We start from the raw sequence: 48,922 nt of genomic DNA, 5'->3' as shown, positions 1-48,922 counted from the left end.
GGGCTCATAACCCGAAGGTCGTAGGTTCAAATCCTGCTCCCGCAACCACTTTAAAAACCCAGCTTTTGCTGGGTTTTTTCTTTTCAGCAAACAAAACGCTTTGACTTCTTGTTTTACACGATAATATTGAATTAATTGCTACGAATTGATAACCGCACTTCATATGTGAGTGTGCTAAGTTATAGGTGTCGCACCATTAGAAATTAGATTAATAGGTAGTATGGCCGCGTTATGATATCTCGTTTTTTTACTTTTGAAGAACACGCCACTTTAATTCAGGGGGCATATCATTTTCCTCTTGTTGTTTTATCCTTATCGGTAGCCGTGTTTGCGTCATTTATGGCGTTTAACGTTGCGGGGCAAGCTTCTGTTACTCACGACGCGCTTAGACGAAGTACGTTATTAGGAACAGGAAGCATCGCGCTTGGTGGTGGCATCTGGTCAATGCACTTTTTGGGTATGACAGCGTTTGAACTTTGCTTGCCGGTAGATTACGACCCTTTAATTACCACACTTTCTGCCATTCCAGGTATCGCTGCGGCTTGGGTCGCGCTTAACCTTTTAGTTAAAACACGTATAAGTATCGCGGAAATAGTATTAGGCGGTGTATTGGTGGGGGCTGGCATAGGTACCATGCATTACAGTGGTATGGCCGCAATGGAGATGGCGCCACTTCTTCGCTATGACATTGGTATGTTTGCACTGTCTATTGTGGTCGCTGTAGGGTTGGCAATGCTATCGCTGTGGATCAAGTTCGGTATAACGGCTGCAATCAGAAGCAGAAAGATGCTCGGGAAGCATGTATTACTTGCAAGTCTTGTTATGGGGTTAGCGATCTCTGGAATGCATTATACAGGTATGGCAGCTGCTAGGTTCGTTCTGCCACCTGGACTGGAGACGTCAAATCAGTCATCAGGTATCGCTGTTTTTCTTGCTATTGCTATTGCCATTGTCACCTTGGCACTGATTATTCTTGTTTTAGGTATTAGCTTACTATTCAAGTACCGCGATCTAATGATACGCGCCATTGAAAGTGAGCGAATTCAAAGCGCTATCACCGAAACCGCGGTCGACGCCATTCTGACGGTAGATGACAAAGGCATTATCAAAACCGCTAACCCCTCTGTTGAGCGTATCTATGGCTATACCCAGCAAGAAATAATCGGTATGCACGCATCTGAGATAATAACTCCTGAAAGACGCCATTTATTCGGTGATGACTTCTTCAGTCAGCGAGTAGTGCCAACTGTGCAAATTATTGGTACAGGAAGAGAAGTAGAAGTACTTCGCAAAGATGGTGAGCGTATACCAGTGCGCCTAGGTGTCGGCTATACAAAAATTGATGGGAAACCCGTTTTTGTCTCTTTCGCTTCTGATTTACGCAAACGCAAGGAAATGGAAGATGCATTGCGCGAGAGTGAAGCTAAGTTTAGAAGCCTTATCTCTAACATTCCCGGTATGGCTTATCGCTGTTTAAGTATGCCAGGGTGGCCCATGGTGTTTATTAGTGATGCTGTAACAGAAGTAACCGGTTACCCGCCTGAAGATTTCATACTGCCCAACCCAAAGCGCTCTTTCACCGATCTTTACCATCCTGATGACGTAGAGCGCCTTTCATCTATTAGCCCTGATGAAGGCGCCTTTTCATGTGAATATAGAATCGTCGCAAAATCTGGCGAGGTGAAGTGGGTTATCGAGCATGGAGTGCAGGTTAAGGACGATGATGGCATGGTGCTCTATGTAGACGGCTTCATATCTGACATTACACATCGGAAAGTGATGGAAAATGAATTAAAAGCGGCAAAGGAAAATGCAGAGCAAGCTGCCGCTGCGCGTACCGCATTTCTTGCTAATATGAGTCATGAAATCCGTACGCCTATGAATGCAATAATAGGCTTTAGCGACCTCATGTTAGGAGAAGCCTTACGCGAAGAGCAAAAATCTCACTTAACCACGATAAACCGTTCCGCACGTTCATTGCTGCATCTTCTTAACGACATACTTGATAGCGCGAAGTTAGATAAAGGTAAGCTTGATTTAGATTATCGCGATTTCCTTATTCGCGAAGAGTTGGATTTGGTAATTTCAACATTTTGGTTAGAAGCCAAACGCAAAAAAGTTGGACTTGTACTTAATGTCGATGATTCGGTAGCTAACGGATATAGAGGTGTACCGGAGCGAATGCGACAGGTACTTAACAATCTGATAGGCAACGCCGTTAAATTCACTCACGAGGGTGAAGTGACTATCAATGTCAAAAGTGATGAAAAGTTTGTGTATTTTGATGTGACAGATACCGGCATTGGTATGACGCAAGAGCAAGTAGAAAGGGTATTCGACCCGTTCTCTCAAGCAGATGCATCGATGAGTCGAAAGTACGGCGGCACGGGGCTGGGAACAACTATTTCCAAGCAGTTAGTTGAACTGATGGGCGGTAATATTTGTGCAACTAGCGAAAAAGGTAAAGGAACGACCTTTACTTTCAGACTCCCGCTAGAAGTTGTAGAAATTGATGATTATGTATCTAGTGAGCTCTCTTCGAAAGCAGCACGCATTGAAACCTCGTTAACCGTACTTGTTGTTGATGATGTGCAGCAAAACCTTGAGTTGCTTTCGTTGCTGCTAAAACGCGCTGGCCACAGTGTAGAAACGGCAACAGATGGACAGGTTGCATTAGATAAAATGCGCGCTAAGTCGTTTGACGTGGTACTGATGGATTTACAGATGCCTAAGTTAGATGGCCTAGAAGCAGCCAAACAGCGTCGAGAGTTTGAAAAAGAAAATAGCTTACCACCTACGCCCATTATTGCGCTGACCGCTAGTGTCTTAGTGCAGGACAAACATGCCGCGCAGCAGGCGGGAATGGAAGGGTTCGCCAACAAGCCCGTCGATTTCTCTCAATTAATGGACGAGATTACTCGCGTGCTTAACATAGATACGCTTCAGGTCGACTCGGTACCAGACACATTAGAAGTAAATGCCCCAGCATCTACACTTAAAGTTGATAAAAACGTGTTGGATTTGAAGAAGGCCGTCGATTTATGGGGAAGTGAAGAGGCCGTCCTACAAGAGGTGGATAAATTCTCTTCTACCTGCAGAGATAAAGTCGACGACTTAATGGGGGCGGCAATTCGTGAAGACTATGAAGCGGTTGCTACACTTTCACACGGTTTAAAAGGTACATCGGGTAATCTTTGCTTAATCACCTTCTATCATACGACCAGGGAAATTGAAGCTCAGGCTCTAAAATCAGAGGTGAATATTGAAGACGTTAACCGTCTTCGTGATGCCTTAGATAAAATCGAGTTGATGCTTGGCGAATCGCCACTGTATGCCGAAAATGCCATTAATGAAAGTATCAATAATGCATTGCTCCTGAGTCATTTGGAGGCTATGCTCGATAGTGTAGAGCAAAACATGGTAGATGAAGATGAATTGTCATTTTTACGCGAGGTTGGGTGTTCTAGTCACAAAGAACAGATAACTCAAATTCTCTTAGATATCGATGATTTCGAGTTCGAGTTGGCGCATGAGCGCATCTCTACATTGATACAAGAATTAAAGTAGCCAAGAGACGCGGCATGTTAAACATTGAAATCACAAAACCTACTTTATTACTCGTTGACGATGAGCCAGTAAACCTAAGGGTTTTAAAGCAAGTTCTCGCTAATGATTATCAGCTTATTTTTGCGAGAAATGGCGAAGAAGCGTTAAAGCTCACTGAAACTAGACAGCCAAATTTGATATTACTTGACGTTATGATGCCAGGGCTGACGGGTTTTGAAGTATGCCGCCGGCTTAAACAGCTTTCAAGTACAAGGCATATCCCCGTTATCTTTGTCACGGCGCTAAATGACGAGCACGAAGAGACAGAAGGTTTTGAAGCTGGCGCGGTGGACTATATTACAAAGCCTATATCACCAGCCATTGTAAAAGCGAGGGTTAAAACTCATCTAAGCTTAGTACAGGCAGACGAGTTGCTGGACAGCCGATTACAAGTTGTTCAGCGTTTGGGTAAGGCAGCAGAATACAAGGATAATGAAACGGGTATGCATGTCATGCGAATGAGCCATTATTCGAAAGAACTTGCGCTTGCCTATGGACTTACAGATAAACAGGCTGAAATTCTGCTTCATGCTGCCCCGATGCACGACATCGGCAAAATTGGTATTGCTGATAGTATAATGTTGAAACCAGGGAAGCTGACAGACGAAGAGTTTGCCACCATGAAACATCACCCTGAGATTGGTGCGGAAATTATCGGTGATTGCGGCGATTCTTTGTTATTGAATGTTGCAAAGTCTGTTTCGCTAACCCACCACGAAAAATGGGACGGGTCAGGCTATCCTAAAGGGCTTGCGGGTGAAGATATTCCCATTGAGGGACGTATTTGTGCCATTGCTGATGTTTTCGATGCCTTAACCAGCAAACGTCCTTATAAAGACGCCTGGAGTATTGAAAAGACGGTCGATTTTCTTCAAAGCCAAAAGGGAGAGCATTTCGAACCCAAGCTTGTCGATTTGATGATAGAAATTATGCCTAAAATTCTTGAAATTAAAGCGACATTTAGAGACCAAGACTAAGTCTGCAGGACTAAACCGCAATTAAAATACTTTCATGCAGACCGAATTTTGCACAGAAAAAATCGACACCCTCCCGTGTCTGCGCCTATTGGCTGTTGCTTAATGCGACGGCTATACGTATAATGTGCTCATTAGGTGATGAGAGCGGGCTCCCTCAGTACAGGAAAGTAACGCACTTATCATTAGCAAGCTATCACCTAACGGTGGTTTTACCCATAGGTTTGCAACTGCCCTTGTTGGCAGGTATGGGTTCAGAATTTTAATAAAAGCCCCGCTAGTCCGGGGCTTTTTGTTGTATTAAAACCTGGAGTCAGCCTCGCTGAGCCGGGTGATGACAGGTGGGCTTTAGGCCCTTTTTTCGTTTTTGGAGGTTTGCATTGGCAAAACTTGAAGAGAAACTAACCGAAATGCTAGAGCCAGGTGTTGAAGCACTTGGTTTTGAGTTGGTTGGGATCGAGTTTGTACGAGCGGGGAAACATTCTATTCTTCGCGTTTTTATTGATCATGAAAACGGTATTACCGTTGATGATTGTGCAGATGTAAGTCATCAGGTTAGCGCAATTTTGGACGTTGAAGATCCAATTAGCACTGAATACAACTTGGAAGTGTCATCACCGGGTATGGACAGACCGCTTTTCAAAGAGAAGCACTATATCGAGTCTGTGGGTGAAGTGGTTCAAATTCGTTTGTCTATGCCAATGGATGACAGACGTAATTTTAAAGGCAAAGTACTCGCGTGCGAAAATGGCATCGTAAGTATTGAAGTGGATGGCCAGCAGTTCCAGTTAGCTGTGGCGAATATCGAAAAAGGTAACGTTGTTCCCACGTTCGATTAACGGAACAGCTCTGCTTTCATCGACGAAAGCAAAAGAGAGGCGAAAATGAATAAAGAAATTTTGTTAGTGGCGGAAGCCGTTTCAAATGAAAAACAAGTGCCTAGAGAGAAAATTTTTGAAGCGCTAGAGTTTGCGATCGCTAGTGCAACAAAAAAGAAAAACGAAGGCGAAATTGAAGTTCGTGTAAGCATCGACAGAACGTCTGGTGACTTTGATACATTCCGTCGCTGGTTGGTTATCCCTGATGATCAAGAACAGGAAAACCCATTTGCTGAAATTACGATTTCTGCGGCGCAGATCGACGAACCAGAGATACAGCTTGGCGATTATGTGGAAGAACAGATTGAATCTATTAAATTCGACCGCATAACTACGCAGACCGCAAAGCAAGTGATTGTACAAAAAGTACGTGAAGCTGAGCGTCAGCAGATGATTGCTGAGTACGAAGACAAAGTAGGTGAGCTGGTTACAGGTACGGTTAAGAAAGTAAACCGCGACAACATCATCATCGACTTAGGTAACAACGCTGAAGGTGTTATCTACCGCGATGACATGCTTCCTCGTGAAACTTTCCGTCCGGGCGACCGTGTACGTGGCCTTCTTTACGTTATTCGTCCAGAAGCACGTGGCGCACAGCTATTTATTAGCCGTACGCACCCAGACATGCTAGTTGAGCTTTTCCGTCTGGAAGTACCAGAAATTGCGGAAGAGACACTAGAAATTAAATCTGCAGCGCGTGACCCAGGTTCTCGTGCAAAGATTGCGGTTAAAACTAACGACAAGCGCTTAGACCCAGTAGGTGCGTGTGTTGGTATGCGTGGTTCACGTGTCCAAGCCGTATCAGGTGAGCTTGGCGGTGAGCGTGTTGATATCGTGCTATGGGACGAGAATCCAGCGCAATTCGTTATTAACGCAATGGCTCCTGCTGAAGTTGCGTCAATTGTTGTTGACGAAGATAGCAACAGCATGGACGTAGCGGTTGAAGCAGATAACCTAGCTCAGGCAATTGGCCGCAGCGGTCAAAACGTTCGCCTAGCTAGCCAGCTTACAGGCTGGGAACTTAACGTGATGACGGTTGACGATCTCAACAAGAAACACGAAGAAGAAAACGCGAAGGTACTTGATCTGTTTACTGCTGGTTTGGACATTGACGAAGAGTTTGCGTCTGTCCTAGTAGATGAAGGCTTTACAACGCTAGAAGAAGTGGCATACGTGCCAGCAAGTGAACTTCTAGCGGTTGAAGGGTTAGATGAAGAAATGGTTGAAGAGCTGCGCAACAGAGCGCGTGCTTTCCTAACCACGCGTGCACTGGCGAACGAAGAATCGCTTGAAGGTGCAGAGCCTACAGAAGCCTTATTAAATCTTGAAGGTATGAGTAAACACGTGGCTTATGTGTTGGCCAGCCGCGGTGTTACTGACCTGGAAGAATTAGCAGAACAAGGTACCGATGATATCAGTGATATCGATGAACTAGACGAAGAGAAAGCCGGTGCGTTAATCATGGCGGCTCGTAATATCGTATGGTTCAGTGAAGAAGAGTAAGGTCAACAGGGGGAAAATTACGTAATGGCAGATGTATCTATTGAAAAGCTCGCCAGCGACATTGGTACGACCGTTGACCGATTGGTTGGCCAGTTTAAAGACGCGGGTATCTCTAAGAGTGCCGGCGATCAGGTAAACGAAGACGAGAAACAGAAACTATTGGATCATTTAAGTAAGCAACACGGCAGCGCAGCTGAACCAACGCGTATGACACTCAAGCGTAAGACAACTAGCACATTAAGTGTTGGTAAGTCTAAAGAAGTGAAAGTGGAAGTACGCAAGAAGCGCACATACGTTAAGCGCAGCGACGTTGAAGAGCAGCAGCGTCAAGCGGAAGAAGAGGCGAAGCGTCTTGAAGAAGAAGCTCGTCTGAAGCGCGAAGCGGAAGAAAAAGCAGCGGCTGAAGCGAAAAAAGCCGCTGAAGAGAAAGCGCGTAAAGCTGAAGAAGCGAAGAAAGCTGCTGAAGAAGAGCGCGCACGTCGTGCTGAACAAGCGAAGAAAGAAGCTGAAGCACGTAAGAAAGACGAACCAGAACTAACTGAAGCTGAGAAAGCGGAAGCAGAAGCGGCTCGTCAGGAAGAAGAGCGTCTTCGTAAAGCGCAAGAAGAAGAAGCACAGAAGAAGCTTGAAGAAGACGCGAAGAAAGCGGCTGATGAAGCACGTAAACTTGCTGAAGAAAACGAGCGTCGTTGGAAAGAAGAAGAAGAGCGACGCAAGAAAGCAGAAGCTGAAGAAGTTCATTTGCACTCTAACCGCTATGCTCAAGAAGCGGAAGACGAAGAAGACATGCAGGTTGAGCGTTCATCGCGCCGTCGTCGCAAGTCGAAGAAAAATGCGGGTGAGCATCTTAAGCAAGGCTTTAACAAGCCTGCTGCACCTGTAGAGCGCGTTGTTAAGCTTGGCGCAACCATTACCGTTGGCGAACTAGCAAGCAAGCTTGCCATTAAGTCTAACGAAGTTATCAAAACGATGATGAAAATGGGCGAAATGGCCACCATAAACCAAGTACTAGACCAAGATACAGCGGTACTAGTAATTGAAGAAATGGGTCATAAGTACGAGCTTGTTAACGACAACGCACTTGAAGATGAGTTGTTGGCAGATGGCACTGGCGGTGAAAAAACCACACGTGCACCTGTTGTAACCATCATGGGCCACGTTGACCACGGTAAAACGTCATTGCTTGACTACATTCGTCGCGCGAAAGTAGCAGACGGTGAAGCCGGTGGTATTACACAGCATATCGGTGCATACAAGGTAGAAACAGAGAACGGCGAAATTACGTTCCTAGATACACCTGGACACGCCGCGTTTACTGCAATGCGTGCTCGTGGTGCCACGGCGACGGACATTGTTATCCTTGTTGTTGCTGCAGATGACGGCGTAATGCCTCAAACGAAAGAAGCGGTACAGCACGCTCGTGCGGCAGGTGTACCTCTTATCGTTGCAGTAAACAAAATGGATAAAGAAACAGCCGACCCTGATCGCGTTAAAACCGAGCTATCTCAACTAGAAGTTATCTCAGAAGAGTGGGGCGGTGAGCACCAGTTCTGTAACGTTTCTGCGAAAACAGGTATGGGCGTAGACGAACTGCTTGAAGCTATCGTTCTACAAGCTGAAGTTCTTGACCTTAAAGCAGTAGCTGAAGGCCCAGGTCGCGGTATTGTTATTGAATCTCGCCTTGATAAAGGTCGTGGTCCAGTAGCATCTGTATTGGTTCAAGAAGGCCAATTGCGCGCTGGTGACATTCTACTATGTGGCGAAGAGTACGGCCGTGTTCGTGCTATGCGCGACGAAAACGGTAATGAGATGAAGATTGCTGGTCCTTCTACGCCTGTGGAAGTACTTGGTCTGTCTGGTGTTCCGGTAGCGGGTGAAGACGCAGCCGTTGTTAAAGACGAGCGTAAAGCGCGAGAAGTAGCAGCGAAACGTCATCAGAAGAAACGTGAACTTAAACTTGCTCGTCAGCAGAAAGCGAAACTTGAAAACATGTTTGCGAACATGGAATCAGGTGACGTTAGCGAACTTAACATCGTACTTAAAGCTGACGTACAGGGCTCTGTAGAAGCAATTTCTGAATCACTTGTTAAGCTTTCTACTTCTGAAGTAAAAGTGAACATTGTCGGTAGTGGTGTAGGTGGTATCACTGAGACTGACGCAACCCTTGCGGCTGCATCAGGCGCTATCGTACTAGGCTTTAACGTTCGTGCCGATGCAACAGCGCGTCGCGTACTAGAGGCTGAAGAAATTGATTTACGTTACTACAGCGTTATCTATAACCTAATTGACGAAGTGAAAGCGGCCATGAGTGGTATGCTTGCACCAGAATTCAAGCAGGAAATCATTGGTCTTGCAGAAGTACGTGACGTATTTAAGTCACCGAAACTGGGCGCAATTGCGGGCTGTATGGTTACTGAAGGTAACGTTAAGCGTAGTAATCCAATCCGTGTACTTCGCGACAACGTAGTAATTTACGAAGGTGAACTAGAATCACTGCGTCGCTTTAAAGATGACGTACAAGAAGTACGTAACGGTATGGAATGTGGTATCGGCGTTAAGAACTACAACGACGTGAAAGTAGGCGACCAAATCGAGGTCTTCGAAATCGTTGAGGTTAAGCGCGAAATTTAATTGCCTTAGTTAATTCGGCATGTGAAAAACGGGGGCCGAGTGCTCCCGTTTTTGTCTGTATACAGTAAACAGACTTCTCGCATGCCCTGCGTTAAATAAGGAAAGGAGAGTATTATGGCCCGTGAATTTTCACGTACCGACAGAGTCGCTCAGCAAGTCCATAAAGAAGTGGCGAGCATTCTGCAAAATGAATACAAGCACCGCGTTGGCGACATGCCTTTGATCACGGTTTCTGACGTAGATGTGTCGCGCGACTTAGCGCATGCAAAAATCTTTGTGACTATCTACAACAGCACCGAAGAAGAAGGTAAAGCGCAAATTAAACAACTGGCAGAATACAAAAAGTTTATTCGCAGTATTCTAGCTAAACGTATTCGCATGCGCTCAGTGCCTGATCTTCACTTCTTTGAAGATAAGTCGATTGTTGAAGGTATGCGTATCTCTAATCTTGTGTCTCAGACCATCGCAAAAGATGAGTCAAAGCGCGATAAAGACGATCCACAAGAGCAGGAGTAAATGGCAAGACGTCGTAAAGGCCGTGAGATTAACGGCATAGTATTGCTTGATAAACCGCTTGGTGGGTCATCCAACCAACTGTTACAAAAAGTGCGCTGGCTGTACAAAGCGGCAAAAGCTGGTCATACAGGCGCACTTGATCCGCTTGCCAGTGGTATGCTGCCGCTGTGCTTGGGTGAAGCCACCAAGTTTTCGCAGTTTCTTCTGGATGCTGAGAAGACCTACGAGGTAACTGCTCAACTAGGCGTACGCACCACCACGTCTGACGCCGATGGCGAAGTGGTTGAAGAAAAGCCTGTTGATGTAAGCGAAGAACAAGTACGTGATGCGTGCTTGGCGTTTCTAGGTAAGAGTAAACAAATCCCGTCCATGTTTTCAGCGCTTAAACATCAAGGTAAGCCGCTTTATCATTATGCTCGTCAAGGCATAGAAATTGAGCGTGAGCCCCGCGATATTGAAGTGTATGAACTGGATGTACTGCGTATTGAACTGCCGTTTGTAGAAATGCGCATTAAATGCAGCAAAGGCACCTATATTCGCTCTATCGTGGATGATTTGGGTCAAAACCTTGTCTGTGGCGCCTATGTGACTCGCTTACACCGCACGGAAGTCGCAGACTATCCTACGGATAAAATGGTATCGCTGGATAAGTTGATTGAAATTCAGGAATCACTGGAAGAAGGTGAATTTAAAGCACTCGATGACTTATTGATTCCTATGGATACGGCTGTAAGTCGCTTACCATTTGTGACTATTAACGATGCGGAAAGAAACCGCTTTGATAACGGTCAATCTGTAAAAGGGGTATGTAGCGAATCACTTATTGAAGGCGTGTCTTACCGCGTTTACCACGGTGAAGATACTAGTGGTATTTTCTTAGGCGTAGGGGAAGGGGTGCTTGACCCGAAAGACCAAGGTATCCCTAAACAAGAAGTGTTTGTTAACCCAAAACGTCGAGTTGTTTATCCATTGTAGCTGCGCCGGTAAATAAAGACGGTTTATGGCTTGCTAAGTCTGTAAACGTCATTATAATACGGCGCTCATTCCGCTTTGCTGAATTAGTGATCGGCGAAGCATTAATATTAGGAGAATGATATGTCACTAACTAAAGCAGAAACCGCAAAAATCATTGCTGAGTACGGCGTTAAAGAAGGCGACACTGGTTCACCAGAAGTTCAAGTTGCTTTGCTTACTCACAACATCAACAAGCTTCAAGGTCACTTTGCTGATCACAAGAAAGATCACCACTCACGTCGTGGTCTTCTACGTATGGTTAGCCAACGTCGTAAGCTTCTAGACTACCTTAAAGGCAAGAACGCTGAGCGTTACCTTGACCTTATCAAGCGTCTAGGTCTACGTCGATAAGACTAGGTTTCAAGAAAAGCGCCCAATGGGCGCTTTTTTTTAACTAGTCGATGAAGTTTTGTTGTTGAACATTCTTTCGTCAGCAACTCTGATGAGGTCATCGAAAGTTTTGGCTTAAGTAGGGTAAATAGCAAAACCTATACTGGCATCCACAAACATTTCACCTTTCGAGGTTATTACCGCCCGGATGATCTCATTATGTGTGCGTTGAATAATGCTCGCTATGTCATACTTTTCGTCTATGTCTGAAACAATAATGACAAACTCGTCGCCGCCCACCCTAGCTGCCATGTCAGATAACCTGCATATGGATGATAAACGTTTAGCTATCTCTACCAATACCTCATCACCAACGTTGTGCCCGTACGTGTCGTTGATAGGTTTAAATTTATTTAAATCTAAATAGAGGCATAGGCAACGTTTGTTTGACCTTTCAACGCGCGCAAATTCTTTTTTCACAAAGGTTGCTAGTGCATAGCGATTAGACAAACCGGTAAGTGAGTCGTGGGTAGCTAACTCGGTAATGCGACGCTCCGCTTCTATTTGCTCGGTGATATCCATATTTATTCCGAACATTTTATTGTTTTCTAATCGTCCATCAGCGCGAATATAACGGAATTTGTTCTTTCCTACTTGGACTCTGAATTGGGTATGGAAGTCTGACTTGGTACTAATGGTGTGGTCTATATGCGCTTTAAGTGACTCAAAATCGTCAACGTGGACAGTGCTCGCCCATACACTGTAGTGCTCGTCAAATTCCTCTTTGGGGATACTGTAAATGCGGTGCATCCAGTCATCCCATATGAGTTCATTAGTCGTTAAGTCCCACTCCCAAACACCAATATGTGCCGCATCAGCGGCCATTGACATTCGCTTGTGAAGTGCCTGAAGTTCTTGTTCAGTTTTCCTTAATTCCGTAATATCCTCAGAAAGTGATAATAAGTATTGTGCTCTATTGTTGCCGTCTTGAATGATTACTTTTTTAATTTGGAAATAATGTGCCTTTCCGTTAATCACAAACCTTTCTTCTTCACAGCTCCGAGTTTGTCCACTTTCAATAAGCTTCGTATCTGATGCCACTATACGTTTTGCTTCGTCTAGTTCAAATACATCGAAATCGGTTAAGCCTACAAGGTCAGATTTTGTCATTTTAAGATGTTGTGCAACCATGTTGTTTACGTGGGTAAAGGCAAGGGTATTGGCATCCTTTACAATCAGCATATCTGGTAAGGTATCAAAAACAGTTTGTGTGAACACCTCTTGATTTTTTACATCTGAAAGGTCTTTAACCGTACATACAAAAGCCTCGTGATTACCTGGCAATTTATTTACTAAAAATGAAAGAGGGAAAGTAGAACCATTTTTTCTGACTCCATCAATGCGATGCGGAATATTTCCCAAATCTCTTCCTTCAACACTTTTAATTACTTCGTTAAGTAATACATGATTGCCCGAATTATTTTGACTGACGAGATCGCTTACACGGCGAAACTTCAATTCATGCTCTTGATATCCAAACATAGTTAACGCCGCTGGATTAATGAATTCCAGACGACCGTCAGAGTCAAAAGTGAAGACGCCTTCTTGAACTGTGTTTAGTACGGCAGTAAACCTATCCGCTGACAGCGTTCTTGCTCTCATTTCAATTAACAAAATCAAAATAAGTGCGAAAAACACAACCATGAAGGCGACAAGGTAGCCAAGGCTTTTTGCATCTTGGTTGTCAATGAAAACGGTAGAAGGGAGGGGGTACACGTGCATAGACAACATACCCGTATAGTGCATACCTGCTATGGCACTGCCCATAATAATGGCGGGAATGAGCTGCTGTACGACATTAACTTCTCTATTTGCGATGGTAGCGTGTACTTTAAGAGATACCCCTGCCAAAACCACGGCCACAACGATGGACACAGAAAAAAGCCAGAGATCGTAAGCCATAACGGCATCCATCTGCATTGCCATCATCCCAATATAATGCATACTGCCGATCCCGCCCCCCATATATAAGCTTCTCAGCCATAGCTTTTTATTTTTTCTTTGATGATGTGAAATAACTATGTAGCTTGCAAATATTGCGGGGAGTACTGATAAGAGTGTAATGCTGGGGTCATACGATATAGCAATAGGAAGTTCATAGGCCAACATGCCAACGAAGTGCATCGACCAGATTCCGAAGCCAAGAAAACAAGCCGATGCAACTGTCCAAATAAACCGCTCGTTTTTAAAGTCTGCACGAAATATACGTGAAGCAAAAATAAAGCTGAGTAATGCTGCTGTAATAGCTATTAATATAGAAAGTGCGACAAAAAACATGTCGTAGTTTGCAGCAACCTCTGTGCCTAAATAAGCGCCACCATTAATGGAAAAATGTGTATGGCTAATACTCAATGCAAGTTCTCTTCAAAGGTGTGTATTACCTTCAGTCTAGTAGAACTTGTACGATAATACTTTTGAATATATCAAGAGCTTAAATAAAAAGTTACCTAGACTGTTTTAACTGAGTGTTTTACCGCATTTTGCAGCGTAGCCAGTTCTCTCTCGGTAAGATTTCGCCACTGACCGGCCTTTAAATTACTGAGTTCCAAATGCATAATACGCGTTCGCTTGAGCTTGGTGACCTCGTAACCCAAAAACTCACACATTCTGCGTATTTGACGATTAAGCCCTTGGGTGAGAATGATAGTAAACTTGTTTTTGCCGGTAGGTTTAACGATGCAAGGTTTTGTTACCGTTCCTAAAATAGGAACGCCCCGCGCCATTCGTTTTACAAAGCGCTCGCTTATTGGCTGGTTTACCGTTACTTCATACTCTTTGTCGTGCGCGTTTTCAGCGCGAAGGATCTTGTTGACGATATCGCCATCACTGGTAAGAATAATTAGCCCTTCAGAAGGCTTATCTAATCGGCCTACGGGGAATATGCGTTCTTTGTGACCTATAGCGTCAATAATATTGCCTTTAACATGACGTTCGGTGGTGCAAGTAATACCTATTGGCTTATTATAAACAATATATACGCGGTCTGATTTGTCTGACGCTACCGCACCTACAACCTTACCATCTACTTTTACTGTATCGCTAGGGCCTATCTTAGTACCTAGTTCCGGCGGCTGATTATTAACGGTAACGCGATTTTGCTCAATGAGTTTATCGGCTTCACGGCGAGAGCACAGGCCAGTATCGCTGATATATTTATTTAAACGTTTGGGCGCTTGTTCACTCATTGCGCATTAAGTCCTATTGATTTTAAAAAGAGGGCAATTCTACCACGACAACAAGAAAGGGGCGATTCGCCCCTTTCTTTATTACACGCTGTACATCGCTTGCTGTACTAAGTTAGTTACTCTTGGAACACGTACGTTAAGCGTTATTAATTAACTGAGGGAGAAGGGGCAGACCCGCTGCCACCCGTTGAGCCGCTTCTTGAGACAACTTTGGTGGCTATATCTCGGATTTCATTTTCCAAACTGGTGATGCGTCCAGACAAGGTCGTATTGCGTTGTTCTAACACCGATAGCTTATCGGTTAGGTTACGAACGCTTTGCTGTGTGCTTTGTTTGTCGTTTACCGCTTGTTCTAACTGAACGTTAACAGCCAGTAACTCATCAGCTAAAGACGCTAATTGATTTTTAACTGAACCAATAGCCGCAGTTTGCGTCTTTACATCGTCAGAAACGGCATTGATGTTTTTATTAAGTGCTGTTTGAACATTTCCTACACGGTCGCCAAGGTCAGCGATTTCTTGTTGGTTTCGACGCCATGCTGAAGCCCATAGCTTATCCATTTGCTCCCAAAGTTCGTTTGTCTTGTTAGTCAACTCGGTCACTTTAACCTGCAAAGCAACAGTAGACTCGCCAATTTCTTCGCCTGTGGCAGAAAGTTTGTTCTCTAATTGCATGATTCGCTTTTCGGCCTGTTCAGCCACGGCTTTTTGTTGCTCAAGCAGGGTGTACAAGTAGTAGCAACCACCGCATGCCGCTAAAGCAATTAGGGCAACTAATACAACCCAGATACCGTTGCTACTTCCACTATTTGATGGCTGACGGTTAGCCGACGAGGAAGGTGAGGGCGTAGTCGTCTTTGTGGGAGTAGCCTGTCTTTTCGTCTGATAGTCTCGACGGTCTTCTTCATCCAATCTTATGGTTGGAAACTCATCGCTTTTAGAATTATTTGCCATAGTAAATTTATAATCTCTTTATGTAGCGCTCTCTTCATGGTGTCGACATCTTCTATATTGTTCAAGAGAGCACATTTTTCTTTGCGCACGATTTCATGTTATCGCTAAATTAAGGGAAATTCTACGGCTTATGTTGAATGTCAATAAACATAAGCCAAAGAAGTTGAAATTCGAGTGATTTAGCCGCTTAATTAGCAAAAAACATCGTGTTAATTTTTATCGCCAATCCACTCCACACGGTATAAATCGCGACGTCGGTCAAGGTAGTTTCTCACTGAACCTTCATTTTGCAATTTAGTCAGTTTGTCTAGGTCTAAATCAACAATCAGCGTCATTTCAGTATTGGGTGTAGTCTCTGACACGATAGCATCGTGAGGGAATGCAAAATCACTAGGGGAAAATACGGCAGTCTGTCCATATTGAATATCCACGTTATCAACTTTTGGCAGGTTTCCTACACTTCCTGCAATTGCTACGTAACATTCGTTTTCAATAGCTCTTGCTTGTGCACAGCGACGGACACGCAGGTAGCCATTTTTTGTATCCGTCCAAAAGGGGACAAACAAGATCTGCATCTCTTGGTCGGAAAGAATGCGCGCTAACTCTGGGAACTCTACGTCATAACAGATTAACACGCCGATTTTTCCAAAGTCGGTATCAAATGTCTTGAGGCTGTTTCCACCCTTCATGATCCAGTCCTCTTTTTCATGAGGTGTTGGATGAAGTTTGTACTGGCTCTCTATGGTCCCGTCCCTTTTGCAAATATAGCTAACGTTATACAGCTGTTCATCTTCTACTACAGGCATCGAACCCGCGATAATTGTTATATTGTATGACACCGCTAAATGCGATACGGCAGTTAAAATTTCATCAGTGTAAGTAGACAAATGCCAAATAGCGTCTATGGACGAATCAGACGGACTTAGGCCCATAAGCGGAGCATTAAAAAATTCAGGGAACAAGGCCACATCGCACGAATAGTCAGACAGTGCGTCGACGAAGTACTCAACCTGCTGTAACAGCTCCTCGACATTATTAAAATACCGCATTTGCCACTGAATACATCCTATGCGCGCACTTGATTTTCTGCTAGCGATCAATGACGGCGTGCCAGGCTCGTAGTAAATGTTGTGCCATTGAAGCAGGGTGGCATACCCCTTAGATGCTTCATCTTCAGGGAGGTAGGCGGTCATTACTTGCTTAACTTCAAAACCGTTTGATAGTTGAAACGTCAAAATGGGGTCGTAAATATCCTTGAGTTTAACTTGCTCAATGTATTCATAAGGCGACAGTTCATCTGCATAGTTTCTATAATTGGGTATACGGCCTCCAGCCATAATTGATTTTAGATTTAAGTTTCTACATAGTTCTTTGCGCGCTTCATAAAGACGCCGGCCTAAGCGAAGGCCGCGGTATTCTGGGCAAACAATAACCTCTACGCCATAAAGCACATCACCATTCGGATCGTGCGTTGTCAGATAGGCATCACCGGTTATTTCATCGTAACTATGTTTATCACCGAACTGGTCGTAATCAACAATAACTGAAATGGCAAAAGCAACGACTTTCCCTTTATCTTCAATACATATTTGCCCTTCAGGAAACGTGGTAACTTGCGCTTTGTAGTTAGAATAAGGCCATGCGCCTCCAACATTAGCGTATACCTTATCCATTAATGCTTTTACGTCGTTGTAGTCGTCTAACCTCAAGTTTCTTAAGTCTAGATGATGCTCTGTTTCTTCTATCTGTGTTTGATCTTGACTCATGGGTTACTCTTTTTGCTAAAAATTCTGATACGTATTTTGTATATTTCTACTTAAACGCCTCGCAAGTGGTTTTTCAACTGTTAAATGCAGCCGCGTGTTTCAAAGAATGAGACAAAGGTGACGAGGACATGTGAAAAGCGCTTTTACTCGGCATTCTTAAAATATACACCTCGGTTTACTTATTGATTTAGTTTACCTTTTACGGGATTTGCTGTTGCACCAATGAATATGATGCAAGCAAGAAGCGTGCGACTTTTCATCGTCAAGACTAACGACAAAAAAATTTTCTTCTATCGATAAAAAAATAGCGCAGAAATAAGGTGGTGATGCAATTGTCATAGGGCTCAACCCCGAGTATAAGTTCGCAAACTTTTTAACGAATACAAGCACCCTAAATGCTCGGTCAGTCAACCGCTCTAAGGTAAAGATACTCTGATGAATAGAGAACAACTTGCGTCCTATCAGCCTCTACATGTTTTCGATGAAGTCATATTTGAAAATGTCGTCGATGACTTAGTCACTAAAGGCTTTTCTATTCAAGAGAATGGTTTACCTGATTTTATTACTCAGGCACTTTTGTCTTGCCAGAAAGCAATTTCCGAAGCTGAATACAAAAGAGCAGGTATTGGTCGCGCAGAAAATTATCAACAAGCTGAAAAAGTGCGCGGGGACGAAATTTGCTGGATCACAGGGTCTTCTCAAGAGGGGGCCTTGTGGCTTTCGTGGTGTGAAGCCATGCAGCTATACATAAATCGTTCGCTTTTTATGGGGCTTTTTTCTTTTGAAAGTCATTTTGCCTGTTATGAACCCGGTAAATTTTACAAACGCCATGTAGATGCGTTTAAGGGGCAGGGCAATCGTGTACTATCACTCGTTGCTTACTTAAATGATAAATGGCAAGAAGACGACGGTGGAGAATTGGTGCTTTATGCTGATGAAAGCGACGAAACAGGCACAAAAATTTTACCAACTAAGGGCACATTCGTGGTGTTTCTTAGTGAAGCCTTCCCCCATGAAGTATTGCCTGCGGTAAGAACGCGTCATTCTGTTGCAGGGTGGTTCAGGGTAAATGGTAGTGTTAACGATAACATCGACCCACCACGCTAGTATCTAAAAAACAATACTTATGTATAATACGATTTTGCTATATATCTGTTGTGATGAAGCATGGCCTGAAATTAAAGTGTGGCATAAGCGCGGGCAAGTTACTCGCTGACTGTGCAGTTAGGAGCCATGTTTCACAGATGCATAGTGTTATCCATGATAAGCTGCGCTTACGCTATTGTGTTGCTTAGGGAAAAGATGTAAGAAGTGATTGGCTAATGCTGGAAAAAATACCCGCCCCCACCCCAAGAGAAGAGCTACACGTGCTGGTTATTGATAACCAAGGGCTAGTGCATGATGTTGTTGCATCAGCATTACATGAAGTTGGGATTAAAAACGTAAGTAGTGCATTTAATGCATTTCATGCCAAAAGGCTTTGTTCGGCAAAACAATATGATTTTGTTTTACTAGCGTTTAACGTAAGTCACGATAAAGATGGTTTTCACCTTTTTGAAGAATTAAAACACCTCAATCACATCAATGACACCACGACGGTAATTTTTCTCAGTGCAGAGACCTCCCCAGAACTTGTTAACTGTATTGTAGAGCTGCAGCCCGATGACTTTTGGGTTAAGCCACTACAACGCAACAAGATTGAATCTCGTCTGGAATACCTTATTCAAGTTAGGCTAAAGCTTCATAAAATGTTGCATTGTATGCATGCTGGTGACTATTCCACCGCAATGTATTATGCGCAGCGACAGTTGAAAGACCCCTCGCTTTCTGAATACCACACCCGAATAAAGCGGCTTATTGGCGATTGTTTGCTGCAGCTTCGCGATTATGAAACGGCAGAGGACTACTTTAGAACACTGTTACAAAGTATGGACCACGCATGGGTTCACATTGGTCTTACCCGTTCGCTATTGCGTCAAGATGAACTCGAAGAAGCACAGTTACTGGTTGACGATCTGCTTCAGCGACCCGACACGCGATTCCTAACTTTTGATTTGCTCGCACAATATTTTATTGAAAAAGAGCAGTTTGATATTGCTTACGAGCAAATGAAAGAAGCAAGTCGACTTGCTCCCCGAAACATTGAACGCAACAAGCGTTTATGGGATCTCGCCAGACTTAATCACGACAAAGCCGGTCAGCTTTCTGCCGTGCAAAATATGGCTAAGTTTGCCAAAAATTCAATTCACGATTCGCCCCAACTGACACTTAATGTTATTCGCTCAACTATTGATTTGGCCACAAGCTTAGGTAATGCAGAAGGTGACAAATACTTAAAGCGCGCAGAGTATGAACTGGAAGAACTTAGGCAGCAAAAAGGTATGCAAAATCAGCTCGCCGAGCAGATTGATGTGGTTAAATCGCGAGTGTTATGCCTAAAAGACCAGAAGCGTGAAGCTGAAAAATTAATGGAGGGGCGTACTGCATCTACCGATGGGCTATCGATGGAAGACAGTTTAGACAAAATGAAAGCGTTTCACGAACTGGGCATGCGCGAGCACTGTGTCAGCATTTTGGATAAATTGAGAAAACAGATTGAGGGCGATACGTTTACTTCACAAGTAGTAAATGAGTACCTTAACCAAGAATCGATAGAGCGTACCGAAATTCAGTTTACCACGAAAGAACTAAAACAAATGGCGGCAGTGAACTACAAAGAAAACCGCCTCATCCCTGCGTATAACAACTTGCAGCAAGCGTTAACGCTGTCTCCCAAAGACAAGCAAGTTGCGTTAAGCTTGCTTAAAGTCATTACTCAAATGCATCTTGATGGTGGGCTAAGTGAAGAGCAAATGAAGTCAGCGCAGCGAGCGGCCAAGCTGCTCTGTACAGAAGAGCTATCGGCGACTCAGGCAGATAAACGCGACCAGTATATCGCTCGCATTGGCATTGAAGTCGACGACACTAATGCTGCTGATTCAGTTGGTATGGTTGTGGCAAAAGTCTAACTTTTTGCATTTCACTGTGTGCTGACTTTTTCAACAGAGCACCGCCTGACATTTATTTTTAATCGTCCTACAGTCATAGTTCAATAATAGTTGTGAGACAAAAAACTAAAAAAGCTGCTCTGATACCAGAGCAGCTTTAACGTTTAAAAGAAGTTAACCTTTTCTTTTTCTATTTATTAGCAGCAGTAGTGCGACGACGAAAGCCAATCGCTGCAGCTAGCAGAGCAAGAATTCCTCCCATTGCTCCACCTGAGCTATCATTGCTTTCTTCTTCCTCTTCAACTACATCAGCTTGTAGGTCGAAGGTCGCGATAAATGGGTCGTGGTCTGAGCTTCTAAATGGGCCAACGTCAGTAAAGGCGTAACCGTCTTCATCCGCGTAGTAGCGAAGCGCTTGATCGTACTGCAGCTGATAAGCTTCAACTGAGTTTATGTTCCAGTGTGTGCCGTCAATGGCATCTGCAAGCATGGCTTCACTTGCTAATACATGGTCTAAACTACCTACTTGTTCAGTACCGTAGAACCAATATGAGAAGCCTTCCACATCAAATTCTTCTGCCAAATTGCGATAGCCAAAGCTTGACTCGACCTCTACTGAAACGCCTTCATCCATACCTGTATTAACCGCAGTCGTAATAGTGTACCCACGAGACTCAGGTGTGTAATCGGTGAGTACAGCTACTGGATCTTCAGCGCTATACGCGTTTAAGTCGCCTAAGATAACCTTGCGCTCTGGTAAGCTCTCATCACTTAATGCGTTGCCAAGCGTTATAGCTGCTGATACACGAAGTGCGTTACAGCTGCCTTGAACCGTCGTGATTTCAGACGGCACCTCTACTGCGTCTTCGGAGCATTGACCGCCTTTTGATTTAAAATGGTTCACGGCCACAAGGAAGGATTTGCTGCTTTCAGTGTGAACGAACGATTGAAGAAGGCTTGGGCGCATGCGTGCCAGGCTATCTTCATCAATTTGTTGCTCTGGCATAGCAACTATCATAGCGTCGTTTTCTGGCGTTACGACTGAAGCTTTGTATAACAAGCCAACAGTAATCGCATCTGTACCAATTTCACTGCCATCAGTGGTTGCGATGAATGAGTATTGCTCGGTTTCACCAAGTTCAGCGTTGATAGCATCAACTAAAGATTGGATAGCACTATCTTCACCAAAACCATCGTTTTCTATTTCCATCAAACCGACAACGTCTGCGTTTAGGTTAACGATAGCTTCAACGATACGACCTTGTTGCAATTCAAACGCCACTGCATCATCTGCGCCGCGGTTTCCGTCATAATCGAAAGTCACGTCGCCATTTGCATCTACCTCACCATTAAAGTAGTTAAGCACGTTGAACGTAGCAATAGACAGGTTGCCTTCTGTAACCACTGGGTTTCCTTCGCGAGAAGAAGTTACTTCGATAACGTCGCTTGGATTAATTCTGTAAGTGCCAAAACTGTAGTTTAGTGGTCCAGCAGCTGAAACCGAATCACCAATGCGAATAGCATTAGCGTAGCTGAAAGTAGGGTAGTAATTAAGTGCATCTGGGTACTGCGAGCTGCTGTTATCTTCGATGGTAAGAAGACTTGTTTCGCTCGCTTGTTCTGCTGCTGTGTAAGCTTCTGACAGAGGCGCTGCTACGTCGCTTGGTTGGCGTTTAATTGTGTCACTAACAACGATTTCACCAAAACGCCACAGGTTGTTTGTACTCGTCACTGTTGCATCAGTCACGCTAACAATCATGCCTTCAACGGTTTCAAGGTCAAGTTCGTACGGCATAGAAAGTTCTACCGCTGCTACGGCGTCCGCTGTACCACAATCAAGTGCAGCCACATCACTATCCATAGCAAGTGTGGTCATACCGTAGTTTTCTTCTACTTCACCGTAAAGACGAACCAGGTTACCTGTTTCAACGTCGACGAAACCTTCTACAAATAAGCCTTCAGACGTAGCGTCGTCAGCGTCATAATCAGACGCTTCTTCTTGGACAAAGAAGCCGCCAGCGCGTGTGCCGGTTACAATAGCTTCAATTATAACGCTGTTGCCAACTTCAGCAGAGCTGCTTTCACTGCCCTGAATAGCGCTAATTAGTGTTGCCTCTGCGCCGCAAATACCTAGCTCAACAGCAGGCTCTTCTGGAACTTCTACAACGTCATCGCTACCTTCAGTGGTAAATGTACCAGCAGGAAAAGGCGTTGCAGCGTCAGTGTTAGTGGTCGAGCCATCCAACGCGTCAACACCACTGTAAGACCAGTTAGCTACTTCGAAACTGCCACCGTTTGCGGTTTGGCCTGACGTACGGTACGCCCACCCATCAAGGTATTCCCATGCAGTGCCGTTACCGTCGGTATTGATGTCACCAAATGTATCAATAACGCTGCCATCTTTAAAAAGCTCAACTGCGTCGTCACCATTAATACCCATTGCCGATGTGTCGTAGTCTGGCGCTGAACCGAAAAACGCAGTAAAACCTTCAACCTCTGAGGCGACGTAGATGTAGCTGCCAGCGCTTGCAGAAACACCAGCTGGAAAAGTAAACTCCTCGCCATCTGTGCCGCCACCATTGTTCGCACTGCCTATGCCATAGGCAGATAAATCAGCAATATCATTGACAACGAATAGTTCAACGGCTTTTGGAACACCACCGCTTAACGGTCCATCGATAACACCGCTAATGACTAAATCGTTAGCTTGGATGGCGGTTGAAGAAAGTGCAGAAATGATTCCTGCAGATAGTAAAGTTAATGATGTTTTCACGTCATTTTCCCTTTGTAGTTTTCATTATTTTTAATTCACATAATTACTGTTTCTGCTTTTGTCGGAATAGAAAAGACAGGGTGATATGTGAACCGCAATTTTCTTATTGCTTTGTCTACACTAAGGGCATTTTTAATGGATAGGAATGACTTAACCTTATTCAAGCTGTTTTTTAAATATTTGTTAAATATCAGTTGTTTATCATCTGCAGGTAAGTTTATTCAAAGCTTTAACTCTTAACCAAAAGCGAATGAAGGTGTTAAGTAATACTATTGACACGTCTATGACAACAGTTCGCCTAGTAAAAAATACGCTTTTTTGTTGGTCTCATTATCTCAGCAAACGAGCCAACAGCGCATGCTCACCAACTATTTGTTCTATATAATGATTTGTTTTTTTCACAAGCAGGTTTCTACATATCGTTTAACAAATGCGTATACGCATTAATAACCTGTTGGTTGCTTACAATGGGGTTAGTGATGGCGCGTGCCCATCGCTCAGCATTATTTCATCCGAGATGCGCTGTAGCAGGGATTCGTCATAGTTTTCTCATTTAGCAGGTTTAAGTCAGTGAAACCGTATTTCAAAAAGCAATTAATCTATTTTGACTCAATTTTCATCGTTCAATTCAATAACCTGATTAAGCGATTCATTTTTACCAATTAGTTTTTTGTAATTGTGCGCGCTATTCTTATCACCAGTTTCAAGAGACATGAATTTCGCGACAAGTGATTATATTCACAAAACTGCAAAACCATGTCGACACAATAAACGTAAAGTTTGTATTCGCATGTATTTGACGTGCGAAAATAATTTAAACCAAATGGAGAATTAAACATGGCATTGATTAATACTGCTATCAAACCTTTCAAAGCAACTGCATTTAAAGACGGCGAGTTTGTAGACGTAAGCAGCGAAGACATCAAAGGTAAATGGGCAGTTTTCGTATTTTACCCAGCTGACTTCACATTTGTTTGTCCAACTGAGCTTGGCGATATCGCTGACAAATACGAAGAACTTCAGTCACGTGGCGTAGAAGTATTTTCAGTATCTACTGACACTCACTTCACTCACAAAGCATGGCACGATTCTTCTGACACGATCAACAAGATCAAATTTGCAATGATTGGCGACCCGACAGGCGAAATCACTCGTAACTTCGATTGTATGCGTGAAACTATGGGTCTTGCTGACCGTGCAACATTCGTTGTTGACCCAGAAGGTATTATCCAAGCGATGGAAATCACGTCTGAAGGTATCGGCCGTGACGCAGATGACCTAGTACGTAAAGTTAAAGCCGCTCAGTACGTTGCAAACAATCCAGGTGAAGTTTGCCCAGCGAAGTGGAAAGAAGGCGAAGCAACACTAGCACCTTCACTTGACCTAGTAGGCAAAATCTAAGCAGCACGCTTAGCGCTTAATATTCGAAAGCTCAGCGCTTAGTGCATTGCACAGTATTAAGCAAATAATTTGTAGGGAGTGGGTCTCCACTCCCTGATATTAATTTCCCATTTCCGCTTATATTGTTGACCCTTCAAAAGGTTGGCGGGGATCGGCGTGTCGAAAATAAGGCAGAATAACCGTGTTAACTAAAGAAATTTTACAAGCATTGAAATCATACGCAGAGTCAATGCAGAAAAACGTAACCTTTGTCGTACAGACCGGTGAGCATAGCAAGCGCGAAGAGCTTGTGACGTTTCTGTCCGACATTGCTTCAGTAAGCGAAAAATTAAACGTAGAAGAGCGTGACACTAATGGTGAGTTGCGCAGCGCAATCAGCTTTTTATTGGAAGCTGACGGCGAAGATACGGGAATTCGTTTCTCTGGTATCCCTGGCGGTCACGAGTTTAACTCGCTTGTACTTGCCATGCTGCACGCAGCGGGTACTGAACTTAAGCTAGACGATAGCGTTAAGTCGATGGTGAAAGCGGTGAATGAACCACTTAATTTTGAAGTCTTCATTAGCTTGAGCTGTCATAACTGCCCAGAAGTCGTACAGGCACTTAATCAATTTGCTTTGATTAACCCTAATATCAAGACCGAAATGATCGACGGTGGGCTATATCAAAATCTAATTCAAGAGCGCGACATTCAAGGTGTGCCTAGCGTATACCTGAATGGCGAGCTGTTCGCGAATGGTAAAGTTGATGCTTCTGTGCTTATCAACAAGTTAATTGAACGCGACCCTAGCCTTAAAGAAGCGAATAAAGGCGATGCACTACCGCTTCAAGACGTAACTGTTATCGGTGGTGGTCCAGCAGGTGTAGCTTCGGCGATTTACAGTGCGCGGAAGGGGCTTAAAGTAGCGATTGTTGCTGAAACCTTTGGCGGCCAAGTTAAGGATACCATGGGTATCGAGAACCTTATCTCAGTACCTAAAACAACGGGCCCTGAGCTTGTTGGAAACTTGATGGAGCACGTACGCGATTACGATATTACGCTTAAAGAGCACGTGCGCGTTGATAGCATTGAGAAAGGCAATATTAAAACCATTACGCTGTCTTCTGGCGAACAGATCCGCACTCGCACCGTTATTGTGGCGACAGGTGCGCGCTGGAGAGAGCTTGGCGTGCCAGGCGAAAAAGAGAATATCGGAAATGGTGTAGCGTATTGCCCACACTGCGACGGCCCTTTCTTTAAAGGTAAAGACGTAGCGGTAATCGGCGGTGGTAACTCAGGTATTGAAGCGGCACTTGACCTTGCAGGCATCGTAAAATCAGTGACGGTATTTGAATTTATGCCAGAACTCAAAGCGGATAAGGTACTTATTGATCAAGCCGAAAAGCGCGATAACATTACCATTATCAAGAATGCGGCAACCCGCCAAATTACTGCTGAAAATGGCAAAGTAAACGCAATTGAATACCAAGACCGCTCAACTAACGAAGTGCATACTCGCGAACTTGCAGGTGTATTTGTTCAAATTGGACTGGTACCTAATAGTCAGTTTATGAAAGGCACGGTAGATATGACGCAGTATGGTGAAATTATTGTTGATACTAAGTGCCATACTTCTGAACCGGGTATTTTTGCAGCCGGTGACGTAACAACAGTCCCGTACAAGCAAATTGTTATTTCAATGGGTGAGGGCGCGAAAGCATCGCTTGCTGCATTTGAATATTTATTAAGTCACGAAGTAGTTGAATCAGACGAAGAAAGTGAAGCCGCTTAATAAATAGCCTGTCTATAATTGTAAGAGTAAAGCCGGACTAACTATGTTAGTCCGGCTTTTTTGTTGCCCTAAATAAAAGCACTAGCGAGGCCTGTGTACTTTTAAATAAGTCTCAAGCACTGCGATGTATTGTCTACGTTTTTTATTATGCAAATGTTAATGATACTGGTTATCATTAGTGTAAAAGTTTGCTAAATTAGACGAAAGCATAATGCGGCTCATTGATCACTTCTTTCAGCGATAGGCGATTAGTGAGCTCAAACAACTAACAGACAACACTCAACATGAATAAGAAATTACTCAGCTTGGCGGTAGCGGCTATCTTAGTGTCTCACGCACATGCTCAGGAAGATAAAAGTGGCGCTGGCTTAGCTATAGATAAGCGAGAAGCAACAGCGGAAAAAGCAGAAGCGAATGCAGTAGAAAAGATTGAAGTAGTGGGCATGCGTTCTCCGTTTGGCGCAACAAAAACAAATACACCCATTGTCGAACTCGCCCGTACAATTTCCATTGAAACCGCATTAGATTTAAAGCAAAAAGGTGTGTTAAATCTTTCTCAGTCTGCCACCTATATGGCGGGTGTGACGGGGGAGTCATACGGATACGCCACCCGAGTCGATTCAATCTCTTCCAGAGGATTAAGTATTCCGCGCTATCGCGACTCAATTCAAGAGTTGTTTGGCAGCTATAATTCTACGCGGGCTGAAATTTACACAATGGAACAGGTTGAGCTGCTTAAGGGGCCTGCCTCTGTACTTTACGGTCAGGGTTCTCCCGGCGGCATAATGAACTATGTGTCGAAAACACCTACGTTGGGTAAAGGAAGTGAAGTCGTCTTGTCTTACGGAAGCTTTGACCGCGCGCAAGTTGGATTAGACGTAAACGGCAGTCTATCTGAGAATGATAAATGGGTAGGGCGTTTTGTTGGTATTTATCGCAATGCTGACTCTCAGGTTGATTACGTTAGCGACGACACCCAAGTATTCATGCCGTCACTGTCCTTTATGCCTTCTGACAATACAACGCTAACACTGATTGGATTATTTCAAGATACCGATAGCGATACAGCTGCGCAATTTATTCCTGTAGAAGGCACGTTACTGCCTTTGGCTGACGGCACTTACTTACCCGACCAGGATGTTTACGCAGGCGAACCAGGGTTTAATAAATTCGATACTAAGTCGAACCAAGTTACCTTACTTGGCGAGCACTTGATTAACGATACAACGTCACTTTCATTTACTGCCTTATGGCGAGATGGCGAAGCAGACTACCATCAAGCATGGGCTACGTTTACTGGCGGTACGAGATATCTAAATGCTTATGTTGGCGCTCCGGTTGCACCTACCGACACATTTGTTCCAAGAACGTTTTATCAGGCAGACAATACCTTCAGCCAACACGCCTTTGATGTTCGCGTAAACAAGGGCTTTGTAACAGGTTCTTTCGAACACGAGTTACTAGCGGGTGTCCAATATCAAAATGTAAAAACTGACGCCAACTCTGCATACTACGCAGGTGGCGGGGTATTACAGGGTGACTTTAGGTACATTCTGGACTTGGCAAATTCCGAGTACACCGGCGCACCAGAACAAGCCATTTTCGATGCAATTTATAACGACGCGCCTGAGCAGACGGTTACGGACACGGGGTTATATCTATCAGACCAAATTTCCTTTGAAAACTGGCGGGTAACGCTAGGTCTGCGTCACGACCGTGTTGACAATGATACTGGCGTAACGGAGCAGGATGACACGCAAACATCTTATTCAGCTGGAATTTTGTATCGCTTTGACAACGGTATCTCCCCCTACCTTAGTTACGCTGAGTCATTCGAGACTGTAGTGGGATTAGATAACAATAACAACCAGCTCAAGCCAGAAGAAGGACGTCAATACGAGGCAGGGATTAAGTATGAACTATCTTCAATTCCTGGTTTTATCATGCTGGCGTATTACGATATTGAAGTTTCAAACCTTCCTAATCCTAATGGATTACCAGACGAAGCGGCGCAACAGCAAGGCGTAACGACCATTGAAGGGATTGAGCTAGAAGGGCGCGTAGACTTTGGCCAGATAACAGCCCAGTTTGCGGCGTCGGTCATGGATGCTGAAGATCCTAACGGTTTCTCGTTGTCAGCACAGCCAGATAGCAATGCATCCCTATGGATAAATTATTCTCCACTCGAGCTTGAAGCGCTGACCGTAGGAGCAGGTATTCGCTACGTAGGAGAGTCGGTTTCTGAAAACGGGGTTATTAGATACGACACACCTAGCTACACCCTTGGTGACCTGATGGTGTCGTATGTGCTTTCAGATAATTTGGATTTGCAGCTGAATGTAAGAAATGTGACCGATAAAAAGTATCTCACATCGTGCTTATTCAGAGGTGACTGTTTCCCTGGTGTGCGCAGAACAGTGAACGCGTCGCTAACCTATTCGTTTTGAGGATTTATCATGCTTTCAGTTGCAGCGGGTGGTTTAACACTCGCAGCCTTAGGGGTTATTTATAAAAGTTGGCGCGCTCAAGCGTCAACGTATCTTTATTTAGGTCTTGTCGTATGGCTTATCTCAGCAGTGTGCTGCTCTTATGCACAAGGCTGGGAATTTGGTGTGCTGTATGCGCTGTGTATCCCTTCTATATTAGTGTGGCCTTTTATTGCGTTTAACCAAACGCATTTGCCTCAGCCAAAAAATGTACCTCAGCCGAGGAGCTTTGACTTCTCGCGACGTACAGTTCTAGGGAACATCGCAAACTACATCGTGGTGCTGGGTGTTTTATTGGTTGTGAGCGTTTTATTAACGCTAGGAATATGTGCGCTACTCCCATTCTCAATAGCAGGGAAGTTGGCTACAGGTATCGTGCTGTTGCCAATTTTGTGGGGTCTTATTGTTTATCACTACCTTGCCACCGCCCACAAAATTAAAGTTGTTGTCGCTTACGCAGTTTTGGCTGCGCTTTGCCTACCAATACTTATTTTCTTCCCCATGTAGGTGAATATCGATGGATAAAATAACAAAACAAAATGCATTAAACGCACATACTTGGGTGGGCGTTTTTCTAAGTGTACTTCTCTTTTTGGTGTGTTTATCTGGGACCGTTGCGGTTTTTCACTTAGAGTTTGAAAGGTGGGAACAGCCACATATTGAAGAGATGGAGAATGTTTCCCCACAGTCAATTGAAAAAGCGATGGATAGTTTCCTAGCTAAATATACCGAAGAGTCTCACCACCTTTACGTGGTATTCCCGACATCCGACATACCGAGGTTAGTTGTTGAAAACGACCACGTTGCGTATTTTGCTGATAGCGAAGGTAATCTGCTGGAAGAAGAAAGCGTGGCCTTCACCCAAATGTTGGTGGACTTGCATTTATATTTAAACCTGCCGCATAGCTGGGGAATGATTTTAGTCAGTGCCTTAGGTGCCATTATTTGCACCTTGGTTATTACAGGTATCATCGCTCATAAAAGGATCTCAAAAGATGCATTTAAAATAAGAAGAGGCGGCAATGGTCAGCAAGCACAGATTGATTTGCACAACCGCTTTGGTCTATGGGCAGCGCCGTTTCATTTAGTCATCGGCATTACGGGAACTTACTTTGGTTTGGCCGGAGTTATTTTAGCGTTAGTTGCCACCGTAAATTATGGCGGAGACAGAGACGCTGTAATCGACCAAATCTTTACGCCAGACCCTGTCATCGCCCCACAAGAAGGTAAGCCTGCTATTGGAAAGGCGTTTGCCCAAATGGAAACGCTAGCGCCAGAAAAGTCGCCAATCTTTTTAACGGTACACGAGGTTGGTGAGCCAGAGCAGTTTATTGAGATATATGCGAAAGCCCCGAACAGAATGATCTACGCTGAAGGCTATCGTTTCGATACAGCGGGAAATTTTATCGGTGATGCTAGTTACGAAGATGGAGAGTGGGGCAAGCAATTGTTTTGGGCCATGTATCGTTTGCACTTCGGCGATTTTGCCGGCATGACCAGTAAATGGTTGTTTTTTATCCTTGGTGTCATGTTAACTATGCTTTGCGTTTCTGGAATGGAAATTTGGCTGTCTAAAAAAGCACACCCACCTTTGGCAAGTCGGCTTTGGTATAGCATGGTCTGGGGAAGTGTCAGTGCGTTGGCTCTAACCGCCGTGGCTGATATGTTCTTTGCAGGTCCACTCATAGCAGTATTTTGGGGGGTGATGGTGCTTAATACTGCGTTGACAGTAGCAATAAAACGCTTAACTAAGCCAATCTGGTTACTAATTTCGGGGCTTAGCGTACTTGTTTTAATCAGTGCTTACGTGGCTGTTCACGGCAATGCTGCATATACTATTTCTTCGCTGCAACTCAATATTCCTATGGCGGGCTATGTCATTTGGAGCTTATACCGTGCACGCACGTTAATAAACCGCGTTAGGGCTAATCGAGCAGATGCGAAGAATGATGGGAAAGATAGTAATGCGCAGGTGGCCAAGTTAATAGTATAGAAGAGACGCGTGTTTAGAAGTACAAAATGTTGAGCGCTTTGGTAGCGCCTAACCATAGCAGCGGTTAGGCGTTAATTGCGCTTTTTCCTTTTCCACGTTCCGCCGTAGAGATAACCCGCGCTATTCGCTGCCTGTTCCTGGCATGTTTTACAAACAATCAACCAGCGCTCACTATCGCTGGTTTGCACTCTATACTGTATGTCATCTGCTTTACCGCAGATATCGCAAGGTTTTGGCGGTCTAACTCTACGTTTTTTGCCCATTCATTCTTCCGCGATGCACTACGTAATATCTCAGAATTAGTTATGTGAAGCGTCGGTAACTTGTTTAAATGAACCTCGCAATGGAAACTGCCGTTGATGAGCCTGCGTTTACCAAGTGTCCCCACAATTTCATAGGCAGCGATGTTTTTTTGGCCATTAAGGATCCTGCCTCGTCTCTGTGGTGCTGCTCGTCCATCTGGCATCGCTTCAACCTGTCGATGACATTTGAAGGCGGGTTAGGTTGCATCACAAGTTGACAGCACTGATTTTCATAATGGGTATCGACAAATTGTTCAACGCAGTAAATAGTATAAAAAAACCAATTTTCACCTAATAAGCGAGGAATAAATCCTGTCATAAATCCAGCCCCAATCCAAAGAGGAAGAATAAAGCTCCCCCTAAAACGTGGCAATTCATTTTCGAAAATATCGAGGTGATGTTTTTCAGTTTTCAAGTGCTGGTGGATAAAGCGCGTAGTTTCGCTTGTTGAACGCACTATCTTAAACAAGCTCAGAATAAATTCAGCACATAGAGCGCCTCGATATATCCATACCGCACCAGTTTCCCCAGCATGACTTGCTCTTAGTTCTTTGTCTAGCTGCTTGGCATACGAAGCTTCGAGTGTTTTTGAATAAAATGACATGATGTACCTCTACTGCATTTTATTATGAAACGCGCGAACGTTATTTATAGATGTCACTTTACGAATTTGTAATGCATAAAAGCGATGCCTCGAAAAAGGTTTGTAAAGGGGCGTGAGTAATAAGTAACTATTCAAAAACGAAAGGGGAGTGTTAACCGTTTGCTTGGTATGGTGAAAAAACTAAACGCCTGTAAATGGGATGCGATTTAAAAAGGCAGAATGCTAATGAAAATAATGTGGTCCATAGCTATATTTGTTGTCCTTTACCTACTATTGTTGCCAGTGCCGATAGAGCCAGTCGCCTGGCAAGCACCTGTCGATAAGGGGTTTGAAGGCAAATTTGCAAAAAACACACGACTATCAGAATTAACGCTCGTTGACATGGGCAACGACTATGGGCCTGAAGATTTTGCTTTGACGCAAAATGGCACCTTAGCAATATCGAGTCATTCCGGCGCTATTCTATTAAAGAAGAAAGGCGAAAGCGCTTTTTACCCTTGGGCTAATACAGACGGTCGCCCCTTAGGCATTGAGTACGACAATAAAGGCAACCTTATTGTCGCTGACGCCCACCTAGGGCTTCTTAAGATAAATTCATCGGGCAAGGTCTCTGTGCTGGTTGATAAGGTAAACAATACACCGGTCGTGTATGCCGATGATGTAGATATTGCTCAAAACGGCAACATCTATTTTACCGACGCGACCACTAAATTTTCGGCAAAAGACTTTGGTGGTACCCTTAATGCTAGCTTGCTTGAAATATTCGAACACCAGGGTAATGGCAGGTTAATTGAGTACAATCCCTCCACTGGCAATAGTGTAATACTCATGGATAAGTTGGTATTCGCGAACGGTGTGGCAGTCAGTCACGATGAACAATCGATACTGGTTAACGAAACCGGAAAATACCGTGTGCTGCGTTATTGGCTTTTGGGGCCAAACAAAGGGCAAGTCGATGTGCTTATTGATAACTTGCCAGGCTTCCCAGATAACATCAGCCGTGCAGATAATAGCAACTACTACATTGGCCTTGCGTCGCCGCGCTCAGCCCCTGTCGATATGCTGTCTGATAAACCATTTATTCGAAAAATAATACAGCGCCTTCCCGGTTTTATGCGTCCTCAAGGGCAGTCTTATGGGCACCTTTTAGAATTAAGCGAAAAAGGTGAGATAGTACAAAGTTGGCAAGATCCAACCGGCGCTTTCCCCTTTGTAACAGGCGCGATTAAAACAGATGAGGGGCTTTATATCAGCAGTCTTACGGCCAAGAATGTTGGGCTTTTGCCGGTGCAGAAGCATTGATTGTTATGGCGACGTAGCTGGTTGACTCCAAAGCTACAAGAAAAAGCGCGTACCTTGAAAAGTAAAAATGCTCTATTGCGAAGTAACTTAGCTGACTAACAAAAGGGTTGGTTAATGCCCTTAGAATAAAAGCACATACATTTTATAACTAGAAATATTTTAAACTTTTGTTTTGAAGTTAGGTTTATAAGGATTTGTCATTATCGGCTATGCTAATGTTTAAATTTCGAGCTGTAGGCTTTGGTTAGCCATTCGCGATAAGGACATGTTAGAACTATGAAAACGTATGTGTATTCTTTAGTTGCATTAGCGGTGACGATTTCTCAGTTAGCAGGGTGTGGGGGCAGTGGTGGTTCATCTAATTCCTCTGCGGTAGTGACTACGCCTCCAGCGACAGTAACGCCTGACCCTACATGGGAGGCTGGAGTTTATAAGCCGCAATCGCAGTTCATAGCCAAATGTGAAACACCAAGGAGTGGTATCGATCCTTTCACAGGCAGAGCTTATCCAGACACCCAAGGTACCGCCATGGATGAAAAACTCTGGCTGCGCTCTTGGACCAACGATACTTACCTCTGGTACGACGAAGTCGATGATAACGATCCTGAGAATTTTTCAGTATCGGCGTACTTCGACCAACTAAGAACAAATGAATTAACGCCAAGCGGCACGCCAAAAGACAATTTCCATTTTTCACAAGACACCGCTGAATACAACGAGTTATCTCAGTCTGGTATATCATCGGGCTTTGGTTTTAGCTGGGAATTCGGCTCAACAACAGTGCCAAGAGAGTTAACCGTACGGTACACCGAGCCCGGTTCACCTGCAGCGTTGGCAAACGTGCCGCGCGGCGCCAAGGTAGTGAGTATAAACGGCGTTGATTTTGTTGATGATAATACCCAGCAAGGCGTGGATGCTATTAACGACGAATTATTTCCTGATGATGCCGGTACGACCACAAGCTTTGGTTTTGAACTGGTTGACGGCACCATGCCAACAGTAGATATAACGTCAGATGATATCAGTGTAACGCCGGTGCAAAATGTTAAGGTATTGGATACAGAAAACGGGAAGCTAGGCTATTTTCAATTCAATAGTTTTATTGTTACTGCGCAAGAAGAGCTAATTGGTGCTTTTGATACTTTTGTCGAAGAGAATGTGACAGAGTTAGTCATGGACTTACGTTATAACGGCGGTGGCCGATTGGCGTTAGCTTCACAGCTTTCTTACATGGTAGCGGGTCCAAGTCAAACCAATAACGCCACGTTATTGATTATAAACAAGGCGTGCTTACTGATACCTTATTGCCAAGCCTTTCACTAACCCGTCTATACGTTATCTCAACGGATGCCACTTGCTCCGCCAGTGAGGCTGTTATGAATGCCCTTCGAGGTATAGACGTTGAGGTAGTGCAAATTGGCTCTACTACTTGTGGTAAGCCGTATGGATTCTACCCAACAGACAATTGCGGCGAGACCTACTTCACCATTCAGTTTCAAGGGGTTAACAACAAAGGGTTTGGTGATTATGCCGACGGCTTTATGCCAACCGCTACTCCTAGTTTTGATTTTGAACTACCAGGATGTGAAGTTGAAGACGACTTTACCGCAAGCTTGGGCGACCCAAATGAGGGGATGCTGTCAGCCGCATTAGAATATGCTGCTACAGGCTCATGTCCCGAAGTCGTTACGTCAAACGGTGTGGCGGATGTCAAAGCACTGCGCAGTAACCAAAGTGCGTTAGGGGGCGAAAAGCTCACTCCTATCGACAAGCCTGAAAAACGCAAAGAGAACTTTATTTTACACAACAAGATAAATCAGCCTGTTATTAAGGAGCGCAAGTAATGTCGCTTTTTAATAAAAAAGGAAAACTGCTAACAGGAAGATTGCTAGTAGCGCCTCTCGCCATACTTTTGGCCTCGGCGAGCGGGTGCGCGACAACGCAGGAGGCTGAGTTACACGAGGCAATTACCAAATCCATCAGTGTGAGTCAGAATCAAACTATTGAAAGTAAGATCAGCAACTGGTTTGGTGGTCTTAACATAACGATAGCCGATGATGCATTCAGTCAAACCGCGAGCATAACGATTGAGCGTAAAGCAAAGGTTGATGGCAGGGGACTACCTATTGACGGAAGGCACGACAACCCTCTTTATAGCTTTACACTACTCAGTGATGGTGAACAGTGCGTGTTGCGTAACGACCAAAGTGGAGAACTTGCCGAGCTTGAAAATGTGACCTGTTATACTGTGGACTAGGCATAAGTCAGGGGAAATCGACAAAAGCGTAATGTCATCGTCGACAATAGGCCTTAAAAAACGCCCAGAGTTTACACGCTCTGGGCGTTTTTTTTCTATCATTTGTGCTGCTATCGTTTGTGCATGCTTGGCTGCTTTTGCGTGCGGCCACGACTGTTGCCGCCGCTATTATTTCCTTTTGAAGCGCTGCCTCTGTTCTTATTCCCGCCTGCTTCGTTACGCTTTTCTACTGTGTTTCCACGACCTTGCTTGTTAGCGTTGGAATTACGTCGGCTCTTATTTGCGCCGCTACCGCCTTTGCTGTTCTTGCCCTGAAAGGTAGGAGGAAGGCCAGTATGTTTGGTTAGTGCGCGTTCACCGCGACGGCCTTTTTGCGCTTTTTGGCGTTTTTCATTTGCCGTTTCTGGCGGAACAAGGTGCTGAGGACCACGGCCTATCAAATCTTCGCGCCCCATACGTTTAAGCGCTTCACGAATTTGTGCAAAGTTTTTCGGGTCGTGATAACGCAGCATCGCCTTGTGTAATCGACGGTGGATCTCACCTTTTGCAGAAGGCACTTCTTCACTGTCTTTAGTGACTTTGCGAAGGGAATTTACCTCGGTATGGTACATGGTGGTAGCCGTTGCCATTGGCGACGGATAGAAGTTTTGTACCTGATCAAGCTTAAATTTGTTTTCTTTAAGCCAAATCGCAAGGCTTAGCATGTCTTCGTCGGTGGTACCCGGGTGCGATGCAATAAAGTAAGGAATTAGATACTGCTTTTTACCTGCTTCTTGTGAGTACTTATCAAATAGCTCTTTGAAGCGGTAGTAGCTGCCCATGCCAGGTTTCATCATTTTTGAAAGCGGGCCATCTTCGGTGTGCTCTGGAGCGATCTTTAAGTAGCCGCCTACGTGGTGAAGGGCCAGTTCTTTCACGTACTCTGGATCTTCTACCGCTAGGTCGTAACGCACGCCTGAAGCAATCAATATCTTTTTAATTCCAGGCAACTCACGTGCACGGCGGTATAAGTCGATAGTTGGCTTATGGTCCGTATCCATGTGCGCACAAATGCTAGGGTATACACAAGAGGGGCGACGACATGTAGCTTCCGCTTTCGGGCTCTTACAACGTAGGCGATACATGTTCGCCGTCGGGCCGCCTAAGTCTGAAATAACACCAGTGAAGCCCGGTACAGTATCGCGTATTTGCTCAATTTCTCGAATAATAGAGTCTTCAGAACGGCTTTGAATAATACGGCCTTCGTGCTCGGTAATAGAGCAGAAGGTACAGCCGCCGTAGCACCCGCGCATAATATTAATACTGAAGCGGATCATTTCGTAAGCAGGGATTTTGGCATCGCCATAGACAGGGTGAGGCACACGCTGATACGGTAAGTCAAATACCGCGTCCATCTCTTCTGTTTCTAGCGGCATGGCCGGTGGATTAATCCAAATGTGTCTGTCGCCGTGGCGCTGCATCAGCGCGCGAGCACAGCCAGGATTGGTTTCTTGGTGCAAAATACGCGACGTATGTGCGTACAACACCTTGTTGTCTTTCACCGTTTCGTACGCAGGTAGCTTAACGTACACGTTTTCCCAAGGCTTACGCTTTTCTTTCTCTTTTTGCGCAGGCTGAATAACGACAGGCGCAGCTTCTGGCGCCTCGCTGCTTTTGGTGTCTTTATCCTGCGAATCGCACTCAGGCTTCATCTGATAAGGGCTTGGAATGGCGTCTATCTTGCCCGGCCTGTCAAGAGAGGTCGAGTCAACACCTTGCCACTCAGGTAAGGCTTCTTTTACGATAATTGCCGTACCGCGAATGTCTCGCAAATCAGCAATATCTTCACCTGCCGCTAAGCGATGAGTGACTTCAACAAGAGGACGTTCGGCGTTACCGAAAAAGAGCATATCCGCTTTAGAGTCGAACAGTACAGAGCGGCGTACTTTCTCACTCCAATAGTCGTAGTGCGCAATGCGACGAAGGCTGGCTTCGATGCCACCCACAATCACAGGTACACCTTTAAACGCTTCACGGCAGCGCTGTGAATAAACGGTTACCGCGCGGTCAGGACGCTTGCCACCTATATTGCCTGGCGTGTAAGCGTCGTCGTGACGAAGCTTTTTGTCAGACGTGTAGCGGTTTATCATAGAGTCCATATTGCCGGCTGTTACGCCGAAATACAGGTTAGGTTTACCCAACTTCATGAAGTCGTCTTTGCTGGTCCAGTCTGGCTGAGAAATAATACCCACGCGAAAACCATGTGCTTCAAGTACTCGGCCAATCACCGCCATACCAAAACTAGGGTGATCTACATATGCATCGCCCGTTACCAAAATAACGTCACAGCTGTCCCAGCCAAGGGCGTCCATTTCTTCCTTCGACATGGGGAGAAAAGGTGCAGTACCCAGGCAGTGTGGCCAATATTTAGGGTAAGAAAACAGACCGCGATCGGCCTTAATGGTGGCTTGCATAGTAATCACATCTAGATAAATCAGAGAGTTGCTGAGCTTAAATTACGCAAAAGCTCAGAATTAGTGCGCAATTATAGCAGTGTTGGCCAAGCTAAGGTATAGCACTGTCATTAAATAAAAGCGCTTTGTATACTGGTGTTAGTTCAAAAGATAATAGCGCACGTGCAGCGTATCTTTATTTATATGCGCTTTAGTAAGTGTGCAAACTTTAAGAGAATGAATAAAACCATGGCGTATTGGCTATTTAAAACAGAACCTGATGCATTTTCTATCGATGACTTGGCAAGCCGACCTGATCAAACTGAACCGTGGGACGGGGTAAGAAATTACCAAGCACGTAACTTTTTACGAGACGGCGTTAAATTGGGTGATAAAGTATTTATCTATCATTCAAGCTGCAAGCTGGTCGGCATCGCGGGCGTTGCCGAAGTGGTAAGAGACGGCTACCCGGACACCACGCAGTTTAACCCTGAATCAAAATACTACGACCCTAAATCAAGCCAGGATAACCCCCGATGGTATCGCGTTGACGTGAAATTTGTAGAGAAATTTTCAAGCGTTCTGCCGCTTTCAGTGATTAAAACGATGGACGGTATTACTGAACTACCTTTAGTGAAAAAAGGCGGAAGGCTTTCGATCATGCCTGTAGAAGAGGCTGAATGGCAGCAACTTTATGCTGCTGCCACACAATAAGTTAAATGCTAAGAAAGCGTAGCAGTCATGCCTTGTTAGCTCGCTCAAGATAAATACAAGTGCTATCTATGCGGTCTAACTTTTTTGTATACAGTGTATCTAGCGGTTGTAACTCGCGTATTTACCCAACGAAGGGCCGCTACTTGCCAAATGCGAACTTGGTGTCAGCATCGCGCAACAGAAAAAGTGCAAAGCACGCACCCCACATAGGCCATGCGGCAAAAAACAGCAGGTGATTAAAGGCATCTAGGTACTGCGGGAAGGAAGAAAGGGTAGACCCACTGTGAAGAATAAAAATAAGACCGTAGGTGTATTTTTTAGCAAGCCCCGCTAGGAAAGCTAAAACTTACGGTAAGTATCGGTATGGCGTCTATGGAGCTGAATCCATCACGCCATGATGCTGCTTCGCGAAGCAAAGAGAGTGCTTTATCGCTGGTTCAGCAGGCAGACAGAGCCCTTTATCAAGCTAAAGCGTCTGGGAGAAACTGCGCTAAACTTTAATCCATATAAACGTCAAACTCTTAGAGTTTACCTCACACTTTTGTTTAGAGCAGTCCGGCTCCAAGACACTTACTATGTAAATAACGTTGGCGAAATTGAATGTATCTTATTTGGATTTGTTTTCTCCAACTGTCAGTACCATCTTGCCAATATGCTTTTTCTTCTCAAAGTCTTGTTGTGCCTGACAAATTTCAGCGCGTACTTCAATAAGTACATCGTTGTCGCTGAGTGTAGGCAAAGGTATGTTTTCGTTAAATGTAAGCGCGTCGAGATCGCCATGTTTAGTTAACTGCACGCCGTACATTTCATTTGGGTAATGATTTCATATTTGTCCCCCAGAGTTTTTGCTTTCCGCTACGCAATTTAGTCACATGTGAATTTGTGATTAATAACAATCACATTTTGCTGTGTGATTGTTTTTGAATTTGAGATGGTAGCGTGTCATAGTGGACCCCTAAACGGAAAAAAGTGTCTATTGAAAGTAGAAAAGACAATGCGGCGCATAGTGAAATGACAAAAAAGAGTGCTTTAACAAGCAATGCAAAAAAGCGCGCTGGTGTGATTACCGGTGACGTCTCCAACTCTCAGTCTTATTCTGATGCTGAATTCAGAGAGATAATTGCTACGCTGAGAGAGCGTTTAACATACTACGCCGAGTACTACGGTGGAGACTTTGATATTTATCGAGGAGACGCATTCCAGCTAGTTGTCGCACAACCACAGCATAGCATTGCAGCCGCAGTTGGATTGCGGCTAGCACTAAAGGCGCACGCTTTAAGTGTAGATGTGCGAATGAGTGTTGCTGTGGGAGAAGCGCAATTTCGCCCTTCAGAAGTAAAAACTGGCACTGGAGACGCGTTTGTGTTGTCAGGACGAGGGTTAGATAACATAAAGCCGCACCATCTTACTTTTTGTAGCGGTGAACAAACACTCGACGACAAAACGCAGCTCTTAACACGTTTTGCCGACGCGCATATCAGTGGACTGACACAAACCCAGTCGCAAACCTTACTCGCGTATCTTGAAGCCACGGATAAGAGCCATGAAAGTGTAGCGGCCATACTAGATAAAAATCGCAGTAACGTAAGTCGAATTCTCAATGCCAGTAACTATAAACTGATAGCAGAATATCTCGACTATATGGAGAGAGCGCTCATTTTATGGGTTCAAGGTGGAACCTCATTAAAAACGGAACAATTGACCAAGGAAGACTAATGTGATGACGGGTTATACAAAAAACATAATGCTTGCAACAGGAGAGTCACATGCTTGCTGAACCTCAACTGCTGGTGGCACTTGTGTTAGCGCATCTATTAGCAGACTTTTATTTTCAACCGTTTACCTGGGTACAGCAAAGAAACGAACGACACGCACTGGCTTTGCCCTTATACCTACACGCAATCATACACGGTATACTCGCGGCAGCTGCAATGTTCTTGTTTTCATCAACGATAAGTATCGCAAGTATAGGTATTGGGGCAATTGTAGTCGCCGTTTCTCACTTCAAAATTGACGTGATTAAATCGTACTGTAAGCAAAACACTACGTCTTTTGTTGTCGATCAAATAGCGCACATTGTCGTGATCTTAGGCGTATTTTTGTATGCCACCAATCAATGGCGCGAGGCAGTAGGACTACTTCAGCAGGTGGGTACATCGCATCTACTAGTGGTCTTAGCCTATTTGGCGGTACTTAAGCCCAGTTCAGTTATTATTAAACAGCTGCTGTCGCCTTGGAGCGATGAAGTATTAGCTAATAAAATGCCGTCTTCTCACCCCAACGATCCGCCCACAATAAGTACAGAGGCACAGCAAACTTTATCACTGGCAGGTCAACGAATTGGCTATTTAGAGCGCGTACTCATGCTTACCTTTGTATTGTTAAATCAGTTTTCTGCCATAGGTTTTCTTATTGCGGCTAAATCTATATTTCGCTTCGGCGACCTCACTAAACACCAAGACAGAAAGCTAACTGAATATGTACTTTTGGGCACCTTCACCAGTGTGGCGATGACGTTTGCCATTGGTTTGGCATGCGCAGCGGCATTAGGGCAATTACCCATAAAGTCTTAGCAAGGGCTTTATTGAGTAGGTAGTGTCCAAAATAGTTTATTCTACGTGCTGTATTGTTTAATGAATTGGCTTGGGGTAATGCCTTCGTGATTTTTGAAAACACGACTGAAGTGAGATTGGTCATTGAATCCCAGTAATAACGCGATGTCGCTCATGGAATGAGTATTCGCGAGTAAGTATTTTTTACTTTGCTCAACACGGTATTGGGTAATAAATTGGTACGGTGTTTCCCCAACACTCTTTTTAAACTCTCTTAAAAAGTGGAACTTGCTGCAAAAAACGAGTTCGGCCAGCGCATCTACGCTAATGGTACTGCCGATATTTTCTTTAATATATTGCTCAATCTTATCTATCTGTGACTTGCCTATTTTGACACTCTTTGCTGAGGCATCTTGAAGGTCGCGGTAATTTGAATAATTTTGGATATAATGAGCAGAAAGTGCAGACAATAAGCTACTTACATAGGCTTTCCCATTACGACCCTTTGCTTGTGTCTCTAATAACAGAAGCTCAATTAGCCCCTTTATGGTCTCGTCTTCCACGTTATAGTTGTTCAGAAACTGCAGCTGTTCTTGTTCTACCTTAAACGGACATGCGTCTAAAAATACACGCTCTTCAACCGCTAAAATAACAAGGCTCGGATATGTCGTGTGTAAACGGCGTTTTAGATGGGTTTATCCAAATGTTTCCCGGACTGGTTTTTAAAGAAACCATACTTCCATTCGCTTCTATGTTCCAATTCAGGTCGCTTTCAAGGGCGAGTGCGAAATAGAAATAAGGGGTATACACATTTTGAGGGTAAAAGTGAGGCGACTTTCCTTTCTCTAAAATGATGCCTTTCCAATCGAGACCGTCGTTTGAAAACGCAATATCTAGTACGTCTTTGCACGATGAAGGTTAATGTGTCGCATGATCAAAAAAGGCTAAACGTGACTTCAAGCTTTATGTTTCCTTTAGCAATAACCTACAAATAATTAGCATTAATGTGCAATAACTAAGGCGCACCATTTCATATTCTGTCGTCATTGATTCTTCACTTAAAGCGCACAGCAAAAATGTTTAAAACTACAATAACAGTAATTGCACAGTCACTTTTGATATCGCCTCTGGTCATACTACAACCGGGCGTATCACACGCTCAACAAACATCGCAAACAGCCGCGTTAAACCAAGCCCGAGCAGGCATTGAACATCTAAGCGCTAACCAGGTGCAGTTAAGTAGTGAGATCAAAAATAGTCATCGTCAATACAACCAGCAAGGATTTCAATTAGAAAATATCACGTTAAACACAGAAGTGGGCAACTTGGCTGCAAATTTATACCTTCCAAAAGGTATTGCTAATCCACCAGTGGTCGTTGTTACAGGTGCATGGACATCTGTAAAAGAGCGCTGGCATGTGCATTTAGAGGCAGCGAAAGTAATGGTGGAAGCAGGAGCTAGATTAGATTTGAAAGGTTATGATGGCAATACGCCAGAACAGCTTGCAAGGCAAAACGGTTACGAGGTTCTTGCTAAGTATCTGTTGCAGTTCCGAACACTTAATCGAAAGCAATAAACTGCCACTCCGATACTGTTTAAAGGAAACTTTCCAGTTGTTTGAAAATCACGAGTGATTTGTTGACAAAACGTAAAGATGTGCAGAATTTTAGTATTTTTATGAAAAAATTGAACTTAAGTCTATTTTTATATTGATTTTACAGTGAAGCCACCCTAACATTCGCGCCCTTATCAAAAGTGATAATTATTATCATTTAGATTTGGGCGGAAAATGAACCACACTTCACACAAAAAAAGTAAAGTTGCTAATGCAATTCTTCTCTCTCTTTTATCGGTGACAACCACAGTCACCGCTATGTCGGCACTCGCGCAAGACAACGATGCCGAGACACCTGTAGACTCTCAAGCACAAAGTGCTGAAGAAAACTTAGACGTCATAACCGTTTACGGTCGCCACAATCGACTTATTCTAGAGTCGGGTACGGCCACTAAATCAAATATGAGCCTAATGGAAACGCCAGCGGCTATTGTGGTTGTTGACGGTACATTATTGAGAGAGCAGGGTGTTGATACGCTGCAAGAGAGTATTCGCAACATCAGTGGTCTAAGCCAAGACGGAAACAATTACGGTGTAGGTGATAATTTAGCTATTCGCGGCCTTGGTGTTAACTACACCTTTGACGGTATCTATGCTGGCGCCGATTTGGGCAACAGTTATAACCCAACGCGTTCAATGACTAATATTGAGAGTATTGAAGTGCTCAAAGGCCCCGCAACTGGTCTATACGGCATGGGTGAAGCTGGCGGTATTATTAACCTTATTGAGAAAAAGCCGCAGTTTCAAGAAGCCTATGAAGTTAAAGCCTCTGTAGGCAGTTGGGACAGTTATTCAATAATGGCTGACGCAACAGGCGCAATTAACAAGGACCTTGCTTATCGCGTAGTAGCAAACCGCGAGCAGTCTGATGGTTATCGTGGACTTAGCGATGAGCGAAGCGAGCTTTACACGTCACTTAAATATGTTGCATCAAGTGATAACCAGTTCCTACTGTCTGCTGCTTATATTGACGACGCTGTACAAATTGATTCCGTAGGCCATCCCGTTCGACTTATCGACCTCACCATGTTTGATACTGACGCAGGTAGCTTAACTGGCGCAGACTTAGTTAACGATACTGCAGAATCAGGTGGTTTACAGCTTACCGACGCTCAGCGCGACGAATTAGCTGCATCGCTAGTTTCTACCGATGGCGTTCAGCCTTTTGACTTAGGTGATACTAGCCTTATCTCACCCATTTCACGTCCTAATGAAGGTGAAGAGTTCCGCGTGAAGCTTCGCCAAGACTTGGCCATTAACGACGATTGGTCTTTAACTCAGCAACTACAATACCGTACCTACGAAACGTCGTACATTCGTCAAACTAGCGCTTACAACTATGTCTATGTTGACCGTAACGGCACCACTAACTTAGAGCCTCGCGCTCCACTCGTTATTGATGATGTACTTTATCCATATGCAGCGCGCCGACAGGAATACCGCAAAATTGAAGCAGAAGAAAGTGTGTGGCAGTATTTCATCGACCTTACTAATACTTGGTCGCTAGGCGATATTCGTGGTGAGCATCTATTTAGTGCTAATTACGAAAATATGGACGTTGAATACACGCAATGGTCTATTTGGGATGCAGACGACACACGAAGCGATGCGGTGCCTTACATCTTAGATATTCGTAACCCGAATTGGCCCGCAGGCACATTTGAGGACTATAACCCAGCGCTTCGTAGCAAATATGACAAAGAGGTATCTAGCTGGGGCGTGAGCTTCCAAGAAGTGCTTTATCTAAATGATAACTTTACTGCACGTATTGGTGGTGCATACGGTGGCGTAAAGCAAACCTATCAGAACCAATTTAGCGACGGTAACCCAGAGTACGATGCAAACGATGATGGTTTCACCTACAACCTAGGCTTAACCTACATGTATAGCGATAGCCTAAGTACTTTCATTAACCACTCTAAGGGTCGCACTGCATATAGCACACTAGGCTCTCTATCAGAAGAAAACAACCGACCTGATTCTGAATCAGAATCGTGGGATTTAGGCGTACGTTTTACTGCGCTAAATGAACAGGTCATTGGCTCAGTCGTTGTGTTTGATACAGCGCGTACAAACCTTCAGTACACCAATCCACTGTATGAAGATAATATTGAAGATCCATCTTACAACATTGATGTACCTGAGTTCTATTACGACGAACAAGACCGCACTACGGGTGTTGAAGTGGATATTAACTTCGATATTAATGAGCAGTGGTCGCTTAATGCAAACGGTACATATCAGGAGCCGCGTACTGAACCTGGCGCATATGCATCGAACACTGATGAAGAACAGACGAAGGGAATTGCTGAAAAGTTCGCAAGTACTTGGCTAACCTATAGCCATAGCTTTGAAGCGCTACCTGCGCCGGTTAAGTTCAGCGTTGGTGTAACCTATGAAGACGAGCGTACCATCTCAGCATCGGTATTTGGCGTAGACTACGCATTCGTAGACTCATACACAGTATGGGATGCAGCAGTGAGTTATGTATCGGATGACTGGGACGTACAGCTTAACCTACGCAATCTGGACAACAAGGACTACTACAGTAGTGCTATGTACCTAGGTGGTTTACCTGGAGAAGAACGTAACGCGAAGCTTTCTGTTGCGTATCGCTTCTAAAAAAGAGTCAGCACATTGAATAACAACGTAGACGTTGCGCTGCGTAGTATAGCCGCCATTCTGGGCGGCTATACCGTTTCTGCGCTAATAAGCTTTTACTTCGCTTTTATCTTTTTCCACACGTTAAACCAGCAAGAGGGCGTAGCAATACTAAGTGGCAGTATGGCAAGCTACTTCGTATTTTTTGCTGTATTTATCGCAAGCTTTGCAATTAATAATACGAAGAAGTGGTGCGTGTTTTTAATTGCTTTTATTTGCATACTCGCCGTGGCACTTCCGTTAGTCTCACCTTTAAGCGCCCCTTTATGAAAGCTACATTTAGAAAGAGTATGATTTGGTTGCACACCTATTTAGGTGTGATACTCGGCTGGTTGCTTTTCGCCATATTTTTCACTGGTACGTTAAGCTATTTTACACCGGAAATAACGCGCTATCTGATGCCTGAACGAGGAAGCATTTCTCAAAGTCAGCAATCGATGATTGCCCACTCTTTTAGTTATTTAAACAAACATGCAGGTGAAGCTGAAGAGTGGCGGATAGCCTTGCCTTTAGAGCGTTCTGCACTTTGGAGTGTGCAATGGCGTGAGGGTAAGCAAAGACAAACTGTGACGTTCAATAATCAACTCGCTGCTAGAGAAAATGAAACAGAAACGAAAGGCGGCTTGTTTTTTAGAAATTTTCACTACACGTTGCAACTTCGAGGCTATGGCGAGCGATACATTGCGGGCATTGCTGCAATGGCAATGTTGCTTGCTATTTTTACCGGTATTTATACACACCGCCGATTTTTTAAAGACTTCTTCACGCTTCGCCCTCAAAAGATAAAAAAGTGGACCACCGACTTCCATGCTTTAGCCGGTATTCTCACTATTCCATTTTGTATTATGATCTGCCTAAGTGGTATTTTTATTTACGCGATCATGTATTTGCCCTATACCGCTAATGCTAACTTCGAACGGGGAGAGCGAGGGGTAAATCGCCAGATTATTCCTTCACTGCCGAGCCTGCAGCTAGATGAAAAAGTTATTGGTAGCGATAACTTGTTAAGCGAGCCGCCCTCCACGTCGACTCCTGTGCCGAACTACGCGCATATACTAGAAAAAATTGCTAACCAGTGGCGCGAGCCAAACTCAATAGCAAGAATTACCGTCGAAGGCGTAGGGTATAAAAATAGCCGAATGATTGTAGAGCGCAGTAAAGCCACAACAGTATCAAACCGTGCAGACCGATTAGTTTTTGAAACTTATACAGGTAAATCTCTTGAAGGTTACGATGATGAAACGGTTCCAGCACAAATACGCCGCATATTATACGGGCTTCATCAGGCTAATTTTGCCCCTTTTGGCATGCGATGGTTGCTATTTGGGTTAGGTATTTTAGGCTGCGCGCTTATTGCCACTGGCAATATCATATGGGTCACACAGCGGAAAAAAAGCGCTAAGCAAAACCCGTTCACGTTGGCGCTTGTGGAAAAAGGCAATGTGGCGGCTGTTGCTGGCTTAATATTGGCGAGCGTTTCGTTTTTTATTGCTAATAAGGTGATAGGACAGGATGTAGCAGGCCGCGCCCAATTAGAAGTAAACACATTTTTTACTGTGTGGGCATTAAGTGCTGTACACGCATTTTTGCGCACAAAAGCTGCTGTTGCTTGGAAAGAGCAGTTCGCGCTAGCAAGTGGGCTTTGTTTTGTTACCGTTGCTATAGAACTCGTGTTATTTAGAGACCGAATAGTGCGCAGTGTCGAATATTTAGATAGCGTATATTTAAGCTTCATTCCTGCTTTTTTCGCTTCAGGTATTATCTTGTATTGGGCAGCGAAGAAAATAGGTTTACGTATTACCAATGCGGAAATAGTCGCAAAGAATACTAAACCTAGCACTTACGAGAAATAGGAGCAGGAATGATAACACTGGTTTTTATACTACAACTGTTAGGCTTCTTATGTTTGATGTTAGCAATGAACAAACACGTAAAGCAGGCAGGTAATAGTAGATTATTAACGCAGGTGCTAAGAGTATTACCCTCGCCACCTTTTACCCAGTTAGTAGGCTGGATGTTACTCATTGCATCTTCGTGTTTAGCGCTAACGCGTATTGAAATTATCAGTATCGCAATAGTGTGGTGGTGCTGCACATTAAGTGCAGCCCTGTTGACTGTAGCCCTGTACTTCAGTTCTTTATGTGATACTTAGATGAGCTTCTAACATAGACGATAGCGTCATCATAAATTACAAGAAGAAAACCCGGAACTCTCGCTACGACTGCACGTAAGCGATAGCCGAGTGGACTTTTATCGCGACGGCGTTGATGTAGCGCTTCGTGCTATGACCAAAGAAGCAGTAAAAGAGTCACAAATGTATGGTTTTAAACTGTGCAACATTCCTCATGTTATTTGTGCATCGCCCGGATACATTGAAAAGTACGGTGGACCACTCACAGCAAACGACCTTATTCAGCATAGTGCCTTGCTCTATAAACTTTACGATCACCCCAGCAGTAAGATTAATCAGAGATGAGTTGAAACACGTTATAGCCGAGAAGCGTCTGAGATTGATAAACGCAAAAGTAATTAGCGAATCTGAATGGCCAGAAGTAACCAGTATTAAGAGCCTTATTTGAGCAGTGGCTTGTAGTTTAGAATGACCCGACATTAGCCACTACACGTCGAATAAGTCGGTATAAAAAGCGGCTTACATAGAATGTTTGCTTCAAATAAACATAATTATTTACACTTTTTTCGATATTTTTCATATCGAATAGCTTTTTAAGTTATTGTTTTTGCTCGAAAACGATGAGTAATGCTTTGCTGAAGAAAGGAGTCGCCCCTTTGTCCAAGGACTGTATAAACAAGGCCAGTTTTGGTAACCCTCTGTTTCACTATACCTCTGAAGCGAGCGCGCAGTACTGAGAAGAAAGAGATGTACCCTAGCTTCATATATCAACATTTAAATTGCATTAACAAGGACTAAAAATGTTTAAAAAAGCTATGTTATCAGCTGCACTATTATCTGTTTCTCTTTCAGCATCGGCGAACTGGGTATTGGGCGTTGGCTATGGAAATATCTCTGATAGCGAAGGTGATATCGATATTAGCCTTGGCGGTGTTATCGCATCTGCGGGCTATCAATACCAAATAAATGATAATTTTCGCTTTGTACCAGAGGTTCGTTTAGGCACGGGTATTAGCGACGACGACGTAATGGGCGTTAACGTAGAGCTTGACTCATTTTACGCAATGTCTGTTCGTGGTGAATATACTATTGCAGAAGGACTATACGTATATGTTGTGCCGTCTTATGGCAAGCTAGAAGTTACCGCAAGCGCTGGAGGTTTTTCGGAATCAGTAGAGAGTGATTGGGAGTTTGGTCTAGGTGGCGGTGTAGGTTATATGTTTACCGAGACAAGTGCTGTTGAATTATCGTTTGAAACTTTTGATGATGTTGACGTGCTAAGCATTGGCGCAAAGTTCGCCTTCTAATAGATGCTTAAAATTGAGGGGGAATTATCTTCCCCTCATCAATTCCTTACACCGCTAACATAACGTTGCCTTGCATGGCTCATAAGAAGTCCACCAAAAGTAAAAAGACAATGGAAGGACTATAGTTCTATAAGTCTCAACCGCCATATAGCTTTGCTCCTTTTCATTTCGGTTAGCTTATTTTAATAAGGCTATGTTCTGCTAAATTGTTGCTATA

General features: G+C 44.2%; 35 protein-coding genes and 3 pseudogenes. 28 read left to right on the top strand and 10 right to left on the bottom strand.

Annotated features, from left to right (window positions below):
• Positions 1–231: 231 nt before the first annotated feature.
• The 8 genes from ACX5KA_RS13040 to rpsO all read left to right on the top strand — a co-directional run bounded on the left by ACX5KA_RS13040 (position 232) and on the right by rpsO (position 11,473).
• Entirely contained in the window at positions 232–3,567 is a 3,336-nt protein-coding gene (locus ACX5KA_RS13040) for an MHYT domain-containing protein (RefSeq protein WP_458731358.1), read from the top strand.
• Between the two features lie 14 nt (positions 3,568–3,581).
• On the top strand, positions 3,582–4,583 hold the full coding sequence (locus ACX5KA_RS13035) for a response regulator (protein ID WP_458731357.1): 1,002 nt from the start codon (positions 3,582–3,584) through the stop codon (positions 4,581–4,583).
• 377 nt (positions 4,584–4,960) lie between these two features.
• Positions 4,961–5,419 carry a ribosome maturation factor RimP gene (gene rimP / locus ACX5KA_RS13030; protein WP_014949254.1) on the top strand — a complete coding sequence of 153 codons (459 nt, stop codon included), beginning with the start codon at positions 4,961–4,963 and terminating at the stop codon, positions 5,417–5,419.
• A gap of 45 nt (positions 5,420–5,464) precedes the next feature.
• On the top strand, positions 5,465–6,961 hold the full coding sequence (gene nusA, locus ACX5KA_RS13025; protein ID WP_039224077.1) for a transcription termination factor NusA: 1,497 nt from the start codon (positions 5,465–5,467) through the stop codon (positions 6,959–6,961).
• A 24-nt stretch (positions 6,962–6,985) separates the two neighbouring features.
• Positions 6,986–9,592 (top strand): translation initiation factor IF-2, encoded by a 2,607-nt coding sequence (gene infB, locus ACX5KA_RS13020; protein ID WP_458731356.1) that lies wholly within the window; start codon positions 6,986–6,988, stop codon positions 9,590–9,592.
• A gap of 114 nt (positions 9,593–9,706) precedes the next feature.
• Positions 9,707–10,108 (top strand): 30S ribosome-binding factor RbfA, encoded by a 402-nt coding sequence (gene rbfA / locus ACX5KA_RS13015; RefSeq protein ID WP_014949257.1) that lies wholly within the window; start codon positions 9,707–9,709, stop codon positions 10,106–10,108.
• Positions 10,109–11,083, top strand: coding sequence for a tRNA pseudouridine(55) synthase TruB (truB, locus tag ACX5KA_RS13010; RefSeq protein WP_458731355.1), 975 nt, complete (start codon positions 10,109–10,111; stop codon positions 11,081–11,083).
• A gap of 120 nt (positions 11,084–11,203) precedes the next feature.
• A complete protein-coding gene (gene rpsO / locus ACX5KA_RS13005; RefSeq protein ID WP_012518257.1) occupies positions 11,204–11,473 on the top strand; it encodes a 30S ribosomal protein S15 in 270 nt (89 codons plus the stop codon).
• Between the two features lie 114 nt (positions 11,474–11,587).
• Here the strand turns inward: rpsO and ACX5KA_RS13000 are convergent, their stop codons facing one another.
• From ACX5KA_RS13000 to ACX5KA_RS12985, 4 genes are all read right to left on the bottom strand, one after another.
• Positions 11,588–13,864, bottom strand: coding sequence for a sensor domain-containing diguanylate cyclase (locus tag ACX5KA_RS13000; protein ID WP_458731354.1), 2,277 nt, complete (start codon positions 13,862–13,864; stop codon positions 11,588–11,590).
• A 95-nt stretch (positions 13,865–13,959) separates the two neighbouring features.
• Complete coding sequence (gene rluF, locus ACX5KA_RS12995) at positions 13,960–14,697, bottom strand: 23S rRNA pseudouridine(2604) synthase RluF (protein ID WP_039222010.1); 738 nt, start codon at positions 14,695–14,697, stop codon at positions 13,960–13,962.
• A gap of 146 nt (positions 14,698–14,843) precedes the next feature.
• Positions 14,844–15,650, bottom strand: coding sequence for an AAA family ATPase (locus ACX5KA_RS12990; RefSeq protein WP_039222012.1), 807 nt, complete (start codon positions 15,648–15,650; stop codon positions 14,844–14,846).
• Between the two features lie 209 nt (positions 15,651–15,859).
• Positions 15,860–17,416 (bottom strand): GNAT family N-acetyltransferase, encoded by a 1,557-nt coding sequence (locus tag ACX5KA_RS12985; protein WP_458731353.1) that lies wholly within the window; start codon positions 17,414–17,416, stop codon positions 15,860–15,862.
• 435 nt (positions 17,417–17,851) lie between these two features.
• On the opposite strand from ACX5KA_RS12985, the gene ACX5KA_RS12980 reads away from it, so the two are divergent.
• Entirely contained in the window at positions 17,852–18,523 is a 672-nt protein-coding gene (locus ACX5KA_RS12980; protein WP_039222016.1) for a 2OG-Fe(II) oxygenase, read from the top strand.
• Between the two features lie 215 nt (positions 18,524–18,738).
• Positions 18,739–20,424 carry a response regulator gene (locus ACX5KA_RS12975; protein WP_039222018.1) on the top strand — a complete coding sequence of 562 codons (1,686 nt, stop codon included), beginning with the start codon at positions 18,739–18,741 and terminating at the stop codon, positions 20,422–20,424.
• Between the two features lie 169 nt (positions 20,425–20,593).
• Here ACX5KA_RS12975 and ACX5KA_RS12970 read toward each other — a convergent pair whose 3' ends face one another.
• Entirely contained in the window at positions 20,594–23,176 is a 2,583-nt protein-coding gene (locus tag ACX5KA_RS12970) for an ExeM/NucH family extracellular endonuclease (RefSeq protein ID WP_458731352.1), read from the bottom strand.
• 843 nt (positions 23,177–24,019) lie between these two features.
• On the opposite strand from ACX5KA_RS12970, the gene ahpC reads away from it, so the two are divergent.
• The 5 genes from ahpC (at position 24,020) to ACX5KA_RS12945 (ending at position 30,827) form a co-directional block, all read left to right on the top strand.
• Positions 24,020–24,577, top strand: coding sequence for an alkyl hydroperoxide reductase subunit C (ahpC, locus tag ACX5KA_RS12965; RefSeq protein ID WP_425291745.1), 558 nt, complete (start codon positions 24,020–24,022; stop codon positions 24,575–24,577).
• Positions 24,578–24,758: 181 nt separating this feature from the next.
• The gene (gene ahpF, locus ACX5KA_RS12960) at positions 24,759–26,348 is read left to right on the top strand and encodes an alkyl hydroperoxide reductase subunit F (protein WP_039222023.1); all 1,590 of its coding nucleotides are present in this window, start codon (positions 24,759–24,761) and stop codon (positions 26,346–26,348) included.
• A gap of 284 nt (positions 26,349–26,632) precedes the next feature.
• Positions 26,633–28,795, top strand: coding sequence for a TonB-dependent siderophore receptor (locus tag ACX5KA_RS12955; protein WP_458731351.1), 2,163 nt, complete (start codon positions 26,633–26,635; stop codon positions 28,793–28,795).
• A gap of 9 nt (positions 28,796–28,804) precedes the next feature.
• Positions 28,805–29,341, top strand: a complete 537-nt coding sequence (locus ACX5KA_RS12950) for a hypothetical protein (protein WP_458731350.1) — start codon at positions 28,805–28,807, stop codon at positions 29,339–29,341.
• Positions 29,342–29,351: 10 nt separating this feature from the next.
• Positions 29,352–30,827 (top strand): PepSY-associated TM helix domain-containing protein, encoded by a 1,476-nt coding sequence (locus ACX5KA_RS12945; RefSeq protein ID WP_458731349.1) that lies wholly within the window; start codon positions 29,352–29,354, stop codon positions 30,825–30,827.
• A 327-nt stretch (positions 30,828–31,154) separates the two neighbouring features.
• On the opposite strand, the gene ACX5KA_RS12940 is transcribed toward ACX5KA_RS12945, so the two are convergent.
• Positions 31,155–31,733, bottom strand: coding sequence for a demethoxyubiquinone hydroxylase family protein (locus ACX5KA_RS12940; protein WP_458731348.1), 579 nt, complete (start codon positions 31,731–31,733; stop codon positions 31,155–31,157).
• Positions 31,734–31,958: 225 nt separating this feature from the next.
• Here ACX5KA_RS12940 and ACX5KA_RS12935 point away from each other — a divergent pair, with 225 nt between their 5' ends.
• The 3 genes and pseudogenes from ACX5KA_RS12935 (at position 31,959) to ACX5KA_RS12925 (ending at position 35,292) form a co-directional block, all read left to right on the top strand.
• Entirely contained in the window at positions 31,959–33,035 is a 1,077-nt protein-coding gene (locus ACX5KA_RS12935) for an SMP-30/gluconolactonase/LRE family protein (protein ID WP_458731347.1), read from the top strand.
• A gap of 276 nt (positions 33,036–33,311) precedes the next feature.
• A pseudogene (locus ACX5KA_RS12930) lies at positions 33,312–34,879 on the top strand (S41 family peptidase).
• On the top strand, positions 34,879–35,292 hold the full coding sequence (locus ACX5KA_RS12925; protein ID WP_039222040.1) for a hypothetical protein: 414 nt from the start codon (positions 34,879–34,881) through the stop codon (positions 35,290–35,292). The pseudogene ACX5KA_RS12930 and the gene ACX5KA_RS12925 overlap by 1 nt, the downstream one beginning before the upstream one ends.
• A 110-nt stretch (positions 35,293–35,402) precedes the next feature.
• Here the strand turns inward: ACX5KA_RS12925 and ACX5KA_RS12920 are convergent, their stop codons facing one another.
• Positions 35,403–37,745 carry a YgiQ family radical SAM protein gene (locus ACX5KA_RS12920; protein ID WP_458731346.1) on the bottom strand — a complete coding sequence of 781 codons (2,343 nt, stop codon included), beginning with the start codon at positions 37,743–37,745 and terminating at the stop codon, positions 35,403–35,405.
• Between the two features lie 228 nt (positions 37,746–37,973).
• Here ACX5KA_RS12920 and ACX5KA_RS12915 point away from each other — a divergent pair, with 228 nt between their 5' ends.
• Positions 37,974–38,438 carry an EVE domain-containing protein gene (locus ACX5KA_RS12915; protein WP_039222068.1) on the top strand — a complete coding sequence of 155 codons (465 nt, stop codon included), beginning with the start codon at positions 37,974–37,976 and terminating at the stop codon, positions 38,436–38,438.
• A gap of 139 nt (positions 38,439–38,577) precedes the next feature.
• On the opposite strand, the pseudogene ACX5KA_RS12910 reads toward ACX5KA_RS12915, so the two are convergent.
• Positions 38,578–38,784 (bottom strand): annotated as a pseudogene (locus tag ACX5KA_RS12910) (hypothetical protein); the annotation flags it as partial.
• Between the two features lie 261 nt (positions 38,785–39,045).
• A complete protein-coding gene (locus ACX5KA_RS12905; protein WP_240485800.1) occupies positions 39,046–39,234 on the bottom strand; it encodes a hypothetical protein in 189 nt (62 codons plus the stop codon).
• A 173-nt stretch (positions 39,235–39,407) separates the two neighbouring features.
• Here ACX5KA_RS12905 and ACX5KA_RS12900 point away from each other — a divergent pair, with 173 nt between their 5' ends.
• Complete coding sequence (locus ACX5KA_RS12900; RefSeq protein ID WP_039222048.1) at positions 39,408–40,154, top strand: hypothetical protein; 747 nt, start codon at positions 39,408–39,410, stop codon at positions 40,152–40,154.
• Positions 40,155–40,204: 50 nt separating this feature from the next.
• Positions 40,205–41,011: a DUF3307 domain-containing protein gene (locus tag ACX5KA_RS12895; protein WP_014976375.1), complete on the top strand. Its 807-nt coding sequence runs from the start codon at positions 40,205–40,207 to the stop codon at positions 41,009–41,011.
• Positions 41,012–41,052: 41 nt separating this feature from the next.
• Here the strand turns inward: ACX5KA_RS12895 and ACX5KA_RS12890 are convergent, their stop codons facing one another.
• Positions 41,053–41,553: a helix-turn-helix domain-containing protein gene (locus tag ACX5KA_RS12890; protein WP_232380349.1), complete on the bottom strand. Its 501-nt coding sequence runs from the start codon at positions 41,551–41,553 to the stop codon at positions 41,053–41,055.
• 513 nt (positions 41,554–42,066) lie between these two features.
• On the opposite strand from ACX5KA_RS12890, the gene ACX5KA_RS12885 reads away from it, so the two are divergent.
• The 7 genes and pseudogenes from ACX5KA_RS12885 to ACX5KA_RS12855 all read left to right on the top strand — a co-directional run bounded on the left by ACX5KA_RS12885 (position 42,067) and on the right by ACX5KA_RS12855 (position 48,705).
• Entirely contained in the window at positions 42,067–42,567 is a 501-nt protein-coding gene (locus ACX5KA_RS12885; protein ID WP_458731345.1) for a hypothetical protein, read from the top strand.
• Positions 42,568–42,864: 297 nt separating this feature from the next.
• Positions 42,865–45,228, top strand: a complete 2,364-nt coding sequence (locus ACX5KA_RS12880; protein ID WP_458731359.1) for a TonB-dependent receptor — start codon at positions 42,865–42,867, stop codon at positions 45,226–45,228.
• Between the two features lie 15 nt (positions 45,229–45,243).
• Positions 45,244–45,537, top strand: a complete 294-nt coding sequence (locus tag ACX5KA_RS12875) for a hypothetical protein (RefSeq protein ID WP_458731344.1) — start codon at positions 45,244–45,246, stop codon at positions 45,535–45,537.
• A 20-nt stretch (positions 45,538–45,557) separates the two neighbouring features.
• On the top strand, positions 45,558–47,120 hold the full coding sequence (locus ACX5KA_RS12870) for a PepSY-associated TM helix domain-containing protein (protein WP_458731343.1): 1,563 nt from the start codon (positions 45,558–45,560) through the stop codon (positions 47,118–47,120).
• 8 nt (positions 47,121–47,128) lie between these two features.
• Entirely contained in the window at positions 47,129–47,419 is a 291-nt protein-coding gene (locus tag ACX5KA_RS12865) for a DUF3325 family protein (protein WP_458731342.1), read from the top strand.
• 57 nt (positions 47,420–47,476) lie between these two features.
• Positions 47,477–47,846: pseudogene (locus ACX5KA_RS12860) on the top strand (LysR substrate-binding domain-containing protein); the annotation flags it as partial.
• Positions 47,847–48,198: 352 nt separating this feature from the next.
• A complete protein-coding gene (locus tag ACX5KA_RS12855) occupies positions 48,199–48,705 on the top strand; it encodes an outer membrane beta-barrel protein (protein ID WP_458731341.1) in 507 nt (168 codons plus the stop codon).
• Positions 48,706–48,922: the final 217 nt, after the last annotated feature.

The organism is Alteromonas alvinellae, from assembly GCF_902705805.1.
The sequence above is the reverse complement of the archived record's forward strand: the minus strand, read 5'-3'. Positions and strand labels throughout refer to the sequence as shown.

Bases quoted from the DNA above. Each gene is read 5' to 3' on its own strand.
- ACX5KA_RS13040 (WP_458731358.1), top strand. From the start codon at position 232: ATGATATCTCGTTTTTTTACTTTTGAAGAACACGCCACTTTAATTCAG.
- ACX5KA_RS13035 (WP_458731357.1), top strand. From the start codon at position 3,582: ATGTTAAACATTGAAATCACAAAACCTACTTTATTACTCGTTGACGAT.
- nusA (WP_039224077.1), top strand. From the start codon at position 5,465: ATGAATAAAGAAATTTTGTTAGTGGCGGAAGCCGTTTCAAATGAAAAA.
- infB (WP_458731356.1), top strand. From the start codon at position 6,986: ATGGCAGATGTATCTATTGAAAAGCTCGCCAGCGACATTGGTACGACC.
- rbfA (WP_014949257.1), top strand. From the start codon at position 9,707: ATGGCCCGTGAATTTTCACGTACCGACAGAGTCGCTCAGCAAGTCCAT.
- truB (WP_458731355.1), top strand. From the start codon at position 10,109: ATGGCAAGACGTCGTAAAGGCCGTGAGATTAACGGCATAGTATTGCTT.
- rpsO (WP_012518257.1), top strand. From the start codon at position 11,204: ATGTCACTAACTAAAGCAGAAACCGCAAAAATCATTGCTGAGTACGGC.
- rluF (WP_039222010.1), bottom strand. From the start codon at position 14,697: ATGAGTGAACAAGCGCCCAAACGTTTAAATAAATATATCAGCGATACT.
- ACX5KA_RS12990 (WP_039222012.1), bottom strand. From the start codon at position 15,650: ATGGCAAATAATTCTAAAAGCGATGAGTTTCCAACCATAAGATTGGAT.
- ACX5KA_RS12985 (WP_458731353.1), bottom strand. From the start codon at position 17,416: ATGAGTCAAGATCAAACACAGATAGAAGAAACAGAGCATCATCTAGAC.
- ACX5KA_RS12980 (WP_039222016.1), top strand. From the start codon at position 17,852: ATGAATAGAGAACAACTTGCGTCCTATCAGCCTCTACATGTTTTCGAT.
- ACX5KA_RS12975 (WP_039222018.1), top strand. From the start codon at position 18,739: ATGCTGGAAAAAATACCCGCCCCCACCCCAAGAGAAGAGCTACACGTG.
- ACX5KA_RS12955 (WP_458731351.1), top strand. From the start codon at position 26,633: ATGAATAAGAAATTACTCAGCTTGGCGGTAGCGGCTATCTTAGTGTCT.
- ACX5KA_RS12950 (WP_458731350.1), top strand. From the start codon at position 28,805: ATGCTTTCAGTTGCAGCGGGTGGTTTAACACTCGCAGCCTTAGGGGTT.
- ACX5KA_RS12945 (WP_458731349.1), top strand. From the start codon at position 29,352: ATGGATAAAATAACAAAACAAAATGCATTAAACGCACATACTTGGGTG.
- ACX5KA_RS12940 (WP_458731348.1), bottom strand. From the start codon at position 31,733: ATGTCATTTTATTCAAAAACACTCGAAGCTTCGTATGCCAAGCAGCTA.
- ACX5KA_RS12935 (WP_458731347.1), top strand. From the start codon at position 31,959: ATGAAAATAATGTGGTCCATAGCTATATTTGTTGTCCTTTACCTACTA.
- ACX5KA_RS12925 (WP_039222040.1), top strand. From the start codon at position 34,879: ATGTCGCTTTTTAATAAAAAAGGAAAACTGCTAACAGGAAGATTGCTA.
- ACX5KA_RS12920 (WP_458731346.1), bottom strand. From the start codon at position 37,745: ATGCAAGCCACCATTAAGGCCGATCGCGGTCTGTTTTCTTACCCTAAA.
- ACX5KA_RS12915 (WP_039222068.1), top strand. From the start codon at position 37,974: ATGGCGTATTGGCTATTTAAAACAGAACCTGATGCATTTTCTATCGAT.
- ACX5KA_RS12895 (WP_014976375.1), top strand. From the start codon at position 40,205: ATGCTTGCTGAACCTCAACTGCTGGTGGCACTTGTGTTAGCGCATCTA.
- ACX5KA_RS12885 (WP_458731345.1), top strand. From the start codon at position 42,067: ATGTTTAAAACTACAATAACAGTAATTGCACAGTCACTTTTGATATCG.
- ACX5KA_RS12880 (WP_458731359.1), top strand. From the start codon at position 42,865: ATGTCGGCACTCGCGCAAGACAACGATGCCGAGACACCTGTAGACTCT.
- ACX5KA_RS12870 (WP_458731343.1), top strand. From the start codon at position 45,558: ATGATTTGGTTGCACACCTATTTAGGTGTGATACTCGGCTGGTTGCTT.
- ACX5KA_RS12865 (WP_458731342.1), top strand. From the start codon at position 47,129: ATGATAACACTGGTTTTTATACTACAACTGTTAGGCTTCTTATGTTTG.
- ACX5KA_RS12855 (WP_458731341.1), top strand. From the start codon at position 48,199: ATGTTTAAAAAAGCTATGTTATCAGCTGCACTATTATCTGTTTCTCTT.